The 57,671-nt window shown below is 60.3% G+C and carries 50 protein-coding genes and 1 pseudogene (2 of these 51 only partly in view); 31 read left to right on the forward strand and 20 right to left on the reverse strand.

Annotation, left to right across the window (positions count from 1 at the left end; translation table 11 throughout):
* The 3 genes from AC1DQM_RS09570 to AC1DQM_RS09580 all read left to right on the forward strand — a co-directional run.
* Positions 1–80, forward strand: the end of a protein-coding gene (locus AC1DQM_RS09570) for a rubredoxin (protein ID WP_007896465.1). The gene continues 88 nt to the left of window position 1, outside the view; only the last 80 of its 168 coding nucleotides appear in the window; its start codon lies beyond the left edge, outside the window; it ends in the stop codon at positions 78–80.
* 18 nt (positions 81–98) lie between these two features.
* Complete coding sequence (locus tag AC1DQM_RS09575; RefSeq protein WP_477746079.1) at positions 99–1,247, forward strand: NAD(P)/FAD-dependent oxidoreductase; 1,149 nt, start codon at positions 99–101, stop codon at positions 1,245–1,247.
* Between the two features lie 192 nt (positions 1,248–1,439).
* On the forward strand, positions 1,440–1,715 hold the full coding sequence (locus tag AC1DQM_RS09580) for an HU family DNA-binding protein (RefSeq protein WP_003213368.1): 276 nt from the start codon (positions 1,440–1,442) through the stop codon (positions 1,713–1,715).
* Between the two features lie 88 nt (positions 1,716–1,803).
* Here the strand turns inward: AC1DQM_RS09580 and AC1DQM_RS09585 are convergent, their stop codons facing one another.
* From AC1DQM_RS09585 to AC1DQM_RS09630, 10 genes and pseudogenes are all read right to left on the reverse strand, one after another.
* The gene (locus AC1DQM_RS09585) at positions 1,804–2,199 is read right to left on the reverse strand and encodes a DUF6124 family protein (RefSeq protein ID WP_026286521.1); all 396 of its coding nucleotides are present in this window, start codon (positions 2,197–2,199) and stop codon (positions 1,804–1,806) included.
* Positions 2,200–2,846: 647 nt separating this feature from the next.
* Positions 2,847–4,001 (reverse strand): ankyrin repeat domain-containing protein, encoded by a 1,155-nt coding sequence (locus tag AC1DQM_RS09590; protein WP_111453072.1) that lies wholly within the window; start codon positions 3,999–4,001, stop codon positions 2,847–2,849.
* Complete coding sequence (locus tag AC1DQM_RS09595) at positions 4,002–4,313, reverse strand: hypothetical protein (protein WP_256597036.1); 312 nt, start codon at positions 4,311–4,313, stop codon at positions 4,002–4,004. It lies immediately after the preceding gene.
* Positions 4,314–4,340: 27 nt separating this feature from the next.
* Positions 4,341–4,526: pseudogene (locus AC1DQM_RS09600) on the reverse strand (RHS repeat-associated core domain-containing protein); the annotation flags it as partial.
* A gap of 22 nt (positions 4,527–4,548) precedes the next feature.
* Positions 4,549–4,983, reverse strand: coding sequence for a tetratricopeptide repeat protein (locus AC1DQM_RS09605; protein ID WP_111453071.1), 435 nt, complete (start codon positions 4,981–4,983; stop codon positions 4,549–4,551).
* Positions 4,964–5,209, reverse strand: a complete 246-nt coding sequence (locus AC1DQM_RS09610) for an RHS repeat domain-containing protein (RefSeq protein ID WP_111453070.1) — start codon at positions 5,207–5,209, stop codon at positions 4,964–4,966. The genes AC1DQM_RS09605 and AC1DQM_RS09610 overlap by 20 nt, the downstream gene beginning before the upstream one ends.
* Before the next feature lie 13 nt (positions 5,210–5,222).
* Complete coding sequence (locus tag AC1DQM_RS09615) at positions 5,223–5,834, reverse strand: imm11 family protein (RefSeq protein WP_111453069.1); 612 nt, start codon at positions 5,832–5,834, stop codon at positions 5,223–5,225.
* An 11-nt stretch (positions 5,835–5,845) separates the two neighbouring features.
* The gene (locus AC1DQM_RS09620; RefSeq protein WP_477746080.1) at positions 5,846–10,261 is read right to left on the reverse strand and encodes an RHS repeat-associated core domain-containing protein; all 4,416 of its coding nucleotides are present in this window, start codon (positions 10,259–10,261) and stop codon (positions 5,846–5,848) included.
* A 12-nt stretch (positions 10,262–10,273) separates the two neighbouring features.
* Positions 10,274–10,708, reverse strand: coding sequence for a DcrB-related protein (locus tag AC1DQM_RS09625; protein ID WP_052967849.1), 435 nt, complete (start codon positions 10,706–10,708; stop codon positions 10,274–10,276).
* A gap of 18 nt (positions 10,709–10,726) precedes the next feature.
* Entirely contained in the window at positions 10,727–12,664 is a 1,938-nt protein-coding gene (locus tag AC1DQM_RS09630) for a type VI secretion system Vgr family protein (RefSeq protein ID WP_477746081.1), read from the reverse strand.
* Positions 12,665–12,912: 248 nt separating this feature from the next.
* Here AC1DQM_RS09630 and AC1DQM_RS09635 point away from each other — a divergent pair, with 248 nt between their 5' ends.
* The 3 genes from AC1DQM_RS09635 to AC1DQM_RS09645 all read left to right on the forward strand — a co-directional run bounded on the left by AC1DQM_RS09635 (position 12,913) and on the right by AC1DQM_RS09645 (position 14,233).
* Complete coding sequence (locus tag AC1DQM_RS09635) at positions 12,913–13,320, forward strand: hypothetical protein (RefSeq protein ID WP_477746082.1); 408 nt, start codon at positions 12,913–12,915, stop codon at positions 13,318–13,320.
* Between the two features lie 27 nt (positions 13,321–13,347).
* Positions 13,348–13,881 (forward strand): hypothetical protein, encoded by a 534-nt coding sequence (locus tag AC1DQM_RS09640; protein ID WP_477746083.1) that lies wholly within the window; start codon positions 13,348–13,350, stop codon positions 13,879–13,881.
* An 88-nt stretch (positions 13,882–13,969) separates the two neighbouring features.
* Positions 13,970–14,233 carry a hypothetical protein gene (locus AC1DQM_RS09645; RefSeq protein ID WP_477746240.1) on the forward strand — a complete coding sequence of 88 codons (264 nt, stop codon included), beginning with the start codon at positions 13,970–13,972 and terminating at the stop codon, positions 14,231–14,233.
* A 129-nt stretch (positions 14,234–14,362) separates the two neighbouring features.
* On the opposite strand, the gene tssH (AC1DQM_RS09650) is transcribed toward AC1DQM_RS09645, so the two are convergent.
* The 10 genes from tssH (AC1DQM_RS09650) to tssA (AC1DQM_RS09695) form a co-directional block, all read right to left on the reverse strand.
* Positions 14,363–17,041: a type VI secretion system ATPase TssH gene (tssH, locus tag AC1DQM_RS09650; RefSeq protein ID WP_019650054.1), complete on the reverse strand. Its 2,679-nt coding sequence runs from the start codon at positions 17,039–17,041 to the stop codon at positions 14,363–14,365.
* Positions 17,034–18,086, reverse strand: a complete 1,053-nt coding sequence (tssG, locus tag AC1DQM_RS09655; protein WP_138866529.1) for a type VI secretion system baseplate subunit TssG — start codon at positions 18,084–18,086, stop codon at positions 17,034–17,036. The genes tssH (AC1DQM_RS09650) and tssG (AC1DQM_RS09655) overlap by 8 nt, the downstream gene beginning before the upstream one ends.
* Positions 18,050–19,909: a type VI secretion system baseplate subunit TssF gene (gene tssF, locus AC1DQM_RS09660; protein WP_477746084.1), complete on the reverse strand. Its 1,860-nt coding sequence runs from the start codon at positions 19,907–19,909 to the stop codon at positions 18,050–18,052. The genes tssG (AC1DQM_RS09655) and tssF (AC1DQM_RS09660) overlap by 37 nt, the downstream gene beginning before the upstream one ends.
* Positions 19,906–20,418 carry a type VI secretion system baseplate subunit TssE gene (tssE, locus tag AC1DQM_RS09665; RefSeq protein WP_018927413.1) on the reverse strand — a complete coding sequence of 171 codons (513 nt, stop codon included), beginning with the start codon at positions 20,416–20,418 and terminating at the stop codon, positions 19,906–19,908. Before tssE (AC1DQM_RS09665) ends, tssF (AC1DQM_RS09660) begins: the two co-directional genes overlap by 4 nt.
* Positions 20,412–20,837 carry a hypothetical protein gene (locus AC1DQM_RS09670; RefSeq protein ID WP_019650056.1) on the reverse strand — a complete coding sequence of 142 codons (426 nt, stop codon included), beginning with the start codon at positions 20,835–20,837 and terminating at the stop codon, positions 20,412–20,414. Before AC1DQM_RS09670 ends, tssE (AC1DQM_RS09665) begins: the two co-directional genes overlap by 7 nt.
* Positions 20,837–21,289, reverse strand: a complete 453-nt coding sequence (locus AC1DQM_RS09675; protein WP_018927415.1) for a type VI secretion system amidase effector protein Tae4 — start codon at positions 21,287–21,289, stop codon at positions 20,837–20,839. Before AC1DQM_RS09675 ends, AC1DQM_RS09670 begins: the two co-directional genes overlap by 1 nt.
* Positions 21,290–21,371: 82 nt before the next feature.
* Entirely contained in the window at positions 21,372–21,860 is a 489-nt protein-coding gene (locus AC1DQM_RS09680) for an Hcp family type VI secretion system effector (RefSeq protein ID WP_018927416.1), read from the reverse strand.
* A gap of 86 nt (positions 21,861–21,946) precedes the next feature.
* Positions 21,947–23,440, reverse strand: a complete 1,494-nt coding sequence (gene tssC / locus AC1DQM_RS09685; RefSeq protein ID WP_018927417.1) for a type VI secretion system contractile sheath large subunit — start codon at positions 23,438–23,440, stop codon at positions 21,947–21,949.
* A gap of 15 nt (positions 23,441–23,455) precedes the next feature.
* Positions 23,456–23,965: a type VI secretion system contractile sheath small subunit gene (gene tssB / locus AC1DQM_RS09690; RefSeq protein WP_007894500.1), complete on the reverse strand. Its 510-nt coding sequence runs from the start codon at positions 23,963–23,965 to the stop codon at positions 23,456–23,458.
* Positions 23,966–24,046: 81 nt separating this feature from the next.
* Positions 24,047–25,078, reverse strand: a complete 1,032-nt coding sequence (tssA, locus tag AC1DQM_RS09695; RefSeq protein WP_258612870.1) for a type VI secretion system protein TssA — start codon at positions 25,076–25,078, stop codon at positions 24,047–24,049.
* Positions 25,079–25,482: 404 nt separating this feature from the next.
* Between tssA (AC1DQM_RS09695) and tagH (AC1DQM_RS09700) the strand changes: the two genes are divergently transcribed.
* The 25 genes from tagH (AC1DQM_RS09700) to tagH (AC1DQM_RS09820) form a co-directional block, all read left to right on the forward strand.
* Entirely contained in the window at positions 25,483–26,910 is a 1,428-nt protein-coding gene (gene tagH / locus AC1DQM_RS09700) for a type VI secretion system-associated FHA domain protein TagH (protein WP_477746085.1), read from the forward strand.
* Between the two features lie 75 nt (positions 26,911–26,985).
* Positions 26,986–27,492 carry a type VI secretion system lipoprotein TssJ gene (gene tssJ, locus AC1DQM_RS09705; protein WP_018927420.1) on the forward strand — a complete coding sequence of 169 codons (507 nt, stop codon included), beginning with the start codon at positions 26,986–26,988 and terminating at the stop codon, positions 27,490–27,492.
* Positions 27,493–27,508: 16 nt separating this feature from the next.
* The gene (tssK, locus tag AC1DQM_RS09710; RefSeq protein WP_018927421.1) at positions 27,509–28,843 is read left to right on the forward strand and encodes a type VI secretion system baseplate subunit TssK; all 1,335 of its coding nucleotides are present in this window, start codon (positions 27,509–27,511) and stop codon (positions 28,841–28,843) included.
* Positions 28,844–28,849: 6 nt separating this feature from the next.
* Complete coding sequence (locus tag AC1DQM_RS09715; protein ID WP_477746086.1) at positions 28,850–30,148, forward strand: DotU family type VI secretion system protein; 1,299 nt, start codon at positions 28,850–28,852, stop codon at positions 30,146–30,148.
* Positions 30,145–33,645 carry a type VI secretion system membrane subunit TssM gene (gene tssM / locus AC1DQM_RS09720; RefSeq protein WP_064621131.1) on the forward strand — a complete coding sequence of 1,167 codons (3,501 nt, stop codon included), beginning with the start codon at positions 30,145–30,147 and terminating at the stop codon, positions 33,643–33,645. The genes AC1DQM_RS09715 and tssM overlap by 4 nt, the downstream gene beginning before the upstream one ends.
* On the forward strand, positions 33,642–34,292 hold the full coding sequence (gene tagF, locus AC1DQM_RS09725; RefSeq protein ID WP_064621130.1) for a type VI secretion system-associated protein TagF: 651 nt from the start codon (positions 33,642–33,644) through the stop codon (positions 34,290–34,292). The genes tssM and tagF overlap by 4 nt, the downstream gene beginning before the upstream one ends.
* 12 nt (positions 34,293–34,304) lie before the next feature.
* Complete coding sequence (locus AC1DQM_RS09730) at positions 34,305–35,024, forward strand: PP2C family protein-serine/threonine phosphatase (RefSeq protein WP_026286524.1); 720 nt, start codon at positions 34,305–34,307, stop codon at positions 35,022–35,024.
* Positions 35,021–38,071 (forward strand): serine/threonine-protein kinase, encoded by a 3,051-nt coding sequence (locus tag AC1DQM_RS09735; protein ID WP_477746087.1) that lies wholly within the window; start codon positions 35,021–35,023, stop codon positions 38,069–38,071. Before AC1DQM_RS09730 ends, AC1DQM_RS09735 begins: the two co-directional genes overlap by 4 nt.
* Positions 38,071–38,787, forward strand: coding sequence for an ABC transporter ATP-binding protein (locus tag AC1DQM_RS09740; protein ID WP_018927427.1), 717 nt, complete (start codon positions 38,071–38,073; stop codon positions 38,785–38,787). The genes AC1DQM_RS09735 and AC1DQM_RS09740 overlap by 1 nt, the downstream gene beginning before the upstream one ends.
* Positions 38,787–39,983, forward strand: coding sequence for an ABC transporter permease (locus tag AC1DQM_RS09745; RefSeq protein WP_477746088.1), 1,197 nt, complete (start codon positions 38,787–38,789; stop codon positions 39,981–39,983). Before AC1DQM_RS09740 ends, AC1DQM_RS09745 begins: the two co-directional genes overlap by 1 nt.
* Positions 39,976–41,703 (forward strand): formylglycine-generating enzyme family protein, encoded by a 1,728-nt coding sequence (locus AC1DQM_RS09750; RefSeq protein ID WP_477746089.1) that lies wholly within the window; start codon positions 39,976–39,978, stop codon positions 41,701–41,703. The genes AC1DQM_RS09745 and AC1DQM_RS09750 overlap by 8 nt, the downstream gene beginning before the upstream one ends.
* An 84-nt stretch (positions 41,704–41,787) precedes the next feature.
* Positions 41,788–42,717, forward strand: coding sequence for a type VI secretion system-associated lipoprotein TagQ (gene tagQ / locus AC1DQM_RS09755; RefSeq protein WP_019650067.1), 930 nt, complete (start codon positions 41,788–41,790; stop codon positions 42,715–42,717).
* Between the two features lie 846 nt (positions 42,718–43,563).
* Entirely contained in the window at positions 43,564–45,120 is a 1,557-nt protein-coding gene (tssA, locus tag AC1DQM_RS09760) for a type VI secretion system protein TssA (RefSeq protein ID WP_019650068.1), read from the forward strand.
* 32 nt (positions 45,121–45,152) lie between these two features.
* Positions 45,153–45,656, forward strand: a complete 504-nt coding sequence (gene tssB / locus AC1DQM_RS09765; protein WP_007934526.1) for a type VI secretion system contractile sheath small subunit — start codon at positions 45,153–45,155, stop codon at positions 45,654–45,656.
* A 28-nt stretch (positions 45,657–45,684) separates the two neighbouring features.
* Positions 45,685–47,160 carry a type VI secretion system contractile sheath large subunit gene (gene tssC / locus AC1DQM_RS09770; protein WP_019580436.1) on the forward strand — a complete coding sequence of 492 codons (1,476 nt, stop codon included), beginning with the start codon at positions 45,685–45,687 and terminating at the stop codon, positions 47,158–47,160.
* A gap of 12 nt (positions 47,161–47,172) precedes the next feature.
* Positions 47,173–47,580, forward strand: coding sequence for a type VI secretion system baseplate subunit TssE (gene tssE, locus AC1DQM_RS09775; protein ID WP_018927433.1), 408 nt, complete (start codon positions 47,173–47,175; stop codon positions 47,578–47,580).
* A gap of 10 nt (positions 47,581–47,590) precedes the next feature.
* Positions 47,591–48,094: a PAAR domain-containing protein gene (locus tag AC1DQM_RS09780; RefSeq protein ID WP_477746090.1), complete on the forward strand. Its 504-nt coding sequence runs from the start codon at positions 47,591–47,593 to the stop codon at positions 48,092–48,094.
* Positions 48,095–48,099: 5 nt separating this feature from the next.
* Complete coding sequence (locus AC1DQM_RS09785) at positions 48,100–48,951, forward strand: hypothetical protein (RefSeq protein ID WP_477746091.1); 852 nt, start codon at positions 48,100–48,102, stop codon at positions 48,949–48,951.
* Complete coding sequence (locus tag AC1DQM_RS09790; protein WP_477746092.1) at positions 48,948–49,331, forward strand: hypothetical protein; 384 nt, start codon at positions 48,948–48,950, stop codon at positions 49,329–49,331. Before AC1DQM_RS09785 ends, AC1DQM_RS09790 begins: the two co-directional genes overlap by 4 nt.
* A gap of 166 nt (positions 49,332–49,497) precedes the next feature.
* Positions 49,498–51,285 carry a type VI secretion system baseplate subunit TssF gene (gene tssF / locus AC1DQM_RS09795; RefSeq protein ID WP_477746093.1) on the forward strand — a complete coding sequence of 596 codons (1,788 nt, stop codon included), beginning with the start codon at positions 49,498–49,500 and terminating at the stop codon, positions 51,283–51,285.
* Positions 51,249–52,256, forward strand: a complete 1,008-nt coding sequence (gene tssG / locus AC1DQM_RS09800; protein ID WP_018927440.1) for a type VI secretion system baseplate subunit TssG — start codon at positions 51,249–51,251, stop codon at positions 52,254–52,256. The genes tssF (AC1DQM_RS09795) and tssG (AC1DQM_RS09800) overlap by 37 nt, the downstream gene beginning before the upstream one ends.
* Before the next feature lie 13 nt (positions 52,257–52,269).
* Complete coding sequence (gene tssH, locus AC1DQM_RS09805) at positions 52,270–54,918, forward strand: type VI secretion system ATPase TssH (protein WP_477746094.1); 2,649 nt, start codon at positions 52,270–52,272, stop codon at positions 54,916–54,918.
* Positions 54,919–54,928: 10 nt separating this feature from the next.
* Positions 54,929–56,446 carry a sigma-54 interaction domain-containing protein gene (locus tag AC1DQM_RS09810; protein WP_477746095.1) on the forward strand — a complete coding sequence of 506 codons (1,518 nt, stop codon included), beginning with the start codon at positions 54,929–54,931 and terminating at the stop codon, positions 56,444–56,446.
* 297 nt (positions 56,447–56,743) lie between these two features.
* On the forward strand, positions 56,744–56,884 hold the full coding sequence (locus AC1DQM_RS09815; RefSeq protein WP_018927443.1) for a hypothetical protein: 141 nt from the start codon (positions 56,744–56,746) through the stop codon (positions 56,882–56,884).
* A gap of 17 nt (positions 56,885–56,901) precedes the next feature.
* Positions 56,902–57,671, forward strand: the 5' portion of a protein-coding gene (gene tagH, locus AC1DQM_RS09820) for a type VI secretion system-associated FHA domain protein TagH (protein ID WP_018927444.1). Its footprint extends 427 nt past the window's final position; only the first 770 of its 1,197 coding nucleotides appear in the window; it begins with the start codon at positions 56,902–56,904; the stop codon falls past the right edge of the window.

Consider the following 57,671-nt stretch of genomic DNA (forward strand, 5'->3'; position numbering starts at 1 on the left):
GGCAGGACGTGCCGGAAGACTGGCTGTGCCCGGACTGCGGCGTGGGCAAAATGGATTTTGAAATGATTGAAATCAACTAAGCATCCAAGGAGCTAGGAATGAACGCACCTGTCGTGATCGTCGGCACTGGGCTGGCTGGCTACAACCTGGCCCGGGAGTTTCGCAAACTCGATGGCGAAACCCCGCTGCTGTTGATTACCGCAGATGACGGACGCTCCTACTCCAAGCCGATGCTTTCCACCGGCTTTGGCAAGAATAAAGACGCCGATGGCCTGAGCATGGCCGAACCGGGCGCCATGGCCGAGCAATTGAAAGCCGAAGTGCGCACCCACACGCGCATCAGCGGCATCGATCCGGGCCACAAGCGCCTGTGGATCGGCGAAGAATCAGTGATCTATCGTGACCTGATCCTGGCCTGGGGCGCGGAAACCGTGCGCGTGCCGATCGAAGGCGACGCGGCCGACGCGGTTTTCCCGATCAACGACCTTGAAGACTACGCACGTTTTCGCGCGGCGGCGGCCGGCAAGCGTCGGGTGCTGCTGCTGGGCGCCGGTTTGATTGGCTGCGAATTTGCCAACGACCTGATTCTCGGTGGCTACGAAGTGCAACTGGTTGCTCCCTGCGAACAAGTCATGCCGACCTTGCTCCACCCGGCGGCGGCTGCTGCGGTCCAGGCCGGCCTGGAAAGCCTGGGCGCGCGCTTCCACCTCGGGCCGGTGCTCAATCGCTTGCAGCGAGTGGCGGACGGCCTGGAAGCGTATCTGTCTGACGGCCAGGTCATCCCTTGCGACGTAGTGGTGTCAGCCATCGGTCTGCGTCCGCGCATCGACCTGGCGGCCGCTGCCGGGGTGCAGGTCAATCGTGGCGTGGTGGTTGACCGTCACCTGAAAACCTCTCACGCCAACATCTACGCCCTGGGCGATTGCGCCGAGGTCGATGGGCTGAATCTGTTGTACGTCATGCCCCTCATGAGCTGTGCGAGAGCGCTGGCCCAGACCCTCGCCGGAAACCCTACGGCGGTGAGTTACGGCCCGATGCCGATCACCGTGAAAACCCCGGTCTGCCCATTGGTGGTTTCGCCGCCGCCACGGGGCGCGGAGGGCGTCTGGACGGTCGAAGGGCAGGGCGCGGACATCAAGGTGCTGTGCCGCGACAGCGCCGGCAAATTGCTGGGCTATGCCCTGACCGGCGCGGCGGTGATGGAAAAACTCGCCCTGAACAAAGAACTTCCGGCCCTGTTGGCGTAAATGCCGGTCGTTCTGTCGGAATCACCCCGTTTTTGCCCCCACAAAGGTCGCGGGGAGACTGGCGCCGCTCTTGCGCGCATGCCATCCTCATTCCCGTCTGCCGCAGAGTAGAGCACCTGCGGCGCCTTGGGCGCTGTTCCAACGAGAACAGCACGGACATAACAACAAAAAACCGTCAAAGGGGCTTCACTCATGCGTAAACCAGAACTCGCCGCTGCCATCGCGGAAAAAGCAGATCTCACCAAAGAACAGGCCAATCGCGTTCTCAACGCCGTTCTCGAAGAAATCACCGGCGCTCTGCATCGCAAGGATAGCGTCACGCTGGTGGGCTTCGGCACCTTCCTGCAACGCCATCGCGGTGCCCGCACCGGCAAAAACCCGCAAACCGGTGAGCCGGTGAAGATCAAGGCCAGCAACACTGTTGCGTTCAAGCCAGGCAAATCGTTGAAAGACAGCGTTAATCCGTAACACGCACCGACTTCCCGCACAGCGGGCGAGCGGGATAAAAAATGGGCACGCCAACGAGGTTGGGTGCCCATTTTTTCTGTCTGGCGGATCAGCCGACTCGGCTTTGTTTCCTGGCGAGAATCGCTGCTATTTCCGGCTCATTCAGGTGATCCAGCGCGCGCTCTACCAACAAATGCACCCCGTCGGCCATGCGGCTGAGCGCCAGGGCTACGGAGCGGCGTGAACCGTCCACGTCGTCGGCGAGGTCGGCGGCGATGGCGCTGATGGACAAGATATCTTCCGAGGCATTGGCGAGGAGGGCTTCAGTGTTGATGCCCGGGCAGACGCTGAAGAGCTGGCCTTTGCGTTTCGGTGGCTTTGGTTCGGCTGGCGGGAAGTGGTGGTCGAGGGCGCGTTCGGCGGCATCGTTGAGTTTTTTTGAATCAGGGCTTTCGTATGGGGAGACCGGATCGGTGTCCGGTGGGTTAGGTGTAACTTTGAACATGATCTTCAATTCCATGAGTGATGCTGACACCCCTTCGCCGACTAAACGAAGGGGTGGCGGCTGTACGCAGGTTAGTCGGACCGGGGAATTGAAGAAGCCGGCGCACCCAAAGGTGCCCTACGCACAGCCACCATCAAAATGCAGGTAGCAAGTACCTGTCTGACGGACGCATGTACAACTTCAATTACCAGCGGGCGACTAAACCCGACCACTGACGATCAGTGACACGAATTAAGTTACCGACCGACCCCAAAGCGCACAAGCCGGCGGATTCTGGCGTAGCCGTAGGCAACGACGCAAGGTGTTGTAGCTTTCACGACGTTACCTACAAGGCTTTTAAACAAGCACTGTCAGGCATTGGCGTGGGACCGACTGGAATACCATTTTTGATCGGGATTGGGGTTGCCTACGTAATCGTCAGGTAGAAAGCATTAGTACTTCCTTGTTGATTTGGCGACTGACCGGATGGCGAGAGAACATGATGAGTGCGAGCTGGAAAAATGGGCACGCCGACTGGGTCGGGTGCCCATTTTTGTTGGACGCAGAGATGAACTTCTAACGAAGACCCTCCACCAGTCTCTGGTCTTTTTCTCCGCCCCAAGGATCGCCCAACAGGGACTTGGCTGGTGCTTTGCCGCTCCACCTTTCTACTGCATTATCTCTGGATCCGGAGCCGGAATGACCACACTCGCCCAACTGGCTGTACGTTTGCGTTGTGTCAGAGCACGCAATGCTGCTGTGTCGGGTTCGCCTTTTTTCTTGAATTTGACAGGCACCAAAACATAGAGCATCACCTTTTCATCGTCGGGGATGATCTCTTTTTCAGTTTTCGTATCCCAGGCTTTATCCACGGCCACGAAAGCATCCACTTCGTCTGGCCAGGCCAGGTTGGCATACATGGCATCGGAACGACGAATCAAGAAGCCTTCCGACAAGGGGCCATTATCGAACGTGTGGCGAGCGAGCAGAGACAGCAACTCAACCGGAAAAACCCAAGGACTGTGGGGGGGAAAACCATGCTGCGTAAGAGGCCAGTCGCCAGGTAAGCATACGAATAATTCGGTATGAGGATTTTTGGCAAAAAGTCCGATGGTAAAGAGTAACTTGAACTTGCTTTTGCCATCAATACAGCTGATACGCAGCTCCAGCCCCCCTTCATTAGTGATGGGACTCAGTTGCGCGGGTAGAACCCAGCCAGCGGTGTTGTGCACGAAAGTGACTATAGAACCACCAAATTCCTCAGGCTGGCTTTCAACGTCCATGATACTGACCGCCCCGGATTTTCTTAAGGTGGACGCAATCTCTGTAAATCCCCAGGTGTTGGCGATGTCCAATGGCGCAGTATTCAGCCTGGTGTGCAGTCGATTGATGTTGGCATGGTGTTCTACAAGAAGATTGACGACGTCCTGATGCCCAAAGGTAATCGCGTCAATCAGCGGGGTGGTTATGCTGTTAGGCCACCCATCCACCAAAGCACCGGCCTCAAGAAACCATTGGCATGTTTGTAAGTGTCCATTGCCAGCGGCTGCGGCAAGTGGCGTGCTATTGCCGGAACTGGCGGCAGGCTGGTCCAGCGCAATACCTAAAGACACCAATAAGCGGCAAATTTCGGTTTGCCCCTGTTCAGCGGCCATGTGCAGCAGGGTTTCATGCCCATCAAGACCATACATGGGCAAGTGCAATAGAACGGAATTTTTCTCTAGGCACTTTTTTAGTGAGGCTGCATTTCCCGACGCGATGTCTGCGTGAATGGCTAATAAAGTTTTAATGTTCTTTTCATAAATTTCTTCTGGGTTGTTCATTTAAAAAATACCTTTTGTCATTTGAGCACCCATGTTTTTCAATGCGTTTTGGACACTGGCCAGCCCGCCGACGTCTGCTTTCTGTAGTATTTCATAGACTTTTTTGGCGCTGGCTATCGAGTGATTCCCTCCACCATTTTGGGCCCAGGTGAAGTTGCGCGGGTCGTTGTTTAGGCCAATTTTGTGTTTGGCCAGAATTTTTTGCGAGTCGGTAATGTACTTTTGATTTTGAGCTTTCCAGCTTTTCGGAGCTTTTTCGCGGACGATATGATGGTAATGCGGCTTTACCATACCCTTAGGTGCAGGCCCCATCGCTCTCTTCTGTGAGGCGCTGAGTCGACAAACTTCCCACCCCCACGGATCCACCCACCCAATCGGATTCGGTGCGTATTGATAGAGGTTGAATCCCCCCGCCAACCCAATCGGATCCGGCGTAGTAAACCGCCCCACATCCGGATCATAAAACCTGAACGTATTGAAATGCAGCCCCGTCTCCAGGTACTGCCCCTGAAACCTCAGGTGTCGGCCCTAGAGCCCTCGGCCATGGTCAGGCTTTTTTCTCTAAATAGAACTTCAGATATTTTTTTAATATTTCTTGAAAGGCTCGTGCCTTACCGAAGCTATAAGCATCGTCAAAGTATTTATAAGCCTGTGAATAATCTTTCAGTTCAAAGTAGACCATTCCCAAGTTGATCAACGGACCTGTATCGATATCTGACTCTCGGCCATCCAGGGTCTTTTGTGCCCAATCTTTAGCGGCCTCGAAGTCACCGTTGTCGAAGTGCAGGTTGAAAAAAGAACCTGTGACCCATGACGACAAAGGTGTCCATTCTAGTTTTGGCTCAGGAAGCAAGTCCCATGCTTTTTGGTACAAGGCCTGGGCTTCATTTTTTTTGTTTTGCTCATCGAGCTCATTGCCCGAGGCCATAATGGCCATTATCTCATCTGCCAGCGTGGGGTTTTTATCTGCCAAGTTCTTCATATGATAGTTCTGTATTTATGGTAGACGTGACCACGCTGCCGTTTTCATTGCGCACTTCGATCAACCGACTCTCGGCGTCGTAACCGAAACGCTGCACGCCCCGTTTAGTACTGCGTTCTTCGATCATCCGGCCTAACGAGTCATAGCGGTAACGTTTGTCCTGATAGGTCAGCAGTTTGTTGTGCACCACCAGCCCAGAGCCGCCCCTAAAAATGTCGATCATCATGGGGGCCAGAAGCCTAGGCCTGATTTTTATAAGGGACAAATGTGCGGTTGGCGATATAGAAACCCAAGCCTTTGTTGCTTTTGAATTTTTTCTCGATCATAGAATCGGCCAACTGCTGAGAGATCAGAAGGTCTCCTGACTCTGGCTCACGAGCGATTCCGCGCATGCCGGCAGCATCGTCCAGGAACCAGGTTTTAGTGAAATAGATGATCGATCCGTCATCATCCCGTTCAGCGGCAGATTGCCCTTGATCTATCGCGTTGACGGTATTGATTGCATTCACTATGAAAAAAGCTTCGTCGACCTCTTCCCCGTCTGCAATGACGACAGCAGGTTGAATGAGCTGAATGTCCTGAGCAGATTGATTGGTGAGAAAATTCGCAAGTCGCTCAGTGACTAGTGGGACTCCCCCAAGTAGCCATAGGCAGTCATACGCAAGCAGCTTTTTTTTCTTGCACGGAAAATAGACCTTTGGCTTGTCCATATTCAATGGATAGGGTTTTCCCGCCAACAATGACAGGTAGTCAAAATTCGAACCGGCGGTTTCATAAGAACCGCTTTCGATGTCATACGAGCCGATCAGTTGTTCGCTGTAATAGGTAGGGGCTTTCCAACTTAAGATCATGCTTGATTTTCCTAATCGTAATAAGCGCCGGGACGGGCATTTTTGTTCAGTTGCCTCTCGCCGGAACGGAGTAGTTTGCGCTCATCGGAAACTATTTTATCCAGGGCCTTGCGATATTGCGCCTGATTCCAGTTGTTCCGCTTGCCAGCTTGTTCTGCTTGTGTCATTCGTCCGGCCAGGTTGTCGTTGACTCTACCGGCGTGACGTCCCTCATGAATTGATCGGCGTCCATCGGCCATGGCGGTGGCCTTGTTGGGTAGGAAAATTTTATTTTGTCTGCTTTGCAGGTCAAATCCAGCCAACTTCAGCAGCGGATGATTTTTGGTACTGGCGTGTTTGTCACTCAGAATGTGATGGTCCTGATAGCCCTGCTTCTTCAGCTTGTTGATTCGTTTGTTAATGGATGACGAGCAACTCCATCCCAGCGGGTCTACCCAGCCGAGTGGGTTGGCCGCATACAAGTAGAGATTGATCCCTCCCGCCAACCCAATCGGATCCGGTGTCGTAAACCGCCCCACATCCGGATCATAAAACCTGAACGTATTGAAATGCAGCCCCGTCTCCCGGTCCAGGTACTGTCCCTGAAACCGCAGATTCTGCTCCTCAATGTAATACGGCTCGCGCACCTCTTCTAACGTGTTGCCCCACACCCGATAACTCGCCTGCCAGACGTTGTGGCCGTCTGCTTCGGTGAGTTGTTCCGGCAGGCCGTTGAGGTCGTTGTGGTAGTAGCGGATTTTTTGCAGCGGGCCGGTGCCGTCGACACGGGCCAGGGGTTCGTAACCTTCGTCTTCGTAGAGGTAGAGGCTGGTCTGTTGATGGCGATGTTCCTGCAACAGGCGCAGGCCGTCCCACGTGAAGCGGGTTTCGCCGAGGGGGTAGCCGTTGGTGTCGTGTACGGTTTTTTCGATGCGCCGGCCCAGTGGGTCGTAGGTCATTCTGACCACGCTGCCGTTTTCATTGCGCACTTCAATCAACCGGCTTTCGGCGTCGTAACCGAAGCGCTGCAGGCCTCGTTTAGCGCTGCGTTTTTCGATCATCCGGCCAAAGGCGTCGTAGCGATAACGCTTGTCCTGGTAGGTCAGCAGTTTGTTGTGCACCACCAGCCCGGCGCCGGGTTGTGGGCCGTCCAGCAGGTTGGCGGCGGCGTCGTAGGCGAAGGTTTCGCGCTGGCCGTGCAGGCTGTCCTGGCTGGCGATGATGCGGCCGGTGGCGTCGTAGTGCAGCAGTTGGCGGTGTTGCGCGGCGGGTTGCTGGTCGAGTTTGCCGATCAGGTTGTCGGCGGGGTCGTACTCGAAATGTTTCTGCACCGCTGCCGGCATCAGTGATGGCTGGCTGCTGTGTCGACGTTGGCGTGAGCGTAAGCGCCCGCTGCGGTCGTATTCGCTGCGGGTGCTGATCTGGCCTTGGGTGCGCAGCACTTCGCGGTGCAGGCGGTCGCGTTCGAAGTCGCTGATGACCTGGCCGTCGAGGTTGATCTGGTGCAGGTGGCCGCTGCCGTAGTACAGGCGATTGAGCCAGCGGCCGTCGGGCAGTTGGGTCTGGATCAGGTTGCCGAGTTCGTCATAGTGATATTGCAGGCTGCCAGCCGCGCTTTGTTCTTCGAGCAATTGACCGAGGGCATCGTAGGCGAAGCTCAGGGTTTGTGCGTTGCCCTGGTGGTCGGTGAAGGTGACGGCGGTGAGCTGGTCCAGTGGGTCGTAGGAGTAGTCGGTGCGGCCATCGTCGGTGACTTTGGCGATCAGCCGGCCGACGGCGTCGCGTTCCAGTCGGTGAACGATGGGAGCGGGGGGCGACTCGGGGACGACGGCCAGGCCGTTGCCGTAAGGCGCCGGAACAGCCGTGACCGCCGCGACGTTATCCAGCAGGTCATAGGTGTAGCGCTTGGCGCTGCCATCCAGATCCTGTTGTTCAATCAGTCGATCCCCAGCATCCCAGGCAAACCGATAACACTCGCCATTTTCGTTGGTCAGCGCCTGCAGCCGCCCATAGCGGTCGTACCCAAACTGCACCTGCCGGCCGTGGGCGTCGGTGCGTTGGCGGACCTGGCCGCGACGGTTGTGTTGGTAGAGCGTGGTGTGCCCGGCCGGGTCGGTATAGCCGGTCAACTGGCCGCTGACGTCGCGCTGATACTGCTCGGTGCGACCGTCCGGCAACTGGCTGCTGAGCAACCGCCCCTGGGCGTCGTAGCTGAACTGGGTGCGTTCGCCGAGGGCATCGGTGATGGTTTGCAGATAGCCCCGGTGGTCGTAGCTGAACCGCGTCGGGTAACCCGAGCAATCGATGTGTTCGACCAGTTGGCCGAACGGGCTCCAGCGCAGTCTTTTGCTTTTGCCGGTGGCGTCGATGATCTCGACGACCTGGCCTTGGGTGTCGTAGCGGTAGCGGGTGACATGGTCCAGCGGATCGGTTTCGGCGATGCAGTTGCCTCGCTGATCGTAGCGATATTGCCAGCTGTTGCCGGCGGCATCGGTTTCCACCAGCGGCAAGGCCCAGTGCTCGAGCCATAAGGTCGAGTCGCTGCGGCCCAGCGGGTCGGTTTCGCCGATCAGGTTGCCGGCGTCGTCGTAGCTGTATTCGTAGCGCCCGCTCTGTGGATCGGTGGCGCTGAGCAGTTGGCGTTCGTCGTTCCATTCGAACTGCCAGGTCTGGCCGAGGTTGTCGGTGTACTCGGTGATCTGGTGCTGGGTGTTCCAGCGGCGTGTACTGACGCGCTGTGAGCCATCGGTGATGCGCGTGACACCGGCCACGAGGTCATAGTCGAACTGGTAAGTGTCGCCTTCGTCGGTCCAGTGCCCGACCACGCGCCATTCTTGGTCTTCGATCAAGGCCCATTCATAGAAGCATCGCAGCCCCGTAGGCAACTGATGCTCGACCATCCGCCGCCCGGCGTCGTAGGCGAAGCGCCGTTGCACCTGGCCGGTGGCGTCGCGCACTTCGGCCAGGTTGCCCATTGCGTCGTAACCGTAGCTGACGAGTATTTCGCGGTGTTGGTCGGGGTATAGGCGTTCCACCCGAGCCACGCGACCGCCTTCTTGAATCAGCTCGACCTGCACCAGATCGAAAGTATCCCGCAGGCGCGCCAACCGTCCGGTTTCGTCATAGTCGAGGTGGATACGGTTGTCATTGCGGTCGCCCAATTGATCAAGGCGCAGCAGTGCTGTATTGCCCGGCGTCGGATTGAACAAGCGGTACATGCCGTCATCGCTTTCAATCAACAGTTGTCCATTAACGTGCCGCCGAACACTCAGCCCTTCACCCGCGCTGAACACCGCACCGCCCAAGGGGATCGACCCCATATCGATGCGCCGGGCCTGCTCATCGGTGTACACCAGCGTTTCCCCGCCCTCCGGGTGAGGCAGGATTTCAACGCACACCTCGTAGGACACGCTCCAACCCGCGCCGAACAAGCTGTCGCGGCGTTCGTCGCGGCTGTTGTAGAAGCGCTGCCAATCGATCGGCAAGATGCCCGGCAACACGAAATCCAGCTCTTCATCGCCCCCCAGCACCTTGGCCCCGGTGGCGGCATGCACCGGGTTCGACGAACCCATGGCGGCGTTGGCCATGGCGCCCATGGCGCTGCTGACAGCCATCGACGTCGCGCCGCCGATCAGCATGCACGGCAGTTTGCTGAAGAACTTGCCCTTGCCGCCCTTGAGCATCAGCAACGCGGTGACCGCCAGCCCCACGCCCGGGGTCTTGCCGCTGCGGATCTCACGCACTACCACCGAACCGCCACCAATGGTCACGTTCGATGAGATCAGCCCGGACGATACGACCTTGGCGTCGCAGGTGGTGCGGTCGCCGCTGCGCACGGCGGGCTGGCCGTTGATGGTGACTTTGTCCGAGCCCTCGGCCAGAAACTGCGGCGGCATCGGCGGATGCTTCATGCAGGTGACCAGGTCCAGCGGCTTGGGTACGGCGCCGGGCGCCGGGGTGGCGACGGTAGGGCGCCACATCTGCGAGAAGAAGCTCTCGGCCATGTCCAGATAGCTGGGCTCGGCTTCGGGCTCGGGTGTCTCCAGCTCGGTGCCGGCCGGCGCGACATGGGACGGAATCGCCCCGGCGGCCCGGGCGGCGGGCATGTTGTTGGTCAGGGTGTTGGTGGAACCGGTGAGAATCGTCGCCTGCACTGTGGGCGGAAACAGCGAATTGCTAAAACTCTCGCACAGGTTGCTCAAGCCTTTGTCGGCCCCGGTCTTGCTCATGGCGAGGCCGACGATGGTACCCACCACCGCGCCCAGCAGGAAGCAGCCGAGGCCGCCGGTGGCGACGGTGATGCCCGTGGCCGCCACCACGGCAGCCGTCGCCACTGCGGTGATCGCGATGTTGGCCGCCACCTCCAGCACGCCGCCAAGAATGTCGGCCATCATCGAGGTGTGGTCGAGTGCATCGCCCAGGCGGGCGGCCCAGAGTGCGTCAGACATGCAGGGTGCTCATCAGGCCGGAACGTCGAACAACAGCGAACTCTTGATGGTTGCCCAATGCGCGGCTTCGGCATCGCCGAGTTTTTCCGCCTTCACGTAGCTCAGGGCGAGCATTTTACGGGTGCCGGGCAATACCAGCGCCAATTGATACTGGAAAACTTTGTCGTTGCCCTTGTTGAACTGGCTGCGCAACTCGATGCCTTCGACCTCCTGGCTGGCGCCCAGGCGCACGGCGACGCCCGGCTGAAAACGCAAGTCCTGCACTTGTTTTTCCAGGCGCTTGAGCTGGTCGTCGAAGTTGCTTTGCAGGGTTTCGCCCTCGGCCAGCAAGCTGCGGCTGACAATCAGCGAGGTGCCCAGTTCGGGGAACTTGAGGATGTTGATCGTCGCGTCTTGCAGCTCGCCTGCCGGCAGCTGGAACTGGAACTCATTGATGCGGTAAGTCATGGCGCTTGAATCTCGTGGTTAGCCCTTGGGCTTGGGGAATGCGGCATTGATATTGGCGTCGATGCTGGCCTTGACGCCCTGGCCGTCAGGCGTGGCGCCAGGGCCGCCGCCGTTGTTCAGGTGCAGCACGCCGCCAGTGTTGATCTCGGCGTCACCGCTGGCATAGAAGCTTATTTGCACGCCGGTCAGGTTGATCTGGCCGCTGGCATTGAGCTCCAGGATGCTTTCGCCGCATACCAGCCGCAGGTTTTCGCCCACTTCGATGACGTAGCTCTGGCTGATGCTGTCGGTCTTGCGCTGGCCCACCGACAGAATGTCTTCCTGCTTGACGATGCGCAGCCGGTTGTTGCCGATGGTCACCGTCTCGTTATGCCCGATGCTTTTGTTGCGGTCGTGGCCCACCGAGTGGCTTTCATCCACCTCGACCACGATGTCCTGATTGCGCTCGGCATGGATGTACAACTGCTCGGCGCCTTTTTTGTCTTCCATGCGGATTTCGTTGAAATTGGCCGGCGAGCCGCCCTTGCTCGAACGGCTTTTCATACCGCTCTGGGTAGCGTTTTCCGGCAAGTCGTAGGGCACGGTCTGCTCGGCGTTGTAGACGCGACCGGTGATGATCGGCCGGTCCGGGTCGCCTTCGAGGAAGCTGACGATCACTTCCTGGCCGATCCGCGGGATCTGCATCGAGCCCCAGTTTTTTCCGGCCCAGGATTGCGACACGCGTATCCAGCACGAACTGTTTTCGTTGGACTGGTCGTGCCGGTCCCAATAGAAATGCACTTTCACCCGGCCGAATTGGTCGGTCCAGATTTCCTCACCCTTGGGGCCGACCACCAATGCGGTCTGCGGGCCTTTGACGATTGGGCGGTGGGTGTTGGGCAGGGGGCGATAGCTTTGTTGTGCATCAATGCAGGTCAGGCTGCTTTCGAACTGCGCCGAGGCCGCGCCACCGCTGGTTTCCAGGCTTTCCTGGTCAATGTGGTAGCGGGCGCCGACGATCAGGTATTCGCGGTTCTGGTCCTGGCGGCTGAAGCCGGTGAGGCTGAACAAATGACCCGACCCCAGGCCTCGGGCGTTGCCGGCCAGCTCGACCTGTTCGTGCAGGGTCTGCAAGGCTTCGATGCGGGTACGTGCGTAGTGTTCGCCGTCTTCGCTTTGCACATAGGTGCCGGGGTAGTCGTACAGCGGATAATCGCCGGCGGTGTGCGGACGAGGCATGGCCGAGCGAACGTCAATCCGCGCGCCAGGGCGCTGGAAGTCATAGTCGTTGAGTTCCAGCGAGCCCGGCTGGACTTGCTGGGCCAGGTGCCAGTCGTGGATGTGATCGCGTTCGCGCTGCTGTTCATTCTTGGGGTAGTAGGGCACCGAGGCATAGCCGGGCACGTTGGCATGGGCGCCGTAGGCATCGGCCAGCACAAGCACATGACGACCCTGTTCATGGCGGAAGAAGTAGTAGATTCCTTCCTGTTCCATCAGGCGGCTGACGAAGTCGAAGCTGGTTTCGCGATACTGCACGCAGTATTCCCACTCGCGATAGGGCCGGCTCAGGGTATCTTCGAAATCCGAGAAACCCAGGTCACGAAACACCTGCTTGATGATCTGCGGAATGGTCAGGTTCTGGAAAATCCGGCAATCGGACGTGCGGGTCAACAGCCATAGCCAGGGCCGCAGCGTGACCTGGTAACTGGCGAACTGGCCCTGGTCGACGTTCTGGCTGCAACGGGCAACGATGCCATGGAAATGACGCTCGCCACCGCCGTCCAGTTGCAGGCTCAGGCACATGGGTTTGCCGAGCAACTGGTTGAGGTCGATGGCGTTGTCCAGCGAGTGCAGCTGCAACTCATAGTTGAACAGCCGCCCCAGCTCTTCGCCGCCGCCCATGTCCTTGAGCAACAGCACCTCAGGTCCCAGCGGGCTGGTGATCTTTGCCAGGCGTGAGGCTTGATTGAATAACATGGTTGTCCTTATCGCTGCCGCAATCCTTTTGACGCTGCCGAAGATTGCAGCTTTTTGACTTTAAAGATCAAGAGATTGCAACCTTCGGCAGCTCGTACAGAGGAGCGTGATCGCCTGGGGCGGTAACGCTGAAGCCATAATGTAGTTCGTTAGTTGAGGGAGAGGAACCAGGTTCTTGATTGTTGCCAGGCATTACCTGAATATCTGCTCCTCCGCGCGTCACCTCACGTCCATGGAAGGCGATCACTGTGACCTCTTACCGCATTCAAGAAGCTGATCTCGAAATCCCCGATACCTGGCAGGACCAGAGCATCAATATTTTTAAGCTCAGTGAAGCGCTAAAGGCATACGTGGAAAAAGCAGACGCTGACTCAATTCGCGTTCGAATTATTGATCCCACGCTGGACTCCGCTTTGCATGCTATCGGGTTTTCGAAGACGGCAGAGAATGATGTTTATTTTTTGGATGTCCCGGACGATAAGCAGAAGGCTAGGGTATTTGATGCTCTACGTTTACTGGGAGCGGCCTTTTCGGCGGGTAAGGAATGGTGCCCGTCTGAAATCTTTGAATACCTTCGGGACATGGGTTTGCTGAGCGGTAAGTATTTGAGAGTCTCGTGGACGCAGCCCGGCCAATACCTTCTTACGGACGCCTGAGTCATGGCAACAAGGGGAGAGTTTTCAATGAGTACCCATCCAGAGAATGTATTGCTGCTTGCCCTGGCCAATGATGAATTGGATAAATTCCTCGTAGGCGAGCCGTTCTACTTTCAAGAAGCCAAAAACGACTACGAGGAACCGCAAAATATCTTCGTGGCCTTCGATTCGCTGGTATTGCGTTACTGGCAGCAGACCCGGGATGCCAGCTTCCCTGCATGCTTCGTGGCGGCTCTTCTCAAGCTTCTCGCGACCTACCCCGATCGTAATCGGGCGATCTATGCCGTAGCGGGCTGGGTTTGGTACTACCTTTTTTGCCTGAGCCAAAAGCGCGAGGAGCCCGAGGGGCTCTATGCCGAGCTGTTCGAAATCGACATGGGGTCCGTGGCCTTAGCCCTTCGAAGGCAGCTTGAGATCAATCAGGCAGCGCTTATCCTGGATACACGTTGGGCTGGTGGCAGCTGGAACAGCGAGAGCGGTTTATGGGAGCCGTTGATGCGTACCGCCCTGAACGTCAGGGACAAGCTTGGAGGACCGGACTGCGTGCCTGCCAATATCTGATGAGTTATGGATCGCTGGATGTAATCGATGTCGGAAGCATTTCACTAAACGACCTCAGTTGAACGGTATTGGCGTTTTAGAGATGACTGTGAAATTTCAGGATGTTTTGGTAAGTCGCGAACACATGTTCTCTGTGGGCTTCGAACAAGACTCGGGCCGATTTTACGTATCTATACCGGTCAGCAACGGCATGGTCGACTACGAGGAATACTATGAAGTTGATCGCGCGACCTTTGATCTTTTTAAGCGTGACCCGGATGCTGCACTGCCGTTTGTTATGCGTTGCAGGAAACGTGAAGTGGACGAACTGTTGATTGTCCAGCCGGGTACCAACCGCGGCACCGCCATCTGATGATGGGCTCGCGCCGCTTTTTCCCTGGCGGAACCGGATCAAGTGTGGGAGTTCAGCTGTCTATCGATATGCCTTCAAAATAAAAACCATCAAGACAGTTGCTCCCACATTGACCGTGTTCTGGTCAGGTCATGCGGCGTCGCTGAAGTCGTAGTGCAATTCGTTGTCCCGGGCGCTGATCCGTACCCCTGCCAGCGCCTTGCCTTCGAGCATGCGGGTGAGGAACTCGCGGCTCATGTCCGGTAGCAGGCTGTTGGTCAGAATGGTGTCGATCATCCGCCCACCACTTTCGGTTTCGGTGCAACGGGAGACGATCAGGTCGATCACCGCGTCGTCGTAATCGAAGGCCACCTTGTGGGTGTTCTCCACGCGCTTCTTGATGCGGTTGAGTTGCAGGCGGGTGATGGCCTTAAGCATCTCGTCGCTGAGCGGGTAATACGGAATGGTCACCAGCCGGCCCAGCAATGCCGGCGGGAAAATCTCCAGCAGTGGTTGGCGCAGGGCCTTGGCGATTTCTTCGGGCTCCGGCACGTTTTGCGGGTCTTTGCAGACCTGGGCAATCAGCTCGGTGCCAGCGTTGGTGGTCAGCAGAATCAAGGTGTTCTTGAAGTCGATCACCCGGCCTTCGCCGTCCTCCATCACACCTTTGTCGAAGACCTGGAAGAAGATCTCGTGCACGTCCGGGTGGGCCTTTTCCACCTCGTCCAGCAGCACCACGCTGTAGGGTTTGCGCCGCACGGCTTCGGTCAGCACGCCGCCTTCGCCATAGCCGATGTAGCCCGGTGGCGCACCCTTGAGAGTGGACACCGTGTGGGCTTCCTGGAATTCGCTCATGTTGATGGTGATGACGTTCTGCTCGCCGCCGTACATGGCTTCGGCCAGGGCTAGGGCGGTTTCGGTCTTGCCCACGCCGGAGGTGCCGGCGAGCATGAATACCCCGATCGGCTTGCTCGGGTTGTCGAGGCCGGCGCGGGAGGTCTGGATGCGTTTGGCGATCATCTGCAAGGCGTGGTCCTGGCCGATGATGCGTTTCTTCAAGTGCTGGTCGAGGTTGAGTACGGTTTCCAGTTCGTTACGGGCCATGCGGCCCACCGGAATCCCGGTCCAGTCGGCGACCACCGAGGCCACGGCCTGGTAATCGACCGTCGGCAGAATCAGTGGCGTTTCCCCTTGCAGGGCGCTGAGACGCTGTTGCAGGTCCACCAGTTTTTCGCGCAAGGCGTGGCTGGTCTCGCTGCCGTCCTCGCTGTCCACCACGCCGACGCGCTCGCGCAGGGTGGCGCGGGTGGCGAGCAATTCGTCTACCAGGGTTTTCTCTTCGGCCCAGCGACTTTCCAGCTCGGCGAGGCGTTCGCGTTCGGCACTCAGCAGGTTTTCGCTTTGGGTTTGGCGGGCGCCGATGACGATGCCGATGGCGTGCTCGCGGGCGATGATCTGCAGCTCGGTTTCCAACGCCTCGATGCGCCGACGGCTGTCGTCCACTTCGGCCGGCACGGCGTGCAGGCTGATGGCAACGCGGGCGCAGGCGGTGTCCAGCAGGCTCACGGATTTGTCCGGCAACTGGCGCGCGGGGATGTAGCGATGGGACAGTTTGACCGAGGCTTCCAGGGCTTCGTCTAGGATCTGCACCTGATGGTGTTTTTCCATGGTCGAGGCCACGCCGCGCATCATCAGCAGCGCCTTGTCTTCGGACGGTTCGGCGACTTGCACCACCTGAAAGCGGCGGGTCAGGGCCGGATCTTTTTCAATATGCTTTTTGTACTCGGCCCAGGTCGTGGCGGCCACGGTGCGCAGGGTACCCCGGGCCAGGGCCGGCTTGAGCAGGTTGGCCGCGTCCCCGGTGCCGGCGGCGCCACCGGCACCTACCAGGGTGTGGGCTTCGTCGATAAACAGGATGATCGGTTTTGGTGAGGCCTGGACGTCTTCGATGACTTGGCGCAGGCGCTGTTCGAATTCACCTTTCATGCTCGCGCCGGCCTGCAACAGGCCGACGTCCAGGCTGCGCAGTTCCACATCCTTGAGCGCCGGCGGCACGTCACCGGCGACGATGCGCAGGGCAAAACCTTCGACCACGGCGGTTTTACCGACGCCGGCTTCACCGGTCAGAATCGGGTTGTTCTGCCGACGACGCATGAGGATGTCTACCAATTGGCGGATCTCTTCGTCACGGCCGACGATCGGGTCAAGCTTGCCACTGCGCGCTTGTTCGGTGAGGTCGACGGTAAAACGCTTGAGCGCTTCCTGCTTGCCCATGGCACTTGGGGCCATGGCGCCACTGGCTTCACCGGGCACGCTGCCGGCGTTGAAACCATCGCTGGCGCTGAGTGCATTTTCCGGCGAGTCGCCGACGTACTCGTCAAAACGCTCGCTCAGGGCCTCGACCTTGATCTTGTCGAACTCTGCCGACAGTCCCAGTAATCCATGGCGCAGGCTTGGGGTCTTGAGGATGCCCAGCACCAGATAACCGGTACGCACCTGGCTTTCGCCGAACATCAGGCTGCCGTAGACCCAGCCACGCTCCACGGCTTCTTCCACATGGGAAGACAAGTCAGTGATTGACGTCGAGCCCCGTGGCAAACGGTCCAGGGCTTCGGTCAGGTCCCGGGCCAGGCGCGCCGGCTCGATATTGAACTGGCGGATGAGGCGGTGCAGGTCTGAATCCTGCAATTGCAGCAATTGATGAAACCAGTGGGCCAGTTCCACATAAGGGTTACCGCGCAACTTGCAGAACACGGTGGCGGCTTCGATGGCTTTGTAGGCCACGCTGTTGAGTTTGCCGAATAACGCGGCGCGACTGATTTCACCCATGCTCTTGGCTCCTTGAGATCTGTGAGGTGTTGGCTTGCTCGGCGTAATGCCGGGCCAGTATTAAGTCCTTGGCATCTTTTGCGGGCTTGCCCACCCAGGTATTGAACCCCAGGCGGAAGCGGCCATTGAGTTGCAGCGTCGGCACTTCGGGCTGTTTCAGAACCAGGTTCAGATCCCAGTCCAGTTCATGGCCCAGGTATTCGGCCACCCAGGCCACCAGCTCATTGAAGGATGGGCTGCCGGGCAACATGCTCATGTAGTCATCCAGCTTGAGCGGCCCCAGGCGAATGCGGAATTTGTGCTGGCGATCCCAGACGCAACGGCCCAGGCAAAAATCCACGCCCAATTGATGGGCGCTGACGCCCACGCGGCTGCGCTCCGGCAGCACCAGCCATTGACCGACGTATTCTTCGATCTCCACCGGCAGGCCGAAGTACTCGCCGATGATTGCCTTCAAACCGTCGGGATAGCGGGTTTGTGCCGACAGATGACCGCTGTAATGCAGCTTCGCCGTGTCGGGTATCAGGCCTTGTTTGAGCAGGCTCGGCATGCCTCGACCGCTCAGCGCTGCCAGACGTGCCGACCAGTAGTCATCGTCCGGGCGATCATGGCTGACTGTCGGTCGCGCTTCGGCCCATGCCCGGTAAAACAGGCTCAGCAGGCGATGGTGGAATACATCCAGAAAGCGTTTGCTGGTGCTGTCGGCGTTGTTGCGCTGGCGTTCACGCACATACTCGGTGAGGTGCAGCGGCAACGGGCCGTTGGGGCCGCCGAGGCCAAAAAAGAATTGTTCCAGACGTGCCGGCGAACCGTCGATACCCGGCTGTACCGAGGCCAGGGTCGCTGGGGCGAAGGTGCAATCGGCTTGTTGCCCAAGGCGCAAGGGGTCATCGGCCAGGCGCAACGAATGACCCAGGCGCGGAAGCTCAGGCGATTCGCACTCGATGCGCCGTAATGCCTGGAAGAAGTCGTATTCCCAGGGCTCCTGGTGCATCGCGTCCAGGGTATTCACAGGGTCGGACGACGTCCGGGTTTGGCTTTCCATCGCATGATCTCGCCGCGCTCGGTGGTACGGATCACCGTCTCGGTAAAACTGTTGATCGACACGTAACGTGCCAGGAAGCGCTCGAACACTGCACCGAGCAAAAAGACGCCCGTGCCACGAAACGCGTTCTCATCGAATTCCAGGGTGATTTCCATACCGCGGCCAAACACGATCGGGCCCGGCATTGGCAAACGTCGGGTGCAGGCCTTGCTGCTGACTTCGCGCAGGCCTTCGATCTGCAATTGCAAGGCTGCATCGTTGTCGTCGCCATACAGGCGCAGCAGCTCGCGCAGGGCGGCGGCGCCCTGGCCTTGCTCGCTGAGGGACAAGTAATTGAGCGAAAGCTGGCTGATCAACCGCCAGGCCTTGGCGTCGTGGGCATGGCTGGCGCGTGGGCGGCTCGGGCCGGCCACGCAGCGTACCGCCGCTACCGGTGCGCTGTCGGCCAGGGTGAAGTCGGTCTTGTTGTTGCCCACGCTCATGAACAGGGGCAGGTCGCGGTTGGTGCATAACGCCGTTACGCCCAATTGGCGCAGGTCGTGACGATAGGGCGCCTGCTGGCTGTCCACCAGACTGACGAAGGTTTCGCTGCCGATGTAAGTCGAACGTGGGCCGTTGCGCCGCTGGCCGCTGGAGAGCATGCGGGGTTCGCGCCGCACCGTGTAATACGCCTGATCGCGGCCGTAGCGAGACGGATCGCGGACGGCGTAGAACGGCAAAAAAGGCTGTTCCGACCCGGTGCCATGGCCGGTGAGGGCGGTCAGGGAATGAATCTCGAAATCCATCGGCCGGGTACGGTCGGCGATCACATGGTGTTCATTCACCCGTTCCGACAAGTGGATGCGATCCAGGCGCTTGGGAAACAAGTTGATTGCCGGGGTGCAGAACGGCAGGAACTGTGCGGCACCGACACTGCCTTCCAGGCTCGGATCGTGACGGTCGAACAGCACGATCAATTCCAGCTCCTGGCCCTGGCAGCGTTTGACCGCCCGGCTCAACCCGGTGAAGTCGACAAACAGAAAGCGGCGGGGCAGGGCGAAGTATTCCTGCAACAGGCGATAGCCCTGGAAGGCTCGCGACACCACGGGCAGCGCGGCGTCGGTATCGTCGAACCCCACGGAGCGCAGTGCATCCTGGGGCAGGCGTTCTACCCAATCGCCGCCGGGCTGACGGGCGAAGACGGCGCAGGCGTTACCCAGCAACTGTTCGTAGAGGCGAAAGGGTTGTTCGTCGGCGCCGTTGAGGTACAGCGGCAGGTTGTCCAGGGCCAGACTGTTGAACGGCAGTTCGGCACCGGTGCGCAGGGTCAGGCGCAGGCCAGCCTTGGCCTTGGGGGCACTGGCGGCCAGGCGCCCGAGCACGGCGGACGGGTTGCCGAAGTACTCGGCCTGGCTGACCTGCAATGGCCACAACGTCACCGCATGGGCGGTGCGGTACTCACAGCAGGTTTGGCTTTCGCGACCCAGGGCTGCGCGCAGAACCGTGTCCCGGGGCAACGGGAAGCCGCTGCTCAGTGAGCCTTCATCGGGGTCTGCCTGAAATTGCACCACGGTCATCGACGGTGTCGGCGCCAGGTAATGGGGGTACGCGATTTCCAGCAGGTTGTGGGTGAAGGTCGGGTATTCGGCATCGAGCTTGAGCTGTACCCGCGCCGTCAGGTAGGCGAACCCTTCCAGTAAGCGTTCGACGTACGGATCGGCGCAGTCCATGCCGGACAACGTCAGCCGGCTGGCGATTTTCGGGTACTCCTGGGCGAACTCCGCCGCGCTTTCGCGCACGTGGTGCAGTTCCTGGTTGTACAGTTCCAGCAGGCGCGGGTTCATGAGTGTCTCCGCTGGTCGGCGTTGACCACTCGCACATGGCCGGATTCCAGGTCCAGGTCGGTTTGCAGCATCAGGCGCAGCGGCACTGGCTGCGCCCAGAGATCGCCTTCGATCTCGAAACTCAGGGCGTTGTGATTCATCTCGGCGGATGCCCGGGCCCGCACGCGCAGGGTATGGCGCAGAATCCGCGGCTCGAACGTGGCGATGGCCTGGTGGATCAGTGCTTCAAGCGCCGCGATATCGACGTTCGATGCACTGTTGCCGGCCAGGGCTGGCAGCCCGAAGTTGACCACCGAAGTGCCGGCCGGTGTGTGCAGCGTCGCATCGGCGCTGAGCAATGACGTGGTGTTGAGCAGCCACGCCAGGTCCCGCAGCACCGAGGCTTTGAGTTGGGTCAGGGACAGCACGCGCTTGTCGGCGCTTTCCTTGAGGTTGCCTGGGTCGTCGTCGGTCAACCGATCCAGCAGGGACGGTTGCAGGCGATCGCGGGTGGCGATGTCGGTTACCACGTAAATGGCGCTACATACATTTTTTGGTCCCCTCCCGTGCCGCAGGACGCAAACGTGTTGACCGCTCCCGCCTCCAGCCCTCCCGGGATCTGGCGGATAGCCTGCATTTTGCTGAGGCAGTCGCGGCTGGGCGCAGGCATGTGCTCGCTGCGCCAGACCGAAAATATCGGGATGTTGTTGAACGTTTCTACGCGCAGTTGCTGTTGTTTATTCAGGCTGAAGCTGCAAGGCCATTCCATGTCCAGCTTCATGCGACTCTGGTCGGGTTTGACCAGCGTGCATTGACCCTGGTCGTCAATCAGGCTGAGTTGCTGCCCAACAAAGACGGCCTGGGTTGTTGGCATCTGGGCATGTTCGGCGCATGCGCTCAGGCTGGTCAGGCTTATCGCCAGGCACATGGCGAGCCGGTGATTTTTCATTATGCGAGCTCCCAGAACCAGACAGCTCTGGACCTGTAAAAGAGGTCGCCGGTTTGGGTCAGTCCCCGATTCCATAGATCAATATGATCGCCAGTACGATTGTCCGCCGACTCCCCTGACTGCTGGAAACAGTCCTTGAAGAAGATAAGCCCGGTCTTGCCCATCAACGTGCGACGCTCCTCGGCGCTGTTACCCAGAATGGTTGGCCGCCCCAGATGATGCTTCCACAACCAGTTCGCCAGCGACTCGGCACCCCGGGCGTGCTCATGTGCACACTTGGGTTCGGTATAGGTGGATTTGTTGACCTTGATGGTCAGCTCTGCATTGAGTGTCGCGCTCATGCGGATAGCACACTGGTTTTCCCAAGGGCCCTCACAGGGCTTGGCGTCAGGATACGTAACCAGAAGGTCGGAATAGGCTTTCCACAAATTGACAAACGAAGGCTTGGCCATGACTCAGACACCGGATGGGAAAGGATTGGATTCGAGCAAGCACCAAAATGCCCCCGGCGCATAACGACGGGGGCACGTTCGATTACACCTTGACGTTCTGGCGGATGTTCCAGCCGAACTTGATCGGCCCGCCTTCCTTGGTGCCGTCGGCTTTTTGCGGCTGGTAGTCCACCAGCACCTTGGCGAAGTTCAGGGTGACGTTTTCAGTCAGACGATCATCGCTGCCCGAGCCGCCGGTGCTCAGGGAACTGATCAGCACTTCTTCCAGGTTGATGATCATGTACTCGACCTGGCTTTCGCCGCCGGCCTTGCGCACGGTCAGCTTGACCTTGTCGATGTGCTTGCCGCTGGCGCAGTGCATCATCAGGTTGGGTGTAGCCTTGTCGACGTACTTGGTCAGCGACAGGTCCTGGACGTTCACCTTGCCGGCTCCGCCGCCGCCGCCCACGTGCATATTGCCGGACTGAGACATGCCCCAGCTCCAGTTCAAGACGTCGATTTCGTCCTTGTGGGCCTTGTCCATGGACTCGCCCTTGATGTCGCCGATCTTGATGAAAATATCAACAGCCATGTTCTCTCCCTGTGTGGTGTCTACCACGTTGTGTTTTTCTGATCGTTCCCACGCTGAGCGTGGGAACGATCACATCAAGGGCGGTGTTACGCGCCTTTGGCCGAAGGCAGCTTGGATACCAGGCGCAGTGACACAGTCAGACCTTCGAGCTGATAGTGCGGGCGCAGGTAGAACCGGGAGTTGTAATACCCCGGGTTGCCTTCCACCTCTTCGACAATCACTTCGGCCGCCGCCAATGGGTGCTGGGCCTTGGTGGTTTCGGTGGAGTGCGCTGGGTCACCGTCGACGTAGTTGAGGATCCAGTCCTGCAACCAGCGCTGCATTTCGTCCTTCTCTTTGAAGGAGCCGATCTTGTCGCGCACGATGCACTTCAAGTAATGGGCGAAACGGCAGGTGGCGAACAGGTAGGGCAGGCGCGCGGCCAGGTTGGCGTTGGCGGTAGCATCCGGGTCGTCGTACTCAGCCGGCTTTTGCAGCGACTGGGCGCCGATGAACGCGGCGAAGTCGGTGTTTTTCTTGTGCAGCAGCGGCATGAAACCGTTCTTCGCCAGTTCCGCTTCACGGCGGTCCGAAATGGCGATTTCGGTCGGGCACTTCATGTCCACGCCACCGTCGTCGGTCGGGAAGGTGTGCGCCGGCAGGTTCTCCACTTCACCACCAGACTCCACGCCACGAATGCGCGAGCACCAGCCAAAGTGTTTGAACGAGCGGTTGATGTTCACCGCCATCGCGTAAGCGGCGTTGGCCCAGGTGTACTTGGAGCTGTCGGCGCCGTCGGTGTTTTCTTCGAAGGCGAAGGCTTCCACCGGGTCGGTCTTGGCACCGTACGGCAGGCGTGCCAGGAAGCGCGGCATGGTCAGGCCGATGTAACGCGAGTCTTCCGATTCACGCAGCGAGCGCCAGCCGGCATATTCCGGGGTGGTGAAGATTTTGGTCAGATCGCGCGGGTTCGACAGTTCCTGCCACGAGCCCATGCCCATCACGGTCGGCGATGCGGCGGCAATGAATGGCGCGTGCATGGCGGCGCAGACTTTCGACAGTTCGCCCAGCAATTCGACATCCGGCGGCGACTGGTCGAAGTAGTAATCGCCCACCAGGCAGCCGTAAGGTTCGCCGCCGAACTGGCCGTATTCTTCTTCGTACATCTTTTTGAAGATCGGGCTCTGGTCCCATGCGGTGCCCTTGAATTTCTTCAGGGTCTTGTGCAGGTCGGTCTTGGAGATGTTGAGCACGCGGATCTTGAGCTGCTCGTCGCTCTCGGTATTGTTGACCAGGTAGTGCAAGCCACGCCAGGCGCTTTCCAGTTGCTGGAACTCCGGGTGATGGATGACCTGGTTGACCTGGGCGGTGAGCTTGGCGTCGATGGCGGCGATGATCGACTCGATCGACTTGATGGCGTCGTTGGACACCAGGTCGGTCTGCGCCAGGGCCTGCTCGGCCAGGGTGCGCACGGCGGTCTCGACGGCTTCACGGGCGCGTTCGGTCTTGGGTTTGAATTCTTGCAGCAGCAGGGAGGCGAACTCGCTGGCTTCTTCGGTGGTGCCCAGTGTCTGGGCGCTTGCGCGTACTGGATCGGTCATGATCATTCGTCCTGATTAAGCCTGAGGCTCGGCGGGCTTGGGCGCACTGGCAAGTGCCTGGAGCAGCGCCGGATCCTTGATGGCCTTCATGATGATTTCTTCGGCACCGGTCTTGCCGTCCATGTAGGTCAGCAGGTTGGCCAATTGAGTGCGCGCTTCGAGCAGTTTGTTCAGCGAGTCGACCTTGCGCGCCACGGCGGCCGGGCTGAAGTCGTCCATGCTTTCAAAGGTGATGTCCAGGCTCAGGTTGCCTTCGCCGGTCAGCTCGTTGGGCACGTGGAACGCAACGCGTGGCTGCATGGCCTTGAGGCGGGAGTCGAAGTTGTCCACATCCACTTCAAGGAACTTGCGATCGGCCACAGGTGCCAGAGGCTCGGCCGGCTTGCCGGCGAGGTCAGCCATAACGCCCATTACGAAGGGCAACTGGACCTTTTTCTCGGCGCCGTAAAGCTCGACGTCGTACTCGATCTGCACTCGAGGCGCACGGTTGCGCGCGATGAATTTCTGAGAACTTTGCTTCGCCACGTTGCTGCTCCTGGTCGCTCAAGCGACGGTGTTGGCGTCATCGGCGGTGCCGGTGACGTGACTGCGTGATCCGTACGCTTTTTATTCGCTGTCTGGTCCGCGCAGGTTTTCAAATTGGCTGATGCCGTCGGGAATCAGGTTGCGCACGATCGCCGCGAAGTCGGCGTGCACCAGATTCTTTGCCCGATTCAACAGCACCGGCAGGGGGCTGGAGGGCTCGTGACGGGTGTAATACGCAAGAATCCGGTCCAGGCTGCGCAGCACGTCGTCACGGTTGTTGATTTCGCCGCTGCTGGCGTTAGCGTTGCGCGGCGCGCTTGGCGCGGTGGTGTATTCAACCGGCGCGGCACTGTCGTCGCTGATGGCATCGGGCTGGGGGCTGTCGCCGCTCTGCGGGGCGAACTGGCCGAGAATCTGCAAGGCCATTTTGAGCGGTTGCTTCAATGGGCCAAGGTCAACGCCCTGGGCGGAGCCGACTTGTTCGCTGACGTGTTGCTCGATGGTCTCGGCGGCGCTACGGGCCTCGTGCAAGGCTTTGCGGATGATGTCCAACTGTTCGGGATCGCTGTCGAGGAACGCTCCGGCGAGTTGTTCGGCGCCGAGGTTTTCGTCAGGGAAGCTTTGCAGACCGCTGGCGTTGGCGGCGGCGCGCAGGCTGACAGCGCCAAAGGTTCGCGAACGGGCCAGGATACTTTCGCGCAACAGGCGAATGGTGGCATCGGACGCCAGGCCGGCGAGGGCATTGATGCGCACGGTGGGATCGTTGTCGTCTTCGGCATCCAGGCGTGGATGCAGGTCGGCCCAGTATTGCTTGAGCAATTCGCTGATCAGCGTCAGGACGCGGGCCAGGCCGGGGACACCTTCCAGGGCAAGGGAGCTTTGCAAAAGGAAATGGGTGATACGCAGGTCTTTGCTGCGTTGCAACAAATCCAGGCTTTGCTGCTGGATGCTGCGCCATTCAGGCGGTTCGGCAGGCAATATCGAATCGCCCATGCTGCGCTCGGGCTGGCCTTGGGAATCGCGTTCCAGGCGCAAAAAGTCAGCGTCGTATTCCAGATCTTCGCCACAAGGCGAAGTCGCGGAAACGGCGGCGAGCAGCAAAGGCACTTCCACTGAAATTGATCTCCCTATCGCCCGCGACAGAAACGGGCAGTTCACACGTTAGTTCCAAGTGGAACTTCGCATGTTTCCTTGTGTGTAATGGCCCTTTGGATCCTCTGTGATCTTAAAGTGCCATCACTGTATTCAAGAAAGTTGTTCATTTTTGGTGTAGTACTTATGGCTTGTCAAGGTAAGCTATTTCTCCTGTGTGACAGATGTGAGGTGCTTAACAACCCTCGCGACCGGTAGGTCCAAGAAGGTACTGACGCAGATTTTTTGTCACGTAAACCGGTTAAGATCAGCAAATGTGCTGGTAAAAAGCTGTTTTTTAGGTTGTTTGCAAGGTTTGTCGGCGAGCTTCGCGGGGATTGATCCCTTCATTCGCCGGCGCGCAAAGTGTGCAGCAAGGAGGCAAGATGCCGCTGTGTTTGACTATCACTAGTTATCACAAGATTACCCCTGGTCAATGCTCTGAAAAATCCATGGATCAGGGAGTAATGGCAATTGGCCGTAATTCTGATAATGACTGGGTATTGCCCGATCCAGAGCGCTTGGTTTCCGGAAAGCATTGCGTTATTCAATATAAAGATGGCCGGTATTATTTAACCGATAACAGCACTAATGGTGTGGAATTGGTTAAGGCCGGCATCCGTCTGCGCAAAGGAAACAGCGAGCCATTGCAAGATGGGGAAGTGATCCGCATAGGTGATTATGAAATCCAGGCGCGCATCGATTTCAATCTGCCGGTGACTGACAACAACCCTTTTGCCGATTCGTCCAACAGCTTCGAGGCTCTGATGGGGCGTCAGGGCGCCGGCGTGGCTACGCCGACATCGTCGCCCATGACACCACCTGCACATTTCCAGGGTGTGTCGGCCATGGACACGCTGCCGGACTTGTTCGACTTTCTGGCACCGAGCAGCATCCCGCCAGCCACTCAGTCCGACCATGTTCCGGCTGAGCAGCACGATTTCCGCCCACCGACCCCGATCCCCAACCCGACACCCATGGCCGAGCCTGTGCCGCTGGCGTCGGCCCCAGCCCCAGCGCCGGTGATTCCGGAAGATTGGGACCTGTTCAGCGACCAGCCTGCGCCGATGGCGATTGCTCCCTTGCCTGTTGCAGAAGTTGCGCCACCACCCGTACCTCAAATCAGCGTGCCGATCGAGCCGGCACCCCTGCGCGAACCGCCCGTGGCTATCGTCGAGCCCCCGGTCAATCCGGTCAATCCGGTCAGCCCGGTCGACCATTCGCAACCCGACCTGTTACGAGCCTTTCTGCGCGGCGCCGGGCTGGATCAAGTGCGCCTGGAAAAGGCCCAGGCCGAAGCGCAGATGGAAAACATCGGCCGCAGTTATCGATTGATGGTCGAAGGCCTGATCGATGTCTTGCGCGCCCGCAGCAGCCTCAAGGGCGAGTTTCGCATTCAGCAGACGATGATTCAGCCGGTGGAAAACAACCCGCTGAAATTCGCTCCCAACGTCGATGAGGCCTTGCTGCTGCTGTTGCGCCACACCAATCAGGCGTTCATGGCGCCGGACCTGGCGGTGCGCGACAGCTTCGATGACTTGCGTGCCCACCAGTTGGCGGTGATGGCCGGTGTGGAAGCGGCGATCAAGCATCTGCTGTCGCGTTTCGAGCCGGCACAACTGGAAGAGCGCATGGGCAAGCCCGCTGGCCTGTCGAGCATTTTCAATGGTTCACGACAGGCCCAGTACTGGCAGCAGTTCACCGAGCTCTACAGCAATATTTCCCGTGAGGCCCAAGAGGATTTCCAGGACCTGTTCGGTCGGGAATTCAGCCGTGCCTACGAAGAACACAGTACCAGGCAACGCCGCCGCTGAGCGTGGCCGTTGCATAACGGCATTCAGAGCAAAGAACGGAACAACGGATAGCTGAAACGTCATTGAGGACGCAGGATGATTCACAGGTTTTTACTCGCAGTCGCCACCGCGCTTCTGCTGACCGCGTGTGCCAAGGAGGCCACCAAACCCCAGCCCGAAGAGGCTGAGGCCGACACGGCCGCCGTCGAGTTGCACTTTCACGCCATCGCCGGGCTCAACCCCGGAGCCACTGGCCAGCCGGCCCCGGTCCGGGTGCGCATTTTCGAATTGAAGAATGCCGCCACCTTCGGTCGTTCCGATTATTTCGCACTGGCCGAACGAGCCCAGGCGACGCTCGGTGCGGATCTGATCGACCAGGACGAAGTGCTGATCCAGCCTGGCCAGCAGTTGAGTCTGCAGCGTGACCTCGATCCGGCCACCCGCCATATCGGCGTGCTGGTGGGGTATCGCGAGCTGGATCAGTCGCTGTGGCGCACGGTAATGAACGTCCCGCCGCGCCAATACACCGAATACCAGATCAGCCTCGACGTGCGAGCCGTGCGCAGCGCCGTCGCGGTTCCCCCATCCAGCCCTGCCCAATAAACAATCGGAGCCCCCCATGTCCTGGAACAATCGCGTGGTCTGGTCGGAAGGCATGTTCATTGGAACGCAGCACTTCCAGCAGCATGACCGTTACCTGGAGAATCTCATCGACGCCCGGAGTCGCCCATTGTCGGCCGGTGCCTGGGGGTTTTCTGAGTTGCTGATCGACCAGGGCCTGCTGGCCCAGGGCAAACTGGCGATCATCTCGGCGCGGGGCCTGTTGCCAGACGGCACGCCATTCAACATTCCCCAGGATGATCTGGCGCCGAGCCCGCTGAATATCGATGACAACCTGCGCGATGGTTTGGTGTACCTGGCCTTGCCGCTCAAGCGCGCCGGCGCGCGTGACACCGTTGACGAAGGCGAGGCCCTGGGCGCTGCGCGCTATGTGAGTCAGGTGCGCGAAGTGCGGGACGACAACGCGCCGTTCGAAAACCAGGCCCCGGTGGCCGTGGGGTCGAGGGCACTGCGATTATTGGTCGCCCGGGATGGCATCAGCGACTACGCGGCCATCGGCCTGGTGCGAATCAAGGAGAAACGCGCCGACCGCGCCTTGGTGCTCGATGACACTTACATCCCGCCGCTGCTGGATGTGGTCGCCTCCACGCCCTTGGCTGCGTTTCGCAACGAGCTACTGGGCCTGCTTCATCAACGCGGAGAAGCGCTCGCTGGGCGGGTGGTGGCGTCCGGTGCCGGCGGTGCTTCGGAGATTGCCGACTTCATGCTGCTGCAACTGGTCAACCGTGCTCAGCCGTTGATCCAGCACTTGAGCCACTTGAGCCCTTTGCATCCCGAGCGCTTCTACAGCGAGTTGGTGAGCCTGGCCGGGGAATTCTCGACTTTTACCGCTTCCGGGCGGCGACCGCAGGAATTCCCGCAGTACCAGCATGATGACCTCGCGCTGAGTTTTGCGCCGGTGATGCAAGCCCTGCGTGAAGCGCTGTCGATGCTGATCGACAGCAAGGCCACGCCGATTCCGATCGTCGAAAAAGCCTATGGCATTCATGTGGCCATGCTGGCTGACAAGACCCTGCTCGACAACGCCAGTTTTATTCTGGTGGTGCGCGCCGATGTACCTGCCGAGACCCTGCGCAGCCGCTTCGGCCTGCAGAGCAAAATCGGCTCGGTGGAACACATTCGCGACATGGTCAACCTGCAATTGCCGGGCATCGGCCTGCTGCCGCTGCCGGTGGCGCCACGGCAGATTCCCTATCACGCCGGCTCCACCTATTACGAACTCGACCGGGGCAGCGAGCATTGGCAACAACTGGCCAACTCCGGCGGTTTTGCGTTCCACATCGCGGGTCAGTTCCCGGGGTTGAACCTGGCTTTCTGGGCGATCCGAGGATAAACCGCGATGAATAACGACGATCGTACCCAGTTCATGCCGACCCCCGGTGGCCGTGGCGCCGAGCCGGCCCGCCCGGACCCTGGCCGCGCCCAGCCCGCGCCACTGTCGATGCCGGCCGCGCCGCTGTTGACCGGCAAAGCCGAAGGTCTCAACCCCCTGGAGAGCGCCGCGGGCCCGCTGCTGGCTTTGCTGACCCGCTTGCGCAACACCATTGCCCACCCGGCACCGGCGAGTCTGCGGGCGCAACTACTGGCCTACCTGCGCCAGTTCGAGGAGCGCGCCGAGGCCGCCGGCGTGGTGCGCAACGATGTGTTGCTGGCCCGTTACGCCTTGTGCACCGCCCTGGATGAAGCGGTGTTGAGTACGCCGTGGGGTGGCACCGGCGACTGGGGCAAGCAGAGCCTGCTGATCACCGTGCACAACGAGGCCTGGGGCGGCGAGAAGGTGTTCCAGCTATTGGAACATTGCCTGCAAAGCCCCCGCGAACGTTTGTATCTGTTGGAGCTGTTGTACCTGTGCATGTGCCTGGGTTTCGAAGGGCGTTATCGGGTCATGAATGATGGTCGCAGCCAACTGGAGGCGTTGCGTGAGCGCACCAGTGCGGTTATCCGCAGCGCCCGTGGCGAATATGAGCGTGAACTGTCGCCCCATTGGCGCGGCGTGACCATGGCGCGCGATCGACTGGCGCAATTCATGCCGCCATGGATCGCGGTGGCCATCGGTGTGGCGTTGCTGCTGGCCCTGGTGTTCGGCCTGCGCTTGAAACTGGCCGCCGATGCCGAGCCGGTGTTTAAAAACATTCATGCGCTGGGCGAGATCCCGGTGCAGGCCATCGACCGTCCGGTGGTGCAGCCGAAACTGGTCGAGCGGCCACGCTTGGCCGGTTTTCTCGCTGATGAAATCAAGGCTGGCCGGGTGGCCGTGGAAGATGCCGTTGACCGTTCAGTGGTGACCATCCGTGGCGATGAGCTGTTCGCCTCGGGCAGCGCCAGTATCGTCGACAATTTCCAGCCGCTGATGCTGCGCATCGCCGATGCCATTCGCAAGGTCAAGGGCCAGGTCCGGGTGACCGGCCACAGTGACAATCGCCCGATTGCCACCTTGAGGTTTCCATCGAACTGGGCGTTGTCCGAGGCGCGGGCCACTTCGGTGCTGCAAATCCTTTCGGCCAAGACCGGCCAGCCCGAGCGCTTCAGCGCCGAAGGCCGCAGCGACACCGAGCCGTTGGCCTCGAACGCTACGACCGAGGGCCGCGCACGCAATCGTCGGGTCGAAATCACAGTGTTGGCGGAGGGGGTCGAGTGAAGGCGTTTTTCAGTTTTATGACTCGCTGGGTCATTCCGTTGCTGGGGCTGATTGCCCTGAGCCTGATCATCTGGTTTGTCGGGCCGCTGCTTGAACTCCTGGTGCCCGAAGGCCGGCGCTGGACGCTGATCATTCTGGTATTCGCGGTGTGGATCGCCTATCGAGTGTTTCGCATCATCCAGGCCCGCCGTCAGGCCGCCGAAGTCATGCGCAGTCTGGCGGCGCAAACCCCGCCGGACCCGACCAGCATCGCTACGGCCGAAGAGCTCGAAACCCTGCGTCAACGTATGGACGAAGCCCTGACGCTGTTGAAGAAAGCCAAGCTGGGCGGCGACGAACGACGCAATCTCTACGAATTGCCGTGGTACGTGATCATCGGCCCGCCGGGTTCGGGCAAGACCACGGCGCTGGTCAACTCCGGTCTGCATTTTCCGTTGGCCGCGCAGTTGGGCGCCGGTGCGGTGCGCGGCGTCGGCGGTACGCGTAATTGTGATTGGTGGTTTACCGACCAGGCTGTGCTGCTCGACACCGCAGGCCGCTACACCACTCAGGACAGCGACGCGACGGTCGACAAGGCAGCATGGCTGGGCTTTCTGGGGCTGTTGAAAAAACAGCGGGCCCGTCGCCCGATCGACGGTGCATTTATCGCCATCAGCCTCTCCGACCTGTTGCTGGGCAGCGATGCCGAACGCGCCGCCCATGCCGCTGCGATACGCCTGCGCATTCAGGAGCTGTACACCCAACTGGGCGTGCGCTTCCCGATCTACCTGATGCTGACCAAGCTCGATCTGGTGCCTGGGTTCATGGAGTATTTCGACACCCTGAGCAAGGAAGAGCGAGCCCAGGTCTGGGGCATGACCTTCGCTCTGGATGACGGCAAAAGCAATGACAGCCCGCTGGCCCATCTGCAAAGCGAATTCGCCGGTCTGGAGCAACGCCTGAATGATCGGCTGGTGGAGCGCTTGCAGCAGGAACGCGACCCGGCGCGGCGCGATCTGATCTACGGTTTTCCACAGCAGTTCGGCGCGTTGAAGGATTGCCTGCAAAGCTTCCTTGAGGGCGTGTTCAAACCCAACGCCTTTGAAGAGCGGGCGCTGTTGCGCGGGGTGTATTTCACCAGCGGCACCCAGGAAGGCAGCCCGATTGACCGGCTGATCGGCTCCATGGCCCAGAGCATGAACCTGGACCGCCAGCACCTGGTGCGCCAGAACGGCACCGGGCGCAGTTACTTCATCGAAAAGCTCTTCAGCGCCGTGGCCTTTGCCGAGCGTGGGCTGGTGGGTGTCAATCCGAAAGTCGAACGTCGACGCAAGTGGATCGCCCAGGGCGTGCTGGCCTCGACCGTAGCCTTGGTGCTGGTGGTCGGGACCTTGTGGTGGGTCAGCTACCGCGCCAATCAGGCGTATATCGCGCAAGTCGATCAGAAAGTCGTGCCCCTGGGCCAGGCCGTGCAGAACCTCAGCCCGGCCCAGCGGGACGTGCTCGCCGTGTTGCCCTTGCTCAACGCAGTGAAGCACTTGGCCGATGATGCGCCGAACTGGGCCGAAGGCCTGGGTCTGTATCAGGGCGACATGCTTGAAGCCGAGTCCGGCAGCGTTTATCGCAAGCTGTTGATCGCGGTCTTCGCGCCGCGCTTGCTCACGCGTATCGAGGAGCAACTGCACGGCGGCGGCAATTCGGACTTCCTTTACGAAGGCTTGAAGGCCTACCTGATGCTCGCCGACAGTGAGCATTACGATGCTGATTTCATCAAGGCGTGGATCGCCCTGGACTGGGACCGCAGCCTGCCGCGCGACTTGCCGGCCGAGCAGCGCGTAGCCCTCGGTGAGCACTTGCAGGCGCTGTTCGAACGCCATCCGCCCACTGCGCGTCTCGACCCACGCCTGATCGACGATTTACGCCGGCAGTTGCAACAGCTGCCGGTGGCCCAGCGTGTCTACGACCGGATCAAACGGCAGAAGCTGCCGGACGGCATTGCGGACTTTCGTCTTAACGAAGCGGCCGGGCGCGATGCTGCGCTGGTGTTCAGCCGCAAGAGCGGCAAGCCGCTGGGCGACCCCTTGAGTGGCTTCTTCACGGCCAAGGGTTACCGCCAAGGGTTTTTGCTCACCAGCCTGAACCAGACCGGCACCCTGGCCGAGGAGCAGTGGGTGCTCGGTCGCGATCAGGCAGAACAACAGAACGTCGCCAGCCTGGCTGCCGATGTACGCCGTTTGTATTTCCAGGATTACCAGCGCCAGTGGGACGCCTTGTTGGCTGATATCGACTTCGTGCCGATCACCAGCGTGGCCCAGGCCGCCGATGTGCTGCGGGTGATTTCCGGGCCGACTTCGCCGTTGAAAAAACTGCTGGTGGCGGTGGCGAAGGAAACCGACCTGCAACAGGAAGAACGCGTGCTGGCCGCCAAGGGCGCGCCGGTGGAGGGCGGGGTCGACAAGCTCAAAGAGCGCTTGGGCACTTTGCTCGGCCAGGAGCAGGCGATGCAAAACACGCCTGAGGCCAGTGACGATCCAGTCACCGCGCATTTTGCCGAACTCAACCGCATCGTCAGCAAGAACGAAGGCGAGCCGGCAGCCATCGACGGCCTGCTGGCCGACATGAACGCCCTGTATGTGCAGGTCAGCGCCATGGTCGGTGCCAGCGGCGACGCCTTGCTTGGCGAAGCCAAGAACCAGGCCGCAGCGGCGGCGACGCGGGTCAGCCTCAACGCCGAGCGTCAACCGGCGTTGGTGCAGGGCCTGGTCAAGTCGGTGGTCAACTCCACCACCAACAGCATGATGGGTGGAGTACGCAATCAACTGAACGCGGCCTGGACCAGCGAAGTGGTGAACATCTATCGCCAGTCCCTGGCCGGGCGTTATCCGATGTCGCCAGGCAGTGCACGGGACGCGACCCTCGACGACTTCGGTCAGTTCTTCGGCGTGGGCGGGGTAATGGACAACTACTTCCGTAAATACCTGCAGCCCTACGTGGATACCTCGACCCAGGCCTGGCGCTGGCAACCGGGCGCCGCGCAGAAGCTCGGCATCGCCCCGGGCGTGCTGCAAACCTTCCAGCGGGCAGCGACCATCCGGGATGCGTTTTTCCGTTCCGGCGGTACCCAGCCGATGGTGCGCTTCGAACTCAAGCCCGTGGCCATGGATTCCACCATCACCCAGTTTTTGCTCGACCTCGACGGCCAGCAATTGAGCTACGACCACGGACCTAGCCGTCCGACCGCGATGCAATGGCCCAACCCCGGCAGCATCGGCGTGGTGCGGATCTCGATCATGCCGCCCACGGCCAGCGGTCGGTCCGGCATCACCCTGGACGGGCCCTGGGCCTGGTTCCGCCTGCTCGAGCAATCGGACCTGACCGCCGGCAACTCGCCGGACCGCTTCAACCTGCGGTTGCGGGTCGATGGCGCCAGCGCCTCTTATGAGCTACGGGCCAACAGCGCCTTCAACCCGTTCAAGAGCCGTGTGCTCAGCGGTTTCAGCCTGCCGGAGCGCTTATGAGCACGCCGGGCTTCTATGGAAAGTTGGCCAGTCGCGGGGACTTTGTCAGCCGTGGTTTGCCGCAGAGTTTTATCGGCCCTTGGGATTCGTGGCTGGCAGCGGGGTTGCTCGCCAGCCAGAGCCTTGGCGACCGTTGGCTGAATGCCTATCTGGTCAGTCCGCTGTGGCGCTTTATGGTTGCGCCCGGTGTGTGTGGGCCGCAGGCCGCCGTGGGGGTGGTGATGCCGAGCATTGATCGGGTTGGCCGGTATTTTCCGCTGACCGTCGCGGTGCTGCTGGATCACGACGCTGATCCTGCGTCGGTGATAGGCGGTTCGGATATCTGGTTTGAACAGGTCGAGCAATTGCTGTTGAGCACCTTGAACGTGGAGGCAAGCTTCGAGGCCTTCGGTGCAGGACTGGAGGCGCTGGGCAGCCCGGCTTATCTGCGACGCACCCCGAGCGGCCGTTTTGCCGGTTTGCACCGCTTTGATGTCACTGATCCGCAGGCGCGAATGATCGCCCTCGCCGAACAGGCCTGCGAAGGGGCCAGTGTGTGGTGGGGCCAGGGTTCGGAGCGCATCGCCCCCGGTTTGTTGCGGTGCCAGGGCCTGCCGGCCGCCGCTGATTTTGCGCAATTTTTGCTCGGCCAAGAAGGTGTTGTGTAGATGTGTTCAAACGTGGGAAGGACCCTCAAGTCTGCAAGCAAAAGCCATGTCGGCATGGTCCGCCAGGTTAACGAAGACGCTTGCCTGGACCTGCCGCAAAAAGGCCTGTGGGTGGTCGCCGACGGCATGGGCGGGCACGCGGCGGGCGACTACGTCAGCAGTCTGATTGTCGACAGTCTGCGTAGCATTGCTGTGGGCCGTTCGCTGGATGAATACGTCGCGGCGTTGAAAACCGACCTGCTGCGGGTCAACGCCGCCGTGCGTGAAGAAACCGCCAACCGCGGCGTGACCATGATGGGCAGCACGGTGGTGGCGCTGGCGGCGCGTGACTTGCGTGGGGTGTGTCTGTGGGCGGGCGACAGCCGCTTGTATCGCCTGCGTGACGGCCGACTCAAACGCATCTCGCGGGATCACAGTTACGTCCAGGATCTGCAGGACAGCGGCCTGCTCAGTGAAGCCGAAGCCCGGGTGCACCCGCGGTCCAATATTGTCACCCGCGCCATCGGGGTCCAGGCACAGCTGGAGCTGGCGATGGTCGAGTTGCTGTTGAAGCCCGGCGACAGTTACCTGTTGTGCAGCGACGGGCTGAACAAAACCGTTGAAGATCATGAGATCCGCGAGGTGCTGGGCCACGACGAGCCAGGGGAAATCGCCAGCAGCCTGGTGTCCCTGGGCCTGATGCGCGGCGCTCCGGACAACATCACCGTCATCGTCGTGAAGGTGCCTTCATGAACCTCACCGCGAACATTCTGATCCCGGGCTACGACATCGACGGTGAGATCGGTGAGGGCGCCATGGCCAGCGTTTACCTGGCGACCCAACGCTCGCTGGAGCGCAAGGTGGCGTTGAAGGTCATGGCCGCCGCGCTGGCAGCCGATCCGAGTTTCTGCGAGCGCTTCCTGCGCGAAGGCAAAACCCTGGCGCGCCTGTCTCACCCGCATACGGTCACCATCCATGACATCGGCAATGTCGGTGAGCTGTATTACATGGCCATGGAGTACCTGCCCAACGGTACGCTCAAGGAGCGCATTGCCGCCGGCCTGACGCCGGAGCAGGGCCTGATCTACATCCGCCAGATCGCCTCGGCGCTGGGCTATGCCCATGGTCTGGGGCTGGTTCATCGCGACGTCAAACCGGCGAACATTCTGTTCCGCGCCGATGGCACAGCGGTGCTCTCGGACTTCGGCATCGCCAAGTCGCTGGACGACCGCACCCAGTTCACCCAAGCGGGTTTCGCCGTCGGCACGCCCAGCTACATGAGCCCGGAACAGGCGCGCGGCCAGGACATTGACGGCCGGGCCGATCTTTATGCCCTGGGCGTGGTGCTCTACGAAATCCTCGTCGGCAAACTGCCGTACACCGGCAACGACGCGCTCTCTACGGCCCTGGCGCATTTGACCGAACCGCTGCCGGAGCTGCCGGTGCACCACGGTCGTTATCAAGAGGTGCTGCGCAAGCTGTTGGCCAAGGATCCGGCCGAGCGTTTCCCGGATGCAAAGGCGTTGTTGCAGGCGCTGGATAATCTGCCCGGGGAATCGGTTGAAGCGACCACGATCCGGCCGTTGCCCCTTCCGGTGGGCAATGACCTGGCGGGACTGACGCCGGTGTCTATCGACATTCCGACGAGCCCTGCACAGCCACAACCCCAAGCCAAGCCTGTTGCGCCGACGGCGAAGTCGACGCCGCAATCCCCGGCCTCGGAGCAGCGCAAGGGACCGGTGTTCGCGCTTGCCGCTGTTGCGGTAGCCGTGGTGCTGGCCTTGGGCGGCGCGGGTTATTGGTGGCTGTCCGGTGACGTCGAAGCGGACGCCAAGGCGCCAGTGGCTTCAGTGCCTTCAGTGCCTTCAGTGCCTCCAGTCAAAACACCGCCGCCAGCCGTGGCGCCACCGGTGAACCCCCCTGTGGCGACAGAAGTCGATAACGGTCAGCGCCCGCTGCTGATGGCCGGCAAAAAAACCTTGTTCCAGCGGGTGCTCAGCAAGCCGGGAGCGAAACTCGCCAGTGAACCGGGGGCAGCACCTGACAAGGCCTTGCCGGCGTTTTCCGTGCTGTACGTCTATCAGCGCCAAGAGGTGGCCGGCAGCCCGTGGCTACGCGTCGGCGCCGCCACCGACGGGCGCAGTGACGGCTGGTTGCCAGCCGAACAAGTCAGCGACTGGAAGCAAAGCCTGGTGCTCAAGTTCACCGAACGCTCCGGTCGTGCGCCGGTGATGTTCCTGCGTCAGCCCGGCGAAGTGGAGCGGCTGCTGGCCGATCCGTCGGCTGCAAAAAACCTGTTGCTCAAGGCCCAGCAGAACCGTGAAGACAATCAGCAGGTGCTGGCCCTGGAACCGGCCGCCAGCGCGGTGCCGCAGAACCAGTTTTATCTGTTGCCGATTTTTGATTCGCGCGAGAGCTTCGATGAAAACGGCCAGCCGGTGCAGTTGCTGAACGTGGCGTCCATCGACCCCGGCAATGCACCGAAGGCCACTGTCGGCAACACTCCGATCAGCGCCGCCAATGCCGATGCATTTCGCACCGCTGTGGTGTTGGTCGTCGACACCACGGTGTCCATGCAGCCCTACATCGATCAGGTCCGCGACGTGGTGCACCAACTGCAAACCCGCATCGCCGAGCGGGGCGAGCTGGACAGTGTCAGCTTTGGCCTGGTGGGGTTTCGAAACAGCATCCAGAAAACCCCGGGCCTGGAATACGTCGCCAAAACCTTGATCACCCTGGACCAGGGCCGCGACCCACAGCGCTTCATGGACCTGGCGCGGCAGGTCAAGGCGTCCACGGTCTCGAGCCATTCGTTCAACGAAGATGCGTTTGCCGGCGTGATGGAAGCGGTCGAGGGCATGGACTGGTCCGGTTATGGCGGACGCTTGATTCTGTTGGTCACCGATGCCGGTGCGTTGCGCAAGAACGACCCGTATGCCGCCACGCAAATGAACGAGGCCGAAGTGCGTCAGGCCGCATTGGGCAAACAGATCAAAATCTACGCCTTGCACCTGCTCAGCGATGCCGGCAAGAAAACCCATGGCGGTGCGCAAAGTCAGTATCGAACCCTGACCGCCGACGCCAACCCGCAGATCGGCGATCTGTACATCCCGGTGCCGGGCGCCGATGTGCGCAAGTTCGGTGAACGGGTGGACGAGATCGGTTCGGTGTTTGCCGACCTGGTGCATCAGGTGCGCAGCAACAAGTCGCAAACCGTGCCGCTGCTGAGCGCCGCGCCGAGCCTGGCCGACAAATCGGCGGCCATCGGCTACGCGATGCACATGGACTTCCTGGGGCGAAAAGCCGCCAGCCAGGCGCCGCAACTGGTCAGCGCCTGGACCGCCGACCGCGACCTGACCAACCCGGCCCTGCCGGCGTTCCAAGTGTGCGTGATGCTGACCAAACTGCAGCTCAACGACTTGCAGCAATCGCTGAAACTGATCGTTGACGCCGCCCGCAAGACCCAGACCTCACCGAAGAATTTCTTCCAGGAAATCGCCAGTGCCAGTGCCTACATGAGCCGAGATCCCTCGGCCTTGCGCAAGGGCGGCAATCTGGCCGATGGCGGGGTTTTGGGGGAGTACCTGGAAGGACTGCCTTATCGCAGCAAGTCGCTGAACATGACCCAGGATTTGTGGCTTTCCCTGAGCGTGGCCGAGCAGGAGGACTTTATCGACGAGCTGGACTCGAAAATCCGCCTCTACGAAACCTTCCACAACGACCTGGCCAACTGGGTGCGTTTCGGCGATGCCGAACCGGGTGATGCCTTGTACCGCGTTCCATTGTCGACGCTGCCGTGATGCTGAACATGAGCGCAGTGCACAAAAGCCGGGGCGCCGGCAGCCAGCGCTACAGCCTGGTGATTCCACGGCTGCAACTGCGTGCCGGTGAACAACTGGCGGTGGTCGGTCCCAGTGGCTGCGGCAAAAGCACGTTGCTCGATTTGCTGGCGCTGGTGCTGGCGCCGGATCAGGCCGGGCAGTTTGATTTTGCGTCCGGCCAAACCACGACGGACATTGCCGGGCTGTGGCGCGCAGATGCGCAAAGTGCCTTGGCGAACCTGCGCAGCCGGCACTTGGGCTACGTGCTGCAAACCGGTGGCCTGCTGGATTTTCTGGACGTGCGCGGCAACATCGACCTGTCGCGCCAACTGCTCGGCTTGAAAGACGACGGCAGCGTGGATCGCCTGGCCGGGGCGTTGGATATCACCGATCAACTGGGCAAAAGACCGTGCGACTTGTCCGTCGGCCAACGGCAACGGGTGAGTTGTGCCCGCGCCCTGGCCCATGGGCCGCGCCTGCTGTTGGCCGATGAACCGACCGCTGCCCTCGATCCGCTGAATGCGGAACGCGTGATGCAGTTACTGGTGACCCAGGCTCGTGAACACAGGGTGTGCTGCGTCGTTGCCACCCACGACGAGTCACTGGCCCGCGCCAGCGGTTTGCAGGTGCGACGCATCAGTTGTCATCGCGACGTCGATGGCGGTGTCACCGCCACCCTTGGGGAGGCCTGCTGATGCGCGGCGCGCTGGTGGCTTCCCTGGCCTGGCAGGATTACCGCAACGATGCCTGGCTGTCGGCCTGCTCGGTATTGGCGCTGGTGGCGGTGATCGCACCGCTGCTGGTGCTGTTCGGTTTGAAATTCGGCCTGGTCAGCAGTTTGACCGAGCGCCTGGAAAACGACCCGGCCACCCGGGAGATCATCCCCCTGGGTGGCGGCCGGTTCAGTGCCGCGTTTATCGAGCAGTTGAGCCAGCGCAGCGACGTGTCGTTCGCCTTGCCGCGCACCCGGCAGATTGCCGCGACAGCGGATCTGACCGCTGGCGCTTCGACGGTGACTGTGGAAATGATCCCCACCGCCACCAACGATCCGTTGCTCGGCAGTCTGCCGGTACCCCAAGGGCTGGATCAGGTGCTGCTCAGCCAGACCGCCGCCGAAAAGCTTGGGGCCAAGGCCGGTGATTGGTTACAGGCCGGTTTTGGCCGGCAGGTGGCCGGTCGTGGCGAGGCGCAGCGCACTCGCGTTCAGGTGCTGCAGGTTCTGCCACTGGAAGCCTTCGCCCGGGACGGATTGTTCGCGCCGTTGACGTTACTGGAAGCGGCTGAAGATTACCGGGACGGCCGCGCCGTGCCTGCGTTCGATTGGCCAGGTGATGCGGTGGGTGCGACGGAGCAGCGGGTATATCCGGCGTTTCGCCTGTACGCCCGCAGCCTCCAGGATGTCGAACCGCTGCGCCAATACTTCGCTGCACAGAACCTGCTGGTCTCGACCCAGGCCCAGGCCATCGCCCAAGTGCAATCGCTGAGCCGCAACCTGTCGATCGTGTTCTGGATCATCGCCGGATTGGCCGTGGCGGGAGCGTTCGCGGCGATTTTTGCCGGGGCGCTGGCTGCGGTCGAGCGCAAGCGTCGAGCGTTATCGGTGCTGCGCTTGCTGGGGTTTTCCACGGCGGCGTTGCTGTTGTTTGTGGTGGTGCAGGCGCTGTACAGCGCCGGCCTTGCCGCCCTGTTGAGTGCCGGGCTGTATGGCCTGGCGCAATCGGGCCTGAACCATTTATTTGCGCAGATGCCGGGCGAGTACGCCAGCCATCTGCTGGCGCGTCACTACGCGTTGGCCCTGGCGGCCGTGCTCGGCGTCAGCGCCGTGGCGGCGGTTTGTGGTGGCTGGCGAGTGGCGCGTATCCAGGCGTGTGAAGGAATCCGAGATGTATAAGTTACTGGGCGCCGCTATGGCGCTGAGCCTGGCCGGCATGGTCTGGGCCGATGAAGGCATCGACAAACTGGACAACCCCAAGCCGTTGCCCGATGACGTCAGCCTGCCGCTGCCGTGCGAAGGGCAGATGGTGTTCCGTTACGTCTACATCCTGGCCCAGGGCAGTCTGGACGACCGCGAGATCAGCCTCGGTTACCCGTTCAGCGAAGGCGAGGCCGGCTATCAGCAGTCGTTCATTTCCGGTTATCGCCGGGACTTCATCAATGGCCAGTTCACCCTCAAGGATCTGCCCAAGGACTGGAGTAAAAGCATCACCCCGTTGATGCCCAAGACCGACGCCAACACCCCGCTCAAACCGATGCTCTATTTCATTGGCAAATACGAAGTCACCGCCCGCCAATACGCGCAGGTCATGGCCCAGGCGCAATCGTTGGCCAGCGGCGAGCCGGCGCCGGCTTGCGAGGCGTTGCAGGCTGAAATTCCGCAAGGCATGGCCGGGCGCTTGCCCAAGGTGAAGCTGTCGCGATTCGAGGCGGAACGCTTCTCGGCGGTGTACAGCGCCTGGCTGATGAAATACCACAAGGACCTGCTGCCGGTGAGCGGTCGCGGCACCTCGGCAGAGGAGGGCGGGCTGGGTTTTGTGCGCTTGCCGACCGAAGTCGAATGGGAATTTGCTGCCCGTGGCGGGCAGGCCGTCAGCCGTCAGGACCTGGAAGGGCGCCTGTTTCCCCGGCGCCTGGACGGCAGCGAAAGCGACGGACCGCTGGCCGATTGGGCGGTCTTCAATCAGGTCGCCGGCGGCACCGGTCAGGCCGCGCGGTTGATGCCGATCGGTACCAAACTGGCAAACCCCATTGGCTTGTTCGACGTGATCGGCAACGCCGCCGAAATGGTCCAGGAGTCCTTCCAGCTGGTGCACGCCGGACGCCGCCAGGGCACCTACGGCGGCTTCGTGGTCAAGGGCGGCAATTACCTGGAAGGCGAGGGCACCTTGTTCACCGGGATGCGCCGCGAGTACCCGCTGTTCGCCGCCGACGGCACCGAGCAAAACAACGAAACCACCGGCTTCCGGGTCGCGGTTGGCGCGTTGTCGGCGCCCCGTTCGCGCTACAAGGAACTGTTTGCCCAATGGCAGAAAGAAGGTCGGCTGGCTTCGCTGACCGATGCCATCGATGACGCCCAGGACCCGACCAAACGCCTGGACAGCATCATTGCCGCCAGCGTCGATCCGCGTTTGCAAGCCGAGTTGGGGCTGGTCAACGAAGAGCTCAAGCGCAACGTCTCGCTCATCGCCCAACAGCGCGAGGAAGCGGCCGGCAACCTGATCCAGTCGGCGGCCCTGGTGGCCGAGACCGTCAACAACTACAACATTCGCCTGACCAATTTGCAGAAGAGTCGCCAGCAGGCCGTGGACGCCAAGGACGAGGCCAGCGCCAAGCTGTTCGCCATGGCCATCGACAACGGCCGCAGCGCGCTGGACGGCGCGGTGGCGATCTACATCGACAACCTGGCGACTGGCACGCGCTACACCGATGCCGTGATCCAGGCGCAGTTTCAACGCATCAAGGAAGAGTTGGAGCGCAAGCCGGTACTGGGCAAGAGCCTGGTGACGCGCGCGACGTTATTCGTTCGCCATGTCGGTGATTATCGTCAGCAACGACGAGCCGACCCGGCGGCGATATTGAAGGAATTGCTCGCATCGAACGCTCAGCGGTCTTGATCGTTCGTTGTACAGCGAGCTTGGAAGGGACTCAGGCGGCGATGGGCCGTGCTGAGCTGGTCAAACTTAAACGAGAACACAACTATGCTTTCCTCCCGTAAAGCTTTTGCTTCGGTTTCCAAGCGTCACTTGCTGCTGATCGCTGTTGGCTTCAGCACCGTACTGACCGGTTGCGCTACGTCGCCGACGTCCAAGGTCGCCTCGAGCACCAAGGTCGAGTACTACCCGAACTGCTACGAGCCGGTGCAGCACCTGCGCGCCACCGATTCGAACATGACCAAGTCGGTGGTTACCGGTGCGGCGGTCGGCGCTGTCGGCGGTGCACTGTTGGGCGCCCTGACCGATTCCGAGAACCGTGGCCGCAACGCCGCCATCGGTGCAGCAGGCGGTGCCCTGGCGGGCGGCGCGGTCGGTTACTACAACGAGCGTCAGAAGCAGATCGCCGATGACAACCAGCGCATCGCGTCCTACGCCTCCGACGTCAACAAAAGCGCCGCCGACATCGACCGCAGCACCGCGTACGCCAAGGCTTCGCAACAGTGCTACCAGAGCGCGTTCACCAAACTGGTCGCCGACCGCAAGGCCAAGACCGTCAGCGACACCGAGGGCCGCAAGCGCCTGGCAGAAATCGTCGCCGGCCTCAAAGAGTCCAACGACCTGATCGTCGCGGTGAACGGTAAAGCCAGCGAAGACCTGAACAACTACACCCAGGCCTACGAAAAAGACCTGCAGCAAGTAGGCGTGCAGCGCACTGACGTGGTCACCGTGGCGACCGCCGACACCACACCGGTCGTGACCCCGACCAAGAGCAAAAAAGCGGTGAAACCGGCGAAAAAACCGGTGCTGCCAACCGTGCCGAAAGAAGCGGTCACCACCGAGAAAACCCTGCAAACCGCACAAGCCAAACAGGCGGAAAGCAAGCAAGTCGCCAGCGCAGGCACCACTCAGGTCAACAGCATGTGCAAGAACCCGGACCTGGGCGACTGGGCACCGGTACCTTGCCCGAATGTTTGATTGAGCTTTCTGTAGGGCTTTGATCATTCCCGCGCGCTGCGTGGGAATGATCTGTACTGGCTACGCCTGGGCGCCATGCGCCGCCATCTCCTGCGCTGGCAAATGATCCAGCGCTCGCTTCACCAGCAACTGCGGATTGTCCGCCATTCTGCTCAACGCCAATTTACATCCCTGCCAGCCTCCGTAGGGGATGCCGAGTTGGAGCAAGCGCAAACTACCCGACACGCTTACAAGCGAACAAAAGAATGATGTCGGACGCCTCCAGAAAGTACGTCAGAGTTTTCCGCGTTTCAGAATGTTGCGTCAGCAACGCGCGAAGGGCTTCCGATACTTTTGTAAGAAATTTGAGGCGAACAGAATATGTATTTGGAGAGAAGTGGATCAAATACAAGGCGCCATCATTTTGACGGAATCTTGTATTGCTTATTGTCTGTCACTGCTATGTCCATAGATGACTGTAACTTTTCGGAAACCTCCTACATTTTTCATTTTTTATTTTTGTCATGCTGGGTTCCGCTTCAGGGCGTGAATGTTCAGTGATTATCCACTGGTTTGATAAACCGCTCTGGCCCAATGGTTTCGGGGGCAATTCGTCGAGATGGGAGGGTTAAAGCCAGCGTCAGGGAATCCCCTGTCACATATAGGGCTTTCTCCTACATGCAATAGAGAAACCGCCGTTTTATTGTTTATTTGGGTGCTTGCTAATGGCCATCATTGTGATTAGGATGCGCGCACTTGAAAGAGCACGAACTCAATTGGATGAGACTCATCGCAGCTCTTTGATACTGTCCGGCGCCATTGCAACTGCAATGGCCGCATGACCGTTTTCCTAATTAAAGGCCATGGATGTCCTACTCAAGCAAACTTTCTGCCCATTACCTTGAACTCGCAAAAGCCTCTGTTTCCCAAGAGAGTTTCGCGGGCGAGGATGTTCGCTTTTCGAGCGAATACGAGGCATTGGAAAGCGAACTGGCCAAAGCCCAGTCCATGCACGAAAGTGGTCAGATCGACTGGCTGAAAATCCGTGAAAACAGCGAAAACCTGCTGCGCACTCAATCCAAGGATTTGCGTGTCGGCGCGTGGCTGACCTGGGCGCTATACCAGCGTGAATCCTTCCAGGGGCTGCTGGCCGGCCTCGGTTTGTTGCACCATCTCTGTGAAAACCATTGGGCCGAAGTTCACCCGAACAAGGCCCGCACCCGCTCCGCCGCCATCAGCTGGTTGGTGCCGCGTCTTGAGCAGGTGCTGAACGAAAACGTTGCGATCAAAGAGCAGCTGCCGCTGTTCCGCCGGCTGGTCGAGCATCTGGAAGGCCTCGACGCCGCGTGCACCGAGCACTTGGGCGATGACGCGCCGTTGCTGCTGCCGATCTCCCGCCGCTTGAAAAACATGGTTCAGCGCGCTGCCGACAACCAGCCGGAGCCCGGTGTGGTGGGCGCCGCAGTGGCCCAGGTCAAGCAGGCTGCGACTCAGCTGTTCACCCCCGGCGCACCGATCGACAACGAGAAAGAAGCCCATAAGGCCCTGCGCGCTCAGCAGGAAAGCGCCCGTCCGTTGTGCGCCTGGTGGCTCAAGCAGAAAGCCACCGACCTGCGCGCCCTGCGCCTCAATCGTACGCTGCTGTGGCTGCCCATCGACGCGGTGCCCGAGCGCAATGCCGAGCAGATCACCGTCCTGCGTGGCGTGCCGGCAGACAAACTCAAGGCCTATCAGGACCGCTTCGACCAAGGGAAATACGCTGATCTGCTGGTAGAGCTGGAGGCGAGCCTGGCGAAGGCGCCGTTCTGGTTCGATGGCCAGCGAATGGTCTGGGAATGCCTTCAGGGGCTGAACGCCGAGATGGCCATGCGCGAAGTGGAAATCCACTTCGCGCTTTTGGTTCAGCGCCTGCCCGGCATTATCGAATTGCGTTTCCACGACGGCGCGCCGTTCGCCGACCCGGCCACCCGCGCCTGGATCAGCGCCCACGTCATGCCGCACCTGCAAAGCGCCAGTGCGCCGCGCAAGGTCGAAGTCGCCGATACCCAGCCGGCCTGGGAACTGGCCCTGGAAGAAGTCATGCCGATTCTGCGCAAGGACGGCCTCAAGGCCGCCGTGCAGATTCTCAAGCAGGGCCTGCAAAGCGCCCACGGCGGGCGGGTTCGGTTCTTCTGGCAGTTCGCCCTCGCGCGGCTGTGCTTCATGGCCAAGAAATACGAACTGGCCAAGACCCAACTCGAAACCCTCGACCAAACATTACAGGACTCAGGCCTGCACGCCTGGGAGCCCGATCTTGCGCTGGAAGTGCTGCATTTGCTGCATAGCTGCTGCGAGTTGTTACCGCAGAACCATGCAGTGCGTGAACGCAAGGAAGAGATTTATCGCAGGCTGTGCCACCTCGATCTCGAAGTGGTACTCGAATAGGCCCCAGGGCCACAACCGCAAGGAGAAAAGCCATGGCCAAAGAAGGCTCGGTAGCCCCCAAGGAACGCATCAACGTCACCTTCAAACCCGCCACCGGCGGTGCTCAGGAAGAGATTGAACTGCCGCTGAAACTACTGGCAATCGGTGACTACACCCACCGCAAGGACGAACGCAAAGTCGAAGATCGCAAGCCGATCAGCATCGACAAGATGACCTTCGACGAAGTGCTGGCCAAGCAAGAGCTGAGCCTGACGCTGAGCGTACCGAACCGTCTTCAGGAAGAAAGCGACACTGAAGAACTGGCCGTGCAACTGCGCGTCAACTCGATGAAGGACTTCAACCCGGCATCCTTGGTCGAGCAAGTGCCTGAGCTGAAAAAACTGATGGAACTGCGCGACGCGCTGGTGGCCCTCAAAGGCCCGCTGGGTAACGCGCCTGCGTTCCGCAAAGCCATCGAAGGCGTGCTCGCCGACGACGAATCCCGCGGTCGCGTACTCGGTGAGCTGGGCCTGAACGCCGCAGCCCAGGACGCCTGAGCCCCCATCAGCCAAGGAAGCCAACACAATGAGCACTAGCGCAGCACAGCAAAAGAGCAACGAGAACGGCGAATACAGCATTCTCGACAGCATCATCGCCGAAACCCGCCTGACCCCGGATGACGAAGCCTACGACATCGCCAAGCGCGGTGTGTCGGCGTTCATCGAAGAGCTGCTCAAGCCGCAGAACAACGGTGAGCCGGTCAAGAAGGCCATGGTCGACCGCATGATCGCCGAGATCGATGCCAAGCTCAGCCGCCAGATGGACGAAATCCTGCACCACCCGGACTTCCAGTCCCTGGAATCGTCGTGGCGTGGCCTGCAGTTGCTGGTCGACCGCACCAACTTCCGCGAAAACATCAAGATCGAAATCCTCAACGTCTCCAAGGACGACCTGCTGGATGACTTCGAAGATTCGCCGGAAGTGATGCAGTCGGGCCTGTACAAGCACATCTACACCGCTGAATACGGCCAGTTCGGTGGTCAGCCGGTTGGCGCGATCATCGCCAACTACTACATGTCCCCAAGCTCGCCGGACGTGAAACTGATGCAGTACGTGTCCAGCGTAGCCTGCATGTCCCACGCGCCGTTTATTGCTGCCGCCGGCCCGAAATTCTTCGGCCTGGAAAGCTTCACCGGCCTGCCGGACCTGAAAGATCTGAAGGATCACTTCGAAGGCCCGCAGTTCGCCAAATGGCAGAGCTTCCGTCAGTCGGAAGACTCCCGTTACGTTGGCCTGACCGTGCCGCGCTTCCTGCTGCGTAACCCGTACGACCCGGAAGAAAACCCGGTCAAATCGTTCGTGTACAAAGAAACCGTCGCCAACAGCCACGAGCACTACCTGTGGGGCAACACGGCCTACGCGTTCGGCACCAAGCTGACCGACAGCTTCGCCAAATTCCGCTGGTGCCCGAACATCATCGGCCCACAGAGCGGTGGAGCGGTTGAAGACCTGCCGTTGCACCACTTCGAAAGCATGGGCGAAATCGAAACCAAGATTCCTACCGAAGTATTGGTTAGCGACCGTCGTGAATACGAACTGGCCGAGGAAGGTTTCATCTCCCTGACCATGCGCAAAGGCTCCGACAACGCGGCGTTCTTCTCCGCAAGCTCGGTGCAGAAGCCGAAGTTCTTCGGCATCAGCGCTGAAGGCAAGGCTGCAGAGCTGAACTACAAGCTCGGCACCCAACTGCCGTACATGATGATCGTCAACCGCCTGGCTCACTACTTGAAAGTGCTGCAGCGCGAGCAACTCGGTTCGTGGAAAGAACGTACCGACCTCGAGCTGGAACTCAACAAGTGGATCCGCCAGTACGTGGCCGACCAGGAAAACCCGAGCGCCGAAGTCCGTGGCCGTCGTCCACTGCGCGCAGCCCAAATCATCGTCAGCGATGTTGAAGGCGAGCCGGGCTGGTACCGCGTCAGCCTGAACGTGCGCCCGCACTTCAAGTACATGGGTGCCGATTTCACCCTGTCGCTGGTTGGCAAGCTGGACAAAGAGTAAGCGGAGCGACTCATGACTGGATACGGCAGCCTTTTCGAACGCCTGGGTGGCGACGCGGACAAACGCGTCGGCTGGAGCCGCGAGGTTTCCGCCATGGCGTCGGTGGCTGCCCATCTGGCCAAGATGCTCAGCACCCGTGCGGGCAGCGTGCAAACGCTGTCCGATTACGGGCTACCCGATCTCAATGACATGCGCCTGAGCCTGCACGACTCCCTGAGTCAGGCCCGCCGGGCCATCGAAAGCTTCATCGAAGCCTACGAACCGCGCCTGAGCAACGTGCGTGTCATCTCCCTGCCGCGTGACAACGATCAGCTTCGCCTGTCCTTCAGCATCGAAGGCCTGCTGGAAGTTGATGGTTTCAAGCGCCAGGTCAGTTTCGCCGCGCGCCTGGATGGCAGCGGTCAAGTAAAGGTCAATTAAGGAGACTCCGATGTCCGGCAAACCCGCAGCACGCGTATCCGACCCCACCGCTTGCCCGCTCCCCGGCCACGGCACCAACCCGATCGCCGCCGGTTCCGGCGACGTGTTCTTCGACGGCCTCGCGGCCGCCCGCCAAGGCGATGCCTCGGCGTGTGGTGGTGCGATGGTTGGCGACCTTGCGACGACTGTTTTGATTAACGGTAAACCGGCGGCGACCGTGGGCTCCGTTGGTGCTCATGGTAATAAAGTTACGGCCGGGTCCGGGACAGTGGTTATCGGGAACTCGCATTCGCCGGTGCCATTTGTGGCGCCGTTGCCTGTGATTATTCCCGGAATATTCAATCGTGTTTTTGACTTTAAAACCTCCGATGGAAGAACGGTTGAAAACTTGAACTACACCATGCGCTCCGACAGTGGAATTGAAAAAATCGGCTCAACCTCTACTGGTTTGTCAGGTGCTTTTTCTACCGGGAAAACAGCTGAAGCAGTAACTATTTATATTTCGGCGGATTGATAGCGATGGAGACCATAATCAACATCGATGGTGTTGCCTACACTTTTGTGACTCAGGACGAAGTGACCACGCTTAAAGTCCAATCTAAAACAACTGAAAGTAAGGATGCTAAGCCGAAAAAGGTTGATCTTCCGTCGGCATGGATTATTACCCGGCGCAGCGGTGTGCCTTTGTTCGCCTTGAAGCCAAACAAGGACGACTCTGCATTTCGAATTATCACCGCAGAAAAACTATACGCAGAAAAAGGCCAATGGTTTGAGCCCTTGGCCAGGTATTATAGAAAGCTGATATGGGTCAATCCCGAGACGACTCAGGCCGGTACGGAATCAAATACTGCATATAAGCATGTTACCTGGCAGGAGTTGATTGACTTTGCGACCATTGACCGCTTTTCCTTGAGTTTTCATGCTGGGATGTTGGGCGACTGGAAATGGCGGGGTGTGGGCGGTAACGAATTTTTGATGGTCTTCATGGAGGATAAACCTTACTGGACTGATGGAATTGGTCAGGTGCCTTTTGCGGTCAACACCTACAGGAAATATCTGCGGGAAACAAAGCAGGTAGACCTTGCAATAAAAATGGCTGGGGAAACAGGCGTCAAATGGGGGGACGGTAAAGCCTACACCGGTGCAGAACCTGGGCCGAAAGACGTTTACGATAACTTCATTATTCTGAGAGGCATATTGTGGGCGAAAGAAAACTGCAAATTGGTGGTAAAAAAAGAGACTATTTACGACAAGGGTATTCCTCACACTATTGAACTCACTGATGCGCCTTACGTGCCAGCGTCAAATGCCAAGTTGATCAATCCTATTTCGCAAGGAGATATGGATCAGTACGGGGTGTGGAATAAATGAATGTTCGTCGCTTGGTTGGCCTTGTTCCGCATTTGATCGTGTGTGCTCTGTACGTGCCTTTGCATAACTATGGTGTTGATATCTACATCGATACCTATGGTGGGCTGACGTCTAGAGGGATCGGTATAGGTATGACTCCCGATTTGATGGTTCAGTATTTTGTATTGATGAATGGTGTAACTTTTTTTGTTTCTAGGCTGAAGTTAAAGCTTGTTTTTGTCTCTCTGATGTTGGCCCTTATTTTGTATTATTTTTTGCCTCACTATCCCGTCCGTGCGATGGCGTACACGTTGATGGGGGGATCCCTGACTTTTGCAGCGATATTTTTTGGCCAGTTGCTTGATCGGCTGTTTTTCAGAAGAAAAAAAGATGAAATCTAAACTAAACATGCCATTGCCTAAGTTGTTTGCAGGGAATATTTGAGGCCAGCATGAGCTACTCAACACGTCTCGCCAGTGTCCGTTAATCCACATTCTCGGATGTTTGGCCTGGCGGCGAAATCCACAGGACAGTTTTTGATGAGTTCCACTACCAGGCAGGTAACCCGTGTCCTTTAACCACTACTACCAAAGCGAACTCACCGCACTTCGCCAGTTAGGTCGTCGTTTCGCCGAGCGTAGCCCGGCGTTGGCGCCTTTCCTTGGTCAGGCCGGGCGGGATCCGGATGTGGAGCGGTTGCTGGAGGGCTTTGCCTTTCTGACCGGTCGTCTGCGGCAAAAGCTCGACGACGAGTTGCCGGAGCTCAGCCATTCCCTGATGCAGTTGCTGTGGCCGAACTACATGCGGCCGCTGCCGGCGTTCAGCATTTTGCAGTTCGATCCGTTGAAGCGTTCCGGGCCGGCGTTGAGGGTTGAGCGTGATACGCCGGTCGAGAGTGTGCCGGTCGATGAGGTGCGCTGCCGTTTCCGCACGTGCTACCCGACCGAGGTGTTGCCGCTGGATCTGGCCGCGCTGAATTACTCGGTGAAGGGTGACGGTTCGCTGTTGAGCCTGCGGCTGGAGATGAGCGCGGATGGTCACCTCGGCGAGTTGGAGCTGAGTCGTCTGCGCCTGCATTTTGCCGGTGAGCGTTACATCAGCCAGATGCTTTACCTGAGCCTGTTGCGCAACCTCGAAGGCATTGAGCTGATCCCGCTGGACGGCGCCGGCAAGCCCATCAACGGCGTAAGCGGTCAACCGATGGCGTTCAAGATGCCCGGCGACCGTGTGCAGCCGGTGGGTTTTGCCGAAGAGGAAGCGTTGATCCCGTATCCGCTGAACACCTTCCGCGGCTATCGCTACCTGCAGGAGTATTTCGCTTTCCAGGACAAATTCCTGTTCGTTGATATCAACGGTCTGGACCTGCTCAAGGCATTGCCGGAAGACACCCTCAAGCAAATGCGCGGCCTTGAATTGCGCTTCGATATTCGCAAGAGCGGCATCATGCGGATGCGTCCGACCCTGGACAACGTGAAGCTCTACTGCACGCCGATCGTCAACCTGTTCGAGCACGATGCACTGCCGATTCGCCTCGACGGCAAGCAGGACGAATACCTGCTGCTGCCGGCCGAATACGACCTGGAAAACTGCGGCGTGTTTTCGGTGGAAACCGTGACTGGCTGGAAGCCCGGCGGCCTCGGTTATCAAGAGTACGTGCCGTTCGAATCCTTCGAGCACGACCCGAGTTTCGACGTGCCCAACAGCCGTCCGCATTACAGCATCCGCCAGCGTTCGTCGTTGCTTCACGACGGCCTCGACACCTACCTGAGCTTCGGCATCCGCCACACCGAAGCCCACGAAACCCTGTCGATCGAGCTGATGTGCACCAACCAGAACCTGCCGCGCAAGCTCAAGCTCGGCGACATCCGCATGGCCTGCGAAGAGACGCCGGAGTTTTTGAGTTTCCGCAATATCACCCCGGCTACCTCGAGTTTCGCGCCGCCGCTGAACCGCGACTTCCTCTGGAAGCTGATCAGCAACATGTCGCTCAACTATCTGTCGCTGGCCGACGTCAACGCGTTGAAGGTGATTCTCGAAACCTACGACCTGCCGCGCTACTACGACCAACACGCGGAAAAAGTCAGCAAACGCCTGCTGGGCGGGCTCAAGTCGATCAAGCACCAGCATGTCGACAGATTGCACCGAGGGTTGCCGGTTCGCGGGTTGCGCACCGAGCTGACCATCGACCCGGAAGGGTATATCGGCGAGGGCGACCTGTTCGTGTTCGCTTCGGTTCTTAACGAGTTTTTCGCGCTTTACGCCAGTCTCAATTCGTACCACGAGCTGCGGGTAAAAAGCACACAGGGAGAGGTGTACCAATGGACACCACGTATGGGCCTGCAGCCCCTGCTTTAAGCGGGCTGACCCGGGTAATACGCGAGTACTCGCTGTTTCAGGCCGTGCTGCTGGTGATTGACCGGCTGCGCGATGCACACCCGCACCTGAGCGAAGACGACCTGTACGACCAGCTGGAATTCCAGGCCAACCCGAGCCTGGGTTTCCCTGGCAGCGACGTCGATCGCGTGGAGTTTTTCGAAGAACACGGGATGAGGCGCGCGCGTCTGCGTTTCAACCTGATCGGCCTGGTCGGCTCCGGTTCGCCGTTGCCTGCGTTTTATGGCGAACAAGCGCTGGGTGACAGCGAAGACGGCAACCCGACCCGTAACTTTCTCGACCTGTTTCACCATCGCCTGCAACGGCTGATGCTGCCGATCTGGCGAAAGTATCGCTACCGCGCCAGTTTCCAGAGTGGCGCGCTCGACCCGTTTTCGGCGCAGTTGTTTGCCCTGATCGGCCTTGGTGGCGAAGAGATCCGTAAGGCCCAGGAACTGAACTGGAAACGCCTGCTGCCGTACCTCGGCCTGCTCAGCTTGCGGGCGCACTCGGCGGCGTTGATCGAAGCGGTGCTGCGCTACTACTTCAAGCACGCCGAGCTGACCATCGAACAGTGCATCGAGCGCCGCGTCGAAATCCTCGACGAGCAGCGTAATCGCCTCGGTCGCGGCAACAGCATGCTCGGCGAAGACCTGGTGCTGGGCGAGCACGTGCGCGACCGCAGCGGCAAGTTCCGCATTCACATACGCGAGCTCGACTGGCAACGCTTCCACGAATTCCTGCCGATCGGTTTCGGCTACCAGCCGCTGTGCGCGCTGGTGCGGTTCACCCTGCGTGACCCGCTCGATTACGACATTCGCCTGGTGCTGCGCCAGGAAGAAATCCGCGAACTTCGCATCGGTGAGCAGAACGCCTGTCGCCTGGGGTGGACCAGTTGGCTCGGCCGCGAAAAAGCGGACGGCGTGGTGACCCTGGGCAGCAAAATTCATTAAGGACAGATGACACATGATCAACGTAGACCTGCAACAACTTATCCAGGCGCTGGACGCCGAAACCCGTCGTGACCTGGAAAGTTCTGCCGAACGCTGCGTCGCCCGTGGCGGCAGCAAGATCCTCGTCGAAGACTTGCTACTGGGCCTGCTGGAGCGTCCGCAAGGCCTGCTCGCCCGGGCGTTGCAGGATGCCGAAGTGGACGCTGGCGAGCTGAGCGCCGCGCTGCAATCGCGGGTCGAGCACAGCGCCTCGCGCAACCCGGTGTTCGCCCCGGAACTGGTGCAGTGGCTGCAGGACGCCTTGCTGGTGGCCAACCTCGAACTGGGCCAGAGCCAGGTCGAGCAGGCCGCGTTGATCCTCGCATTGCTGCGCAACCCAATGCGCTATGCCGGCAGCCGTTATCAGTCGTTGCTGGCCAAGCTGAACATCGAGCGTCTGAAAGAATTCGCCCTGTCGCAGAAAGAACAACCGGCCACCGGCAAACCGGCGGTGCCCGGCGAATCACTGCTGGAGCGCTTCACCCACAACCTGACCCAGCAGGCTCGCGACGGCAAACTCGACCCGGTGCTGTGCCGCGATGGCGCGATCCGTCAGATGGTCGACATCCTCGCTCGTCGCCGCAAGAACAACCCGATTGTGGTGGGTGAAGCGGGCGTCGGTAAAACCGCTATCGTCGAAGGACTGGCCTCGCGCATCGCCGCCGGTGAAGTGCCGCAAGTCTTGAAAGGCGTTGAGCTGCTGTCGCTGGACATGGGCCTGTTGCAGGCCGGCGCCAGCGTCAAAGGCGAGTTCGAACGTCGCCTCAAAGGCGTGATCGACGAAGTCAAAGCCTCGCCGAAGCCAATCATCCTGTTCATCGACGAAGCCCATACCCTGATCGGCGCTGGCGGCAACGCTGGCGGTTCCGACGCGGCCAACCTGTTGAAACCGGCCCTGGCCCGTGGCGAGTTGCGCACCATCGCCGCCACCACCTGGGCGGAGTACAAAAAATACTTCGAGAAAGACCCGGCCCTGGCCCGTCGTTTCCAACCGGTGCAACTGCACGAACCGACTGTCAGCGAAGCGGTGACCATCCTGCGTGGCCTGGCTCAGGTCTACGAGAAGAGCCACGGCATCTACCTGCGTGATGACGCGGTGGTTGCCGCGGCTGAGTTGTCCGCCCGTTACCTGGCGGGTCGTCAGCTGCCGGACAAGGCTGTCGACGTGCTCGACACCGCCTGCGCCCGCGTACGCATCAGCCTCGCCGCAGCCCCGGAAAGCCTGGAGCGCCTGCGTGGCGAACTGGCCGAAGGTGGCCGTCAGCGTCAGGCCCTGCGTCGTGATGCCGAAGCCGGTTTGCTGATCGATCACGAAGCGCTGGACGCTCTGGAAGATCGTCTGGCCGACGCCGAAGACGAAAAGGTCGCCCTCGAAACGCTGTGGACCGAGCAGAAAGAACTGGCCGAGCGCCTGCTGGAGCTGCGTCAGCAACTGGCCAAGGCTCGCGAAGCCGCCGCCGTCGAGCCGACCATCACGGTCGAGGAAGACGCTGAAGGCACCGTGATCGAATCGCTGCCCGTAGACGAAGCGCAAAGCGTCGAAACCCTGGAAGCGGCGCTCAACGAAACCCACAAAACCCTGACCGAGCTGCAAGTCAAAGAACGTCTGGTGAGCTTCGAAGTCTGCCCGCGTCTGGTGGCCGAAGTGATCAGCGCCTGGACCGGTGTGCCATTGGCGCAACTGGCCCGCGAACACAACGCCAAGGTCGCAAGCTTCGCCACCGACCTGCGCACGCGCATCCGTGGTCAGGAACAAGCCGTTCACGCCCTTGATCGCTCGATGCGCGCCACCGCTGCTGGCCTGAACAAACCGGATGCGCCGGTCGGCGTGTTCCTGCTGGTCGGCCCGAGTGGCGTCGGCAAGACCGAAACCGCGCTGGCCCTCGCTGATTTGTTGTACGGCGGTGATCGTTTCATCACCACCATCAACATGTCCGAGTTCCAGGAGAAGCACACCGTGTCGCGTCTGATCGGTGCGCCGCCGGGCTACGTCGGTTACGGCGAGGGCGGCATGCTCACCGAAGCCGTGCGGCAGAAACCGTACTCGGTGGTGTTGCTTGATGAAGTCGAAAAAGCCGACCCGGACGTGCTCAACCTGTTCTACCAAATCTTCGACAAAGGCGTGGCCAACGACGGGGAAGGGCGCGAGATCGATTTCCGCAACACGCTGATCCTGATGACCTCGAACCTGGGCAGCGACCGCATCAGCGAACTCTGCGAAGACGGCGCGCGGCCGACCGCCGAAGTCCTCGAAGAAACCATTCGCCCGGTGCTCAGCAAACACTTCAAACCGGCGTTGCTGGCGCGCATGCGCGTGGTGCCTTACTACCCGGTGGGCGGCCCGGTGCTGCGCGAGCTGATCGAAATCAAACTCGGCCGTTTGGGCGAACGCCTGAACCGCCGTCAGCTGGATTTCACTTACTCCCAGGACCTCGTCGATCACCTGGCCGAGCGCTGCACTCAAAGCGACAGCGGCGCGCGCCTGATCGACCACTTGCTCGACCTGCATGTGCTGCCGCTGGTGGCCGATCGTTTGCTCGATGCGATGGCCACCGGTGAAAGCCTCAAGCGCGTGCATGCGACGCTCGACGGCAATGCCAGCGTGACGTGCGAGTTCGCCTGAGGTGGGTGTGATGTTCACTCAAGTGCCGCAACCGCTGGTCTATGCCGAAGCCTTGCTGGCGCAGTTCGCCAGCCTGTCGCGGGCGGCGGATAGCGCTGTGCTGCTGGGTGACTTCGTGCGCGGCCTGGCCGAGCTCAGCGGTTGCGAGCTGACGCAGTTGTACCTGCTGGATGCGACCCACACTTGCCTGGGGATGAACGCCGAGTGCCTGAACGGCGTTCTGCAACCCCGGGAAGGGGCCAGCCTGCCGGCGGATTACAACGGTGAACAACTGCTGCAATTCGCCCTGTGCCAGAACCGCGTGGTGTGCCTCAGCGAGCTGAGCGGCAGCCTGCACGAAACCAGCTTCCTGCCGCCCCAGGCCACGCCCTGGCAGTCGCTGCTGTGCGTGCCGCTGGTCAATCAGCAGAAGGCTGTCGAAGGTTTGCTGCTGTGCGCCAGTCGCCGGGTAATCGACCTGCAAGGCTTTGCCGATTCCCTCGGTCAACTGGGATCGTTCGTGCTCGGCCAACTGCACTTGCTGCAGCGTTTGCGTCAGCCGACCGGTGATACACGCCCGGCGCCGCTCAATGTCCCGAGCGCCAGCGGTTATGGCCTGATCGGCAAGAGCGCGGCGATGCGCCAGACCTATTCGCTGATCAGCAAAGTCCTGCACAGCCCGTACACCGTGCTGCTGCGTGGTGAGACCGGCACCGGCAAGGAAGTGGTCGCGCGGGCGATTCACGATTGCGGACCGCGCCGGTCCCAGGCGTTCATCGTGCAGAACTGCGCAGCGTTCCCCGAGAACCTGCTGGAAAGCGAGCTGTTCGGCTACCGCAAGGGCGCCTTCACCGGTGCCGATCGCGACCGTGCCGGGCTCTTCGATGCGGCCAACGGCGGCACCTTGCTGCTCGATGAAATCGGCGACATGCCGTTATCGCTGCAAGCCAAGTTGCTGCGGGTATTGCAGGAGGGTGAGATCCGCCCGCTGGGTTCCAACGACACCCACAAAATCGACGTGAGGATCATTGCCGCGACGCACCGGGATTTGTCGGTGCTGGTCAGCGAAGGCAAGTTCCGCGAGGACTTGTACTACCGCCTCGCGCAATTCCCGATCGAACTGCCGGCCCTGCGTCAACGCGAAGGCGACATCCTCGACCTGGCGCGGCACTTCGCCGACAAGGCTTGCTCGTTCTTGCAGCGCGATGCGGTGCGTTGGTCCGACGCGGCGCTGGATCACCTGTCCGGTTATGCCTTCCCCGGCAACGTTCGCGAACTCAAGGGTTTGGTCGAGCGCGCAGTACTGCTGTGCGAGGGCGGCGAGTTGCTGGCCGAGCATTTCTCCCTGCGCATGGAAGCCATGCCGGAAGACAGCAGCCTGAACCTGCGCGAACGCCTGGAGCAGGTCGAACGCAGTCTGCTGCTCGACTGCCTGCGCAAAAACGACGGCAACCAGACCCTCGCCGCCCGCGAACTCGGGCTGCCACGGCGCACGCTGCTGTACCGCCTCGGGCGGTTGAATATCAATTTGGGTGACTTCGATGGTTAACCCAAAACAAATTTCTGTGGCGAGTGGACTTCCTGTGGTGAGCAGGCTTTCTGTGGCGAGGGGGCTTGCCCCCGTTCGGCTGCGAAGCAGTCGTAGTCCGGTAAATGTGGTTTGCCTGAATAAACAGGATGGCCGGTTTTGGGGCCGCTTTGCGACCCAACGGGGGCAAGCCCCCTCGCCACAGGGGATCTGCTCTAAGCCTTGGATTAGAGCCTCCCAATCAAACTCATTCGCTTCTGATAGCGCCACCCGAAAGGGTCGGCGCTTTGTGCTTTGTCTACCTCTGGAGACCCTCTGATGCCTGTTCGTCACTGGCAAGCCGTCCTGCTGACCTTCGTCGTTCTATGCGGCCTCGGCGGCTGTAGCGGCAATTACAAATACAACGACAACACCTATCGCCCATTGGGTGATCCGCAGGCGGTCAATCGCGGCAAGTGACCGCAAGGAGCATCATCATGGAACTGGTTTTCGAAATGCTGAACACCAAGCAGTTCGTGCCCACGGATTTGTGCCAGAAGACCTTCAAACAGGCCGGTGGCGTGATCGGCCGGGGCGAGGACTGCGACTGGATCATCCCCGACCGCAAGCGTCACCTGTCTAACCACCACGCGGTGATCAGCTACCGCGAAGGCACGTTTTTCCTGACCGATACCAGCAGCAACGGTATCCAGGACAGCGAAAGCGGCGCGCGCCTGCGCAAGGGCGAGCCGATGCGCATCGAACACGGCAGCGTGTATGTGCTGGGTGACTTCGAGATTCGCGCGCGACTGGTGCGCGACCCGGCGACGTTCGACGTCGAAGTCGGCCGTCCGCAGGCCGCGGGCAGCATCATCCCGGACGATGCGTTCCTCGACCTTGACCCGCTCAATGCCCTCGACCAGCAAGAACGCGTGTACTCGGAGATCGAGGAGCTGATTTCCCCGAGCACGGTGATCGAGGACACCCGTCAGCGCGCCGACTACGCGCGCATCGACATGGAAAGCCTGATGGTGCCGGAGCTGATCGCCGCCCCGGCAGAACCAGCGCCAGCCCCGCTGCCAAAAGCGGTTGAGCGTCAGAGCGAAGGTTTCTGGGAGCACTTCGGTGCGGCGTTGGGCGTGGACCTCAAAGGCCTCGACCACGATGCCCGCGAAGCCCTGGCCCTGAACGCCGCACGCCTGCTCAAGCAGAGCGTCGGCGGTTTGCAGCAGAGCCTGCGCACCCGAAGCGAGCTGAAAAACGAACT

It is taken from the genome of Pseudomonas sp. 01L34 (genome assembly GCF_056400265.1).

Excerpts from the sequence above, each read along its gene's own strand:
- AC1DQM_RS09575 (WP_477746079.1), top strand. The coding sequence starts at position 99 with ATGAACGCACCTGTCGTGATCGTCGGCACTGGGCTGGCTGGCTACAAC.
- AC1DQM_RS09580 (WP_003213368.1), top strand. The coding sequence starts at position 1,440 with ATGCGTAAACCAGAACTCGCCGCTGCCATCGCGGAAAAAGCAGATCTC.
- AC1DQM_RS09585 (WP_026286521.1), bottom strand. The coding sequence starts at position 2,199 with ATGTTCAAAGTTACACCTAACCCACCGGACACCGATCCGGTCTCCCCA.
- AC1DQM_RS09590 (WP_111453072.1), bottom strand. The coding sequence starts at position 4,001 with ATGAACAACCCAGAAGAAATTTATGAAAAGAACATTAAAACTTTATTA.
- AC1DQM_RS09595 (WP_256597036.1), bottom strand. The coding sequence starts at position 4,313 with ATGGGGCCTGCACCTAAGGGTATGGTAAAGCCGCATTACCATCATATC.
- AC1DQM_RS09605 (WP_111453071.1), bottom strand. The coding sequence starts at position 4,983 with ATGAAGAACTTGGCAGATAAAAACCCCACGCTGGCAGATGAGATAATG.
- AC1DQM_RS09610 (WP_111453070.1), bottom strand. The coding sequence starts at position 5,209 with ATGATGATCGACATTTTTAGGGGCGGCTCTGGGCTGGTGGTGCACAAC.
- AC1DQM_RS09615 (WP_111453069.1), bottom strand. The coding sequence starts at position 5,834 with ATGATCTTAAGTTGGAAAGCCCCTACCTATTACAGCGAACAACTGATC.
- AC1DQM_RS09620 (WP_477746080.1), bottom strand. The coding sequence starts at position 10,261 with ATGTCTGACGCACTCTGGGCCGCCCGCCTGGGCGATGCACTCGACCAC.
- AC1DQM_RS09625 (WP_052967849.1), bottom strand. The coding sequence starts at position 10,708 with ATGACTTACCGCATCAATGAGTTCCAGTTCCAGCTGCCGGCAGGCGAG.
- AC1DQM_RS09630 (WP_477746081.1), bottom strand. The coding sequence starts at position 12,664 with ATGTTATTCAATCAAGCCTCACGCCTGGCAAAGATCACCAGCCCGCTG.
- AC1DQM_RS09640 (WP_477746083.1), top strand. The coding sequence starts at position 13,348 with ATGAGTACCCATCCAGAGAATGTATTGCTGCTTGCCCTGGCCAATGAT.
- tssH (WP_019650054.1), bottom strand. The coding sequence starts at position 17,041 with ATGGGTGAAATCAGTCGCGCCGCGTTATTCGGCAAACTCAACAGCGTG.
- tssG (WP_138866529.1), bottom strand. The coding sequence starts at position 18,086 with ATGGAAAGCCAAACCCGGACGTCGTCCGACCCTGTGAATACCCTGGAC.
- tssF (WP_477746084.1), bottom strand. The coding sequence starts at position 19,909 with ATGAACCCGCGCCTGCTGGAACTGTACAACCAGGAACTGCACCACGTG.
- AC1DQM_RS09670 (WP_019650056.1), bottom strand. The coding sequence starts at position 20,837 with ATGAAAAATCACCGGCTCGCCATGTGCCTGGCGATAAGCCTGACCAGC.
- AC1DQM_RS09675 (WP_018927415.1), bottom strand. The coding sequence starts at position 21,289 with ATGGCCAAGCCTTCGTTTGTCAATTTGTGGAAAGCCTATTCCGACCTT.
- AC1DQM_RS09680 (WP_018927416.1), bottom strand. The coding sequence starts at position 21,860 with ATGGCTGTTGATATTTTCATCAAGATCGGCGACATCAAGGGCGAGTCC.
- tssC (WP_018927417.1), bottom strand. The coding sequence starts at position 23,440 with ATGACCGATCCAGTACGCGCAAGCGCCCAGACACTGGGCACCACCGAA.
- tagH (WP_477746085.1), top strand. The coding sequence starts at position 25,483 with ATGCCGCTGTGTTTGACTATCACTAGTTATCACAAGATTACCCCTGGT.
- tssJ (WP_018927420.1), top strand. The coding sequence starts at position 26,986 with ATGATTCACAGGTTTTTACTCGCAGTCGCCACCGCGCTTCTGCTGACC.
- tssK (WP_018927421.1), top strand. The coding sequence starts at position 27,509 with ATGTCCTGGAACAATCGCGTGGTCTGGTCGGAAGGCATGTTCATTGGA.
- AC1DQM_RS09715 (WP_477746086.1), top strand. The coding sequence starts at position 28,850 with ATGAATAACGACGATCGTACCCAGTTCATGCCGACCCCCGGTGGCCGT.
- tagF (WP_064621130.1), top strand. The coding sequence starts at position 33,642 with ATGAGCACGCCGGGCTTCTATGGAAAGTTGGCCAGTCGCGGGGACTTT.
- AC1DQM_RS09735 (WP_477746087.1), top strand. The coding sequence starts at position 35,021 with ATGAACCTCACCGCGAACATTCTGATCCCGGGCTACGACATCGACGGT.
- AC1DQM_RS09740 (WP_018927427.1), top strand. The coding sequence starts at position 38,071 with ATGCTGAACATGAGCGCAGTGCACAAAAGCCGGGGCGCCGGCAGCCAG.
- AC1DQM_RS09745 (WP_477746088.1), top strand. The coding sequence starts at position 38,787 with ATGCGCGGCGCGCTGGTGGCTTCCCTGGCCTGGCAGGATTACCGCAAC.
- AC1DQM_RS09750 (WP_477746089.1), top strand. The coding sequence starts at position 39,976 with ATGTATAAGTTACTGGGCGCCGCTATGGCGCTGAGCCTGGCCGGCATG.
- tagQ (WP_019650067.1), top strand. The coding sequence starts at position 41,788 with ATGCTTTCCTCCCGTAAAGCTTTTGCTTCGGTTTCCAAGCGTCACTTG.
- tssA (WP_019650068.1), top strand. The coding sequence starts at position 43,564 with ATGTCCTACTCAAGCAAACTTTCTGCCCATTACCTTGAACTCGCAAAA.
- tssB (WP_007934526.1), top strand. The coding sequence starts at position 45,153 with ATGGCCAAAGAAGGCTCGGTAGCCCCCAAGGAACGCATCAACGTCACC.
- tssC (WP_019580436.1), top strand. The coding sequence starts at position 45,685 with ATGAGCACTAGCGCAGCACAGCAAAAGAGCAACGAGAACGGCGAATAC.
- tssE (WP_018927433.1), top strand. The coding sequence starts at position 47,173 with ATGACTGGATACGGCAGCCTTTTCGAACGCCTGGGTGGCGACGCGGAC.
- AC1DQM_RS09780 (WP_477746090.1), top strand. The coding sequence starts at position 47,591 with ATGTCCGGCAAACCCGCAGCACGCGTATCCGACCCCACCGCTTGCCCG.
- AC1DQM_RS09785 (WP_477746091.1), top strand. The coding sequence starts at position 48,100 with ATGGAGACCATAATCAACATCGATGGTGTTGCCTACACTTTTGTGACT.
- AC1DQM_RS09790 (WP_477746092.1), top strand. The coding sequence starts at position 48,948 with ATGAATGTTCGTCGCTTGGTTGGCCTTGTTCCGCATTTGATCGTGTGT.
- tssG (WP_018927440.1), top strand. The coding sequence starts at position 51,249 with ATGGACACCACGTATGGGCCTGCAGCCCCTGCTTTAAGCGGGCTGACC.
- tssH (WP_477746094.1), top strand. The coding sequence starts at position 52,270 with ATGATCAACGTAGACCTGCAACAACTTATCCAGGCGCTGGACGCCGAA.
- AC1DQM_RS09810 (WP_477746095.1), top strand. The coding sequence starts at position 54,929 with ATGTTCACTCAAGTGCCGCAACCGCTGGTCTATGCCGAAGCCTTGCTG.
- AC1DQM_RS09815 (WP_018927443.1), top strand. The coding sequence starts at position 56,744 with ATGCCTGTTCGTCACTGGCAAGCCGTCCTGCTGACCTTCGTCGTTCTA.